42 protein-coding genes and 2 tRNA genes (1 of these 44 running past the window's edge) are annotated in these 57,671 nt (G+C 70.6%); 8 read left to right on the forward strand and 36 right to left on the reverse strand.

Annotation, left to right across the window (positions count from 1 at the left end):
• Nucleotides 1-206 precede the first annotated feature (206 nt).
• Together hemW and ACIBEI_RS45710 are read right to left on the reverse strand one after the other, a co-directional pair.
• Complete coding sequence (gene hemW / locus ACIBEI_RS45705; protein ID WP_398897093.1) at nucleotides 207-1,439, reverse strand: radical SAM family heme chaperone HemW; 1,233 nt, start codon at nucleotides 1,437-1,439, stop codon at nucleotides 207-209.
• 64 nt (nucleotides 1,440-1,503) lie between these two features.
• Nucleotides 1,504-3,492 (reverse strand): SpoIIE family protein phosphatase, encoded by a 1,989-nt coding sequence (locus tag ACIBEI_RS45710; protein ID WP_398897095.1) that lies wholly within the window; start codon nucleotides 3,490-3,492, stop codon nucleotides 1,504-1,506.
• A gap of 212 nt (nucleotides 3,493-3,704) precedes the next feature.
• On the opposite strand from ACIBEI_RS45710, the gene ACIBEI_RS45715 reads away from it, so the two are divergent.
• Together ACIBEI_RS45715 and ACIBEI_RS45720 are read left to right on the forward strand one after the other, a co-directional pair.
• Complete coding sequence (locus tag ACIBEI_RS45715; protein ID WP_398897097.1) at nucleotides 3,705-7,802, forward strand: HAMP domain-containing protein; 4,098 nt, start codon at nucleotides 3,705-3,707, stop codon at nucleotides 7,800-7,802.
• A gap of 18 nt (nucleotides 7,803-7,820) precedes the next feature.
• Entirely contained in the window at nucleotides 7,821-8,405 is a 585-nt protein-coding gene (locus ACIBEI_RS45720) for a two-component system response regulator (protein WP_266739935.1), read from the forward strand.
• 141 nt (nucleotides 8,406-8,546) lie between these two features.
• On the opposite strand, the gene ACIBEI_RS45725 is transcribed toward ACIBEI_RS45720, so the two are convergent.
• Nucleotides 8,547-10,421, reverse strand: a complete 1,875-nt coding sequence (locus ACIBEI_RS45725; RefSeq protein ID WP_398897099.1) for an AMP-dependent synthetase/ligase — start codon at nucleotides 10,419-10,421, stop codon at nucleotides 8,547-8,549.
• A gap of 308 nt (nucleotides 10,422-10,729) precedes the next feature.
• A complete protein-coding gene (lepA, locus tag ACIBEI_RS45730) occupies nucleotides 10,730-12,598 on the reverse strand; it encodes a translation elongation factor 4 (RefSeq protein ID WP_398897100.1) in 1,869 nt (622 codons plus the stop codon).
• A 255-nt stretch (nucleotides 12,599-12,853) separates the two neighbouring features.
• On the opposite strand from lepA, the gene rpsT reads away from it, so the two are divergent.
• Nucleotides 12,854-13,120: a 30S ribosomal protein S20 gene (gene rpsT, locus ACIBEI_RS45735; RefSeq protein ID WP_143632071.1), complete on the forward strand. Its 267-nt coding sequence runs from the start codon at nucleotides 12,854-12,856 to the stop codon at nucleotides 13,118-13,120.
• Between the two features lie 582 nt (nucleotides 13,121-13,702).
• Here rpsT and holA read toward each other — a convergent pair.
• The 9 genes from holA to leuS all read right to left on the reverse strand — a co-directional run bounded on the left by holA (nucleotide 13,703) and on the right by leuS (nucleotide 26,084).
• Nucleotides 13,703-14,689: a DNA polymerase III subunit delta gene (gene holA / locus ACIBEI_RS45740; protein ID WP_398897101.1), complete on the reverse strand. Its 987-nt coding sequence runs from the start codon at nucleotides 14,687-14,689 to the stop codon at nucleotides 13,703-13,705.
• 267 nt (nucleotides 14,690-14,956) lie between these two features.
• Nucleotides 14,957-15,202: a hypothetical protein gene (locus ACIBEI_RS45745; protein ID WP_143632075.1), complete on the reverse strand. Its 246-nt coding sequence runs from the start codon at nucleotides 15,200-15,202 to the stop codon at nucleotides 14,957-14,959.
• Nucleotides 15,203-15,334: 132 nt separating this feature from the next.
• Entirely contained in the window at nucleotides 15,335-16,216 is an 882-nt protein-coding gene (locus ACIBEI_RS45750) for a YceI family protein (protein ID WP_398897157.1), read from the reverse strand.
• A gap of 178 nt (nucleotides 16,217-16,394) precedes the next feature.
• Entirely contained in the window at nucleotides 16,395-17,216 is an 822-nt protein-coding gene (locus ACIBEI_RS45755) for an arylamine N-acetyltransferase (RefSeq protein WP_398897102.1), read from the reverse strand.
• Nucleotides 17,217-17,220: 4 nt separating this feature from the next.
• Complete coding sequence (locus tag ACIBEI_RS45760) at nucleotides 17,221-19,941, reverse strand: ComEC/Rec2 family competence protein (protein ID WP_398897104.1); 2,721 nt, start codon at nucleotides 19,939-19,941, stop codon at nucleotides 17,221-17,223.
• The gene (locus ACIBEI_RS45765; protein ID WP_398897106.1) at nucleotides 19,938-21,131 is read right to left on the reverse strand and encodes a helix-hairpin-helix domain-containing protein; all 1,194 of its coding nucleotides are present in this window, start codon (nucleotides 21,129-21,131) and stop codon (nucleotides 19,938-19,940) included. The genes ACIBEI_RS45760 and ACIBEI_RS45765 overlap by 4 nt, the downstream gene beginning before the upstream one ends.
• Nucleotides 21,132-21,262: 131 nt before the next feature.
• Nucleotides 21,263-22,108: a DegV family protein gene (locus ACIBEI_RS45770; RefSeq protein ID WP_398897107.1), complete on the reverse strand. Its 846-nt coding sequence runs from the start codon at nucleotides 22,106-22,108 to the stop codon at nucleotides 21,263-21,265.
• A gap of 72 nt (nucleotides 22,109-22,180) precedes the next feature.
• Nucleotides 22,181-23,047, reverse strand: coding sequence for a hypothetical protein (locus ACIBEI_RS45775; RefSeq protein ID WP_398897109.1), 867 nt, complete (start codon nucleotides 23,045-23,047; stop codon nucleotides 22,181-22,183).
• A gap of 160 nt (nucleotides 23,048-23,207) precedes the next feature.
• Nucleotides 23,208-26,084, reverse strand: coding sequence for a leucine--tRNA ligase (leuS, locus tag ACIBEI_RS45780; RefSeq protein ID WP_398897111.1), 2,877 nt, complete (start codon nucleotides 26,082-26,084; stop codon nucleotides 23,208-23,210).
• Between the two features lie 416 nt (nucleotides 26,085-26,500).
• Between leuS and ACIBEI_RS45785 the strand changes: the two genes are divergently transcribed.
• Both ACIBEI_RS45785 and ACIBEI_RS45790 read left to right on the forward strand, forming a co-directional pair.
• Nucleotides 26,501-27,826 (forward strand): cytochrome b/b6 domain-containing protein, encoded by a 1,326-nt coding sequence (locus ACIBEI_RS45785; RefSeq protein ID WP_398897112.1) that lies wholly within the window; start codon nucleotides 26,501-26,503, stop codon nucleotides 27,824-27,826.
• Nucleotides 27,826-29,448, forward strand: coding sequence for an NADH-ubiquinone oxidoreductase-F iron-sulfur binding region domain-containing protein (locus ACIBEI_RS45790; protein ID WP_398897113.1), 1,623 nt, complete (start codon nucleotides 27,826-27,828; stop codon nucleotides 29,446-29,448). The genes ACIBEI_RS45785 and ACIBEI_RS45790 overlap by 1 nt, the downstream gene beginning before the upstream one ends.
• Before the next feature lie 193 nt (nucleotides 29,449-29,641).
• Here ACIBEI_RS45790 and ACIBEI_RS45795 read toward each other — a convergent pair.
• The 4 genes from ACIBEI_RS45795 to ACIBEI_RS45810 form a co-directional block, all read right to left on the reverse strand.
• Nucleotides 29,642-29,714 (reverse strand) — tRNA-Ala (locus ACIBEI_RS45795).
• Between the two features lie 313 nt (nucleotides 29,715-30,027).
• The gene (locus ACIBEI_RS45800) at nucleotides 30,028-30,261 is read right to left on the reverse strand and encodes a hypothetical protein (RefSeq protein ID WP_010986886.1); all 234 of its coding nucleotides are present in this window, start codon (nucleotides 30,259-30,261) and stop codon (nucleotides 30,028-30,030) included.
• Between the two features lie 3 nt (nucleotides 30,262-30,264).
• A complete protein-coding gene (locus ACIBEI_RS45805) occupies nucleotides 30,265-30,438 on the reverse strand; it encodes a hypothetical protein (protein ID WP_398897114.1) in 174 nt (57 codons plus the stop codon).
• A gap of 66 nt (nucleotides 30,439-30,504) precedes the next feature.
• Complete coding sequence (locus tag ACIBEI_RS45810) at nucleotides 30,505-31,986, reverse strand: MFS transporter (protein ID WP_398897115.1); 1,482 nt, start codon at nucleotides 31,984-31,986, stop codon at nucleotides 30,505-30,507.
• A gap of 94 nt (nucleotides 31,987-32,080) precedes the next feature.
• On the opposite strand from ACIBEI_RS45810, the gene ACIBEI_RS45815 reads away from it, so the two are divergent.
• On the forward strand, nucleotides 32,081-33,001 hold the full coding sequence (locus tag ACIBEI_RS45815) for a helix-turn-helix transcriptional regulator (protein ID WP_398897116.1): 921 nt from the start codon (nucleotides 32,081-32,083) through the stop codon (nucleotides 32,999-33,001).
• A 4-nt stretch (nucleotides 33,002-33,005) separates the two neighbouring features.
• Here the strand turns inward: ACIBEI_RS45815 and ACIBEI_RS45820 are convergent.
• From ACIBEI_RS45820 to ACIBEI_RS45850, 7 genes are all read right to left on the reverse strand, one after another.
• Nucleotides 33,006-33,078, reverse strand: a tRNA-Ala gene (locus ACIBEI_RS45820).
• 249 nt (nucleotides 33,079-33,327) lie between these two features.
• Nucleotides 33,328-33,987, reverse strand: a complete 660-nt coding sequence (locus ACIBEI_RS45825; RefSeq protein ID WP_398897159.1) for a histidine phosphatase family protein — start codon at nucleotides 33,985-33,987, stop codon at nucleotides 33,328-33,330.
• 38 nt (nucleotides 33,988-34,025) lie between these two features.
• Nucleotides 34,026-34,472: a ribosome silencing factor gene (rsfS, locus tag ACIBEI_RS45830; RefSeq protein WP_269648559.1), complete on the reverse strand. Its 447-nt coding sequence runs from the start codon at nucleotides 34,470-34,472 to the stop codon at nucleotides 34,026-34,028.
• A gap of 389 nt (nucleotides 34,473-34,861) precedes the next feature.
• Nucleotides 34,862-36,676, reverse strand: coding sequence for an LCP family protein (locus ACIBEI_RS45835; RefSeq protein WP_398897117.1), 1,815 nt, complete (start codon nucleotides 36,674-36,676; stop codon nucleotides 34,862-34,864).
• Nucleotides 36,677-36,692: 16 nt separating this feature from the next.
• Nucleotides 36,693-37,367: a nicotinate-nucleotide adenylyltransferase gene (gene nadD / locus ACIBEI_RS45840; protein WP_398897119.1), complete on the reverse strand. Its 675-nt coding sequence runs from the start codon at nucleotides 37,365-37,367 to the stop codon at nucleotides 36,693-36,695.
• Between the two features lie 47 nt (nucleotides 37,368-37,414).
• Nucleotides 37,415-37,579 carry a hypothetical protein gene (locus ACIBEI_RS45845; protein WP_186000990.1) on the reverse strand — a complete coding sequence of 55 codons (165 nt, stop codon included), beginning with the start codon at nucleotides 37,577-37,579 and terminating at the stop codon, nucleotides 37,415-37,417.
• 185 nt (nucleotides 37,580-37,764) lie between these two features.
• Entirely contained in the window at nucleotides 37,765-37,920 is a 156-nt protein-coding gene (locus ACIBEI_RS45850) for a hypothetical protein (protein ID WP_186000991.1), read from the reverse strand.
• A 101-nt stretch (nucleotides 37,921-38,021) separates the two neighbouring features.
• Here ACIBEI_RS45850 and ACIBEI_RS45855 point away from each other — a divergent pair, with 101 nt between their 5' ends.
• Entirely contained in the window at nucleotides 38,022-39,143 is a 1,122-nt protein-coding gene (locus tag ACIBEI_RS45855) for a M48 family metallopeptidase (RefSeq protein ID WP_398897120.1), read from the forward strand.
• A 463-nt stretch (nucleotides 39,144-39,606) separates the two neighbouring features.
• Here ACIBEI_RS45855 and ACIBEI_RS45860 read toward each other — a convergent pair whose 3' ends face one another.
• From ACIBEI_RS45860 to proB, 5 genes are all read right to left on the reverse strand, one after another.
• Nucleotides 39,607-40,674: a hypothetical protein gene (locus ACIBEI_RS45860; protein WP_398897122.1), complete on the reverse strand. Its 1,068-nt coding sequence runs from the start codon at nucleotides 40,672-40,674 to the stop codon at nucleotides 39,607-39,609.
• A 77-nt stretch (nucleotides 40,675-40,751) separates the two neighbouring features.
• A complete protein-coding gene (locus tag ACIBEI_RS45865; RefSeq protein ID WP_398897123.1) occupies nucleotides 40,752-41,369 on the reverse strand; it encodes a hypothetical protein in 618 nt (205 codons plus the stop codon).
• 185 nt (nucleotides 41,370-41,554) lie between these two features.
• Nucleotides 41,555-42,841 (reverse strand): glutamate-5-semialdehyde dehydrogenase, encoded by a 1,287-nt coding sequence (locus tag ACIBEI_RS45870; RefSeq protein WP_398897124.1) that lies wholly within the window; start codon nucleotides 42,839-42,841, stop codon nucleotides 41,555-41,557.
• A gap of 74 nt (nucleotides 42,842-42,915) precedes the next feature.
• Complete coding sequence (locus tag ACIBEI_RS45875; protein ID WP_398897161.1) at nucleotides 42,916-43,374, reverse strand: hypothetical protein; 459 nt, start codon at nucleotides 43,372-43,374, stop codon at nucleotides 42,916-42,918.
• Between the two features lie 139 nt (nucleotides 43,375-43,513).
• On the reverse strand, nucleotides 43,514-44,620 hold the full coding sequence (gene proB / locus ACIBEI_RS45880; RefSeq protein WP_398897163.1) for a glutamate 5-kinase: 1,107 nt from the start codon (nucleotides 44,618-44,620) through the stop codon (nucleotides 43,514-43,516).
• Nucleotides 44,621-45,013: 393 nt separating this feature from the next.
• Here proB and ACIBEI_RS45885 point away from each other — a divergent pair, with 393 nt between their 5' ends.
• Nucleotides 45,014-47,098 (forward strand): hypothetical protein, encoded by a 2,085-nt coding sequence (locus tag ACIBEI_RS45885; protein ID WP_398897126.1) that lies wholly within the window; start codon nucleotides 45,014-45,016, stop codon nucleotides 47,096-47,098.
• A gap of 300 nt (nucleotides 47,099-47,398) precedes the next feature.
• On the opposite strand, the gene obgE is transcribed toward ACIBEI_RS45885, so the two are convergent.
• The 7 genes from obgE to ACIBEI_RS45920 all read right to left on the reverse strand — a co-directional run.
• The gene (gene obgE / locus ACIBEI_RS45890; RefSeq protein WP_398897127.1) at nucleotides 47,399-48,835 is read right to left on the reverse strand and encodes a GTPase ObgE; all 1,437 of its coding nucleotides are present in this window, start codon (nucleotides 48,833-48,835) and stop codon (nucleotides 47,399-47,401) included.
• Nucleotides 48,836-48,983: 148 nt separating this feature from the next.
• Complete coding sequence (rpmA, locus tag ACIBEI_RS45895) at nucleotides 48,984-49,238, reverse strand: 50S ribosomal protein L27 (RefSeq protein WP_006374707.1); 255 nt, start codon at nucleotides 49,236-49,238, stop codon at nucleotides 48,984-48,986.
• Between the two features lie 14 nt (nucleotides 49,239-49,252).
• Complete coding sequence (gene rplU / locus ACIBEI_RS45900; protein ID WP_006374708.1) at nucleotides 49,253-49,573, reverse strand: 50S ribosomal protein L21; 321 nt, start codon at nucleotides 49,571-49,573, stop codon at nucleotides 49,253-49,255.
• Nucleotides 49,574-49,793: 220 nt separating this feature from the next.
• Entirely contained in the window at nucleotides 49,794-51,146 is a 1,353-nt protein-coding gene (locus tag ACIBEI_RS45905; protein ID WP_398897129.1) for a phospholipase D-like domain-containing protein, read from the reverse strand.
• 280 nt (nucleotides 51,147-51,426) lie between these two features.
• Nucleotides 51,427-55,623, reverse strand: coding sequence for a ribonuclease E/G (locus ACIBEI_RS45910; RefSeq protein WP_398897130.1), 4,197 nt, complete (start codon nucleotides 55,621-55,623; stop codon nucleotides 51,427-51,429).
• Nucleotides 55,624-55,872: 249 nt separating this feature from the next.
• The gene (locus ACIBEI_RS45915) at nucleotides 55,873-56,682 is read right to left on the reverse strand and encodes a TIGR03936 family radical SAM-associated protein (protein ID WP_398897131.1); all 810 of its coding nucleotides are present in this window, start codon (nucleotides 56,680-56,682) and stop codon (nucleotides 55,873-55,875) included.
• 48 nt (nucleotides 56,683-56,730) lie between these two features.
• Nucleotides 56,731-57,671, reverse strand: partial view of a hypothetical protein gene (locus tag ACIBEI_RS45920; protein ID WP_398897132.1) — the 3' portion only. It continues 547 nt past the right edge of the window; 941 of the gene's 1,488 nt are visible here — the last part of the coding sequence; its start codon lies off the right edge, out of view; it ends in the stop codon at nucleotides 56,731-56,733.

Raw genomic sequence — 57,671 nt, forward strand, 5'->3', positions numbered from 1 at the left:
ACCCATTCCCGTCACTACTCAGGGGCTCCGCCCCCGAACCCCCAAAAGACTGCGCAGTTCCCCGCGCCCCTAAGGTCTTTAGGGGCGCGGGGAACTGCGCGACCAGCCACATCCGGCCCGCACCCAAAAACACACCCCCACGGGGCCTGGGGCGGAGCCCCAGAGGGACGGGAATGGGTAGGGGCGGCGGGGGCGAAAACAGGCCCTCAGTCCACCAGGTCCCGTACCACGCCGTCCGCAAGCAACCGCCCCCGCAGGGTGAGCACCGCACTCCCGGACTCATACGGCCCGGCCTGGAGCAGACCATCGGCCAGAGCCCGACGAGACGCCGCAAGCCCATCCGCGTGGAGCAGCGCCAGCGGAACCCCCTCAAGGAGCCGCAGCTCCAGCAGGATCCGCTCGACCCGCCGGTCCTCCGAAGACAGCAGCTCCCGCCCGGCCCCGGGCGACCTCCCCACCGCCAGAGCCCCCGCATAGGCCCCCGGATGCTTTACGTTCCACCAGCGAACACCCCCCACATGGGAGTGCGCCCCGGGCCCGGCCCCCCACCAGTCGGCCCCCCGCCAGTACAGCTCGTTGTGAAGGCAGCGCCCGGCATCGGACGTGGCCCAGTTGGAGACCTCGTACCAGGAGAAGCCCGCCGCGGAGAGGCGGTCCTCCGCGATGAGGTACCGGTCCGCGTGCACGTCGTCGTCGGTCATGGGGACTTCCCCGCGCCGGATGCGGCGCGCGAGCTGTGTCCCCTCCTCGACGATCAGGGCGTACGCGGACACGTGGTCGGGCCCGGCGCCGATCGCCGCGTCGAGCGAGGCCCGCCAGTCGTCGTCGCTCTCACCGGGCGTGCCGTAGATGAGGTCGAGGTTGACGTGGTCGAACCCGGCCGCACGGGCCTCGGCGACACAGGCCTCGGGCCGGCCGGGCGTGTGCGTACGGTCCAGCACCCGCAGCACGTGCTGCCGCGCGCTCTGCATGCCGAAGGAGACGCGGTTGAACCCGCCCTCCCGGAGCGCGGCCAGATACGCCGGGTCCACGGACTCCGGGTTCGCCTCCGTCGTGACCTCCGCGTCCGCCGCGAGCCCGAACTCGTCCCGGATCGCCCCCAGCATCCGTACGAGATCGTCGGCGGCCAGCAGTGTGGGCGTACCGCCGCCGACGAAGACCGTGCGGACGGGCCGCGGGTCGTCGCCGAGGACCTTGCGGGCCAGGCGGATCTCGTCGATCAGGGTCGAGGCGTAGTTGTCGCGGGAGGCGAGGACGCCCCCCGAGCCGCGCAGCTCCGTCGCCGTGTACGTGTTGAAGTCGCAGTAGCCGCAGCGGGTCGCGCAGTACGGGACGTGGAGGTAGAACCCGAGCGGACGGTCGGCCGCGCCGGCCAGGGCGTGCGCGGGCAGCGCCCCGTCGTCGGGGACGGGCTCGCCGTCGGGAAGTGCGGAAGGCATGTACTCCATTGTCCAGCACCTTCGGCACTCCCCGCCCAGCCCTCTCTGGGGCCGCCTACTCCGCCTACTCCGCCTGGAGCACCAGCAGCGCCAGGTCGTCCTCCGGCGGCTTGCCGCCGAACTCGTGGACCAGGCGGCGGATCCGTTCGGCGATCAGCTCGGCGCTCAGGCCCGCGCACCCGGCGAACGCGGCGGCGAGGCCGTCGTCGTCGTCGAACTGCCGGTGCCCGCTGCGGCGCTCGGTCACGCCGTCCGTGACGCACAGAAGGCTGTCGCCGGGGCGCAGCTCGAAGGTCCCGCAGAGGTAGCTGGCGTCCTCGAAGACGCCGAGGAGGGTCTGCGGCTGGGCCACCTCACCGACCTTTCCGGATGGTTGCAGGAGCAACGGCAGCGGGTGCCCGGCGGAGGCGACCGTGCAGTGCACTCCGCCGTCGAAGGGCACCAGCTCGCCGTAGAGGAGGGAGAGGAATCGGGTCTGCGGCCCCTCGTCCGCGAGCCCGGTGCCGCCCGCGGACACCAGGGCCCGCGCCGCCGCGTCGGAGGCCTCGGTCGCGTCGTCGAGGAGGAGCTGGTTGAGGCGGTCGAGGACGTCGGGCACCTCGTAACCCTCCCGCGCGAGGAGCCGCAGCCACGGCCGGGCGAGGCCGATCACCACGGCCGCCTCGGGGCCTTTGCCCTGGACGTCGCCGAGGGCGAAGCACCAGCGGCCGTCGCCGGCGGGGAAGAGATCGTAGAAGTCCCCGCTGGGTCCGCCCTTGTCGCACGGTTCGTAGACGAGCGCGCTGCGTACGCCGGGGATCTCGGCGACCGCGCCGGGCAGCAGTCCGCGCTGCAGTACGCGGCTGATGGTGGCCTGGCGCGCGTACTGCCGGGCCGCGCCGATGGCGAGCGCGACGCGGCGGCTGAGGTCCTCGACGAGCCCCGTGATCTCGTCGGGGAAGCGGGTCTGCCCGGCCCGGCCGATGACCAGCGTGCCGAGCGGTCTGCCGCCCGCGATCAGCCGGAACGCGAGTGCCGATCCGCCCGTCGCCCGGGCCTCCAGCGCCTCGGCGGGCCAGGGCACGGGCACGGGTCCCGCGCGGTCCGACTCGGGCAGCTCGGGCGGGTCCTTCTCCAGGAGCCGGCGCAGTTCCTCGATGCGGTTCTCGCTGCCGTGCCAGACGCGGGCGAGCCGTGGCCCGCCGACGACACCCCCGTCGGAGCGGCCGGGGGCCTCGTCCTCCAGCCACACCGCGCACCAGTCGGCGAGCCGCGGGACGAGCAGCTGCCCGGTGAGCGCGGCGACCAGATCCTCGTCGAGCTGCCCGGCGAGCAGGTCGGAGGCCTCGGCGAGGAAGGAGAGGACGCCGCGGCTGCGCCAGTCCTGGTCCTGCGTGCCGCGGCGGGGTGCGGGGGCGAGGATCTCGGCGGCCCGCTGCCCGCGCCGCAGCGCGTGTTCGCCGTCGTAGGCCTCGGCCTCCTCCTCGACGGTCGCGGTCCCGTCCACGGGCAGGCGTGCCCATACCGTCTTGACGCCGGTGCGGTAGGTGATGCCCCAGGCCTCGGAGAGCGCGGAGACCAGGTGCAGGCCCCGGCCGTACTCGCCGGTGTCGTACGGCCGCTCCGCCCCGTCGTCGCGCACCACACGCGCGGGGTGGTGGTCGGACACCTCTATGACGAGGACGCCGGGATCGGGGACGGGCCCTGGCTCGGAGTCGTTGCCCGCACCCTCACCACTGCCCGAACCTGCGTACGAAGCGACCGTTCGTACGGCCCTGGAGTCCGACGCGGCGGCCGCCGGGCAGTCCTCCGAGCAACGGCCGAGCCGGCACAGCAGCTCCACGTCCGTGCCGGCGTGCACCACCGCGTTCGTGACGAGTTCGCTGACGACCACCATGGCGTCGGCGACGAGCAGGTCGGTGATGAACTCGGCTCCGGGCAGGGCGAGTTCGGTCCATTCGGCGAGCGCGGTGCGGACGAACCGACGGGCGGCGCCCGGCGCGAGAGGGTTGCCCGGTAAGGACGTACGTGCCACCGCCCGCGGGCGCTCTGGCGCCTCAGAAGCACGGGACATGGACTCCCGTTGCGTCGGTATGGGCCCCACTGTGCGGCTCCCTGAGCAGTTCGGACGATTACGCCTCAGGCGATGCGGACAGAGTGACAGACTGGCCACGCCCATAAGCGCCGAGTTACCGAAGTTGGGCCACCATGAGTGAGAACAGTGCTACGCATGTGCTCGAAGACGGACAGATTCGGGCATCAGACCTGCGTCCTCTGCTCGCTGCCATGACCGCCGCCCGAGACGGCGATTTCAGCAAGGTGCCCGAATCGGGCCACGGGCTGGTGGCCGAGCTGGTCACGGTGTTCAACCAGATCCTGGACCGCAGCCTGCACTTCAACTCCGAGGTGCAGCGCGTCCGCCGGGAGCTCGTCCGCCACGGCCGGCTCGACGAGCGGCTCTCCGCGAGCCCGGGACAGGGCCACTGGACGACCCGGGTCAACGACGTGAACCAGTTGCTGGACGCGCTGGTGGCACCGGCCGCCAACGCGACACGTGTGCTCGACGCGGTGGCGGGCGGCGACCTGACCCAGCGCGTCGACCTGCACGACGGCAACCGCCAACTGCGGGGCGACCTGCGCCGGTTGGGCCGGACGGTCAACAAGATGGTCGACCAGCTGTCCCTGTTCACCGGCGAGGTGACCCGGGTGGCCCGCGAGGTCGGCACGGAGGGGCGGCTGGGCGGCCGCGCCAAGGTGACGGGCCTGTCGGGCAGTTGGCGGGACGTGACCGAGGCGGTGAACACGATGGCGTCCCGGCTGACCGCCCAGGTCCGCGACATCGCCCTGGTCACCACGGCGGTGGCGCGCGGCGACCTGACCCGTACGGTGACGGTCGAGGCGACCGGCGAGCTGCTCGAACTGAAGCTGACCGTGAACACGATGGTCGACCAGCTCTCCGCCTTCGCCGACGAGGTCACCCGCGTGGCCCGCGAGGTGGGTACGGAGGGCCAGTTGGGCGGCCGGGCCCAGGTGCGCGGCGTGTCCGGGGTCTGGAAAGACCTCACCGACAACGTCAACTTCATGGCCTCGAACCTGACCTCTCAGGTCCGCAACATCGCCCAGGTCACCACGGCCGTGGCCAACGGCGACCTGAGCCAGAAGATCACGGTCGACGCACAGGGCGAGATCCTGGAGCTGAAGTCGACCATCAACACCATGGTCGACCAGCTCTCCGCCTTCGCCGACGAGGTCACCCGCGTGGCCCGCGAGGTGGGTACGGAGGGAAACCTGGGCGGGCGCGCGCAGGTCCGTGGGGTGTCCGGGGTCTGGAAGGACCTCACCGACAACGTCAACTTCATGGCGGACAACCTGACTTCACAGGTCCGGAACATCGCACTCGTCTCCACGGCCGTGGCACAGGGCGACCTCGGCAAGAAGATCACGGTGGAGGCGAAGGGCGAGATCCTGGAGCTCAAGTCGACCATCAACACGATGGTCGACCAGCTCTCCGCCTTCGCCGACGAAGTCACCCGCGTCGCCCGCGAGGTCGGCACCGAGGGAAACCTCGGCGGGCAGGCTCAGGTGCGCGGTGTGTCCGGGGTCTGGAAAGACCTCACCGACAACGTCAACTTCATGGCCCTGAACCTCACTTCACAGGTACGGAACATCGCCCAGGTGACGACGGCCGTGGCGAACGGCAACCTGGGCAAGAAGATCACGGTCGACGCGCGCGGCGAGATCCTGGAGCTGAAGGACACCGTCAACACGATGGTGGAGCAGCTGCGCGCCTTCGCCGACGAGGTGACCCGCGTGGCCCGCGAGGTCGGCACCGACGGACGGCTCGGCGGCCGTGCCCAGGTCCTCGGTGTGTCCGGCGTCTGGCGGGACCTGACCGACAACGTCAACTACATGGCGGACAACCTGACTTCACAGGTCCGGAACATCGCTCAGGTCGCGACCGCCGTGGCCCAGGGAGACCTCTCCAAGAAGATCGACGTGGACGCGCGCGGCGAGATCCTGGAGCTGAAGACCACGATCAACACGATGGTGGACACGCTGTCGTCGTTCTCGTCCGAGGTCACGCGCGTGGCCCGCGAGGTGGGTTCCGAGGGCCAACTCGGCGGCCAGGCACGGGTGGAGGGCGTGTACGGCACCTGGAAGCGCCTGACGACGAACGTGAACGAGCTGGCGTCCAACCTCACCACCCAGGTCCGCGCGATCGCCGAGGTGGCGTCCGCGGTGGCCCAGGGCGACATGTCCCGCTCGATCACGGTGGAGACGCAGGGCGAGGTCGCCGAGCTGAAGGACAACATCAACCTGATGGTGGCCAACCTCCGCGAGACGACCCGCGCGAAGGACTGGCTGGAGTCGAACCTCGCCCGTCTCGCCGCCCTGATGCAGGGCCACCGGGACCTGATGGAGGTCGCCGACCTGATCCTGCGCGAGCTGACCCCGCTGGTGAACGCGCAGTACGGCGCCTTCTTCCTGGCCGACCCGGAGGAGGACGGCGCCTCGCTGCACACGGCCGTGCCCGCCAAGGGGCTCGCCTTCATCGCGGGGTACGGCTCGGCGCAGGGCGCGACCGTCGACACGGGCACCATGCCGGTGCACGGGCTCGTACGGCAGGCCGCACGGGAGAAGAAGCGGATTCTGGTGGAGGAGGCCCCGCCGGACTACATCAAGATCAACAGCGGTCTGGGGGAAGCCGCTCCCGCGAGCGTCGTCATCATCCCGATCCTCTTCGAGGACAAGCTGCTCGGGGTGATCGAGCTGGCTTCCTTCTCCCGCTTCTCCGACGTCCACCTGGCCTTCTTCGACCAGTTCGTGAACACCATCGGCGTCGCGATCAACACCATCATCGCCAACTCCCGTACGGAGTCACTGCTCGGCGAGTCGCAGCGCCTGGCCGTCCAGCTCCAGGACCGCTCCGACGAACTGCAGTCGCAGCAGGCCGAGTTGCAGCGCTCGAATGCCGAACTGGAGGAGAAGGCAGCCCTGTTGGCCACCAGCTCCCAGTACAAGTCGGAGTTCCTGGCGAACATGTCGCACGAGCTGCGGACGCCCCTCAACTCGCTGCTGATCCTGGCCCGGCTGCTCTCCGACAACCCGGACGGTCATCTCTCGGACCAGGAGGTGCAGTTCGCGACGACGATCCACCGCTCCGGCTCCGACCTCCTCCAGCTGATCAACGACATCCTCGACCTGTCGAAGATCGAGGCCGGCCGGATGGACGTACGCCCGAAGAAGCTGCCGCTGATCAAGCTGCTCGACTACGTGCACGCCACGTTCCGGCCGCTCACGCTGGACCGGGGGCTCGCCTTCGAGGTGTCGGTCGGCGAGGACGTACCGCGCGAGATGTACTCGGACGAGCAGCGGCTCCAGCAGATCCTGCGCAACCTGCTCTCGAACGCGATCAAGTTCACCGCGACGGGACGGGTCGAGCTGCGCGTCAACCGCGTCAAGGACACCGAGCACCGCTACACGCGCGAGAAGAGCGACCACGTGATCGCCTTCGCGGTCTCCGACACCGGCATCGGCATCGCCCCGGAGAAACTCCCGGTGATCTTCGAGGCGTTCCAGCAGGCCGACGGCACGACGAACCGCAAGTACGGCGGCACGGGCCTCGGCCTGTCCATCAGCCGGGAGATCGCGGGCCTGCTGGGCGGCCGCATCATCGCCGAGAGCATGCCCGGCAAGGGGTCCACCTTCACGCTGTACGTGCCCGTCGTCAGCCCCGGGCACTCGGCGACCGAGCCGGGCGCCGAGGATCGGGCCCTGCCCATGCCCGAGCAGCTGTCCTCCGATCCCTACACCGTCCACGACCAGGACGACAGCTGGCCGGCACCCACCAAACTGGAGGCGTGGAAGGCGGGGCGGGCAGGCCAGGTCCTGCCTGGACGGCGGGTGTTGATCGTGGACGACGACATCCGCAACGTCTTCGCGCTCACCCACGTACTGGGCCGGGTCGGGATGCCCGTCCTGTACGCGGAGAACGGGCGCGAGGGCATCGAGACACTGGAACGCAACCCCGACGTCCAACTCGTACTGATGGACATCATGATGCCGGAGATGGACGGCTACGAGACCATCTCCGCCATCCGCCGCACCCCGCGCTGGGCCGGACTTCCCATCGTCGCCCTCACCGCCAAGGCGATGCCGGGCGACCGCGAGAAGTCCATCGCGCGCGGTGCGAACGACTACGTACCCAAGCCGGTGGACGTCGATCAGCTGCTGACCGTCGTCTGTGCGCTCCTGGACCCCGAGAGCACGGATGCCGAGGAGCAGGGCCTCTCCGTCGCGACCGGCACAGCGGAACCCGTGGGTTCCGGGGCGCCGGAGTCCGTCGCATCGGAGGAGCCCACCGTCCCGCCGGCGAACCAATGAGGCAGGCAGTCAATCACCATGAGCACTGAGGCATCGACCGACGAGCGCGCCAGCATCCTCCTCGTGGACGACATGGAGGACAACCTGATCGCGCTGGAGGCCGTCCTGGGGTCCCTCAACGAACCGCTCGTACGCGCCCGTTCGGGCGAGGAGGCGATGAAGGCGCTGCTGCGGCAGCGGTTCGCCGTCGTCCTTCTCGACATCCGGATGCCGGGCATGGACGGCTTCGAGACGGCCGCGAACATCAAGCGGCTCGACCAGACCAAGGACGTACCGATCATCTTCCTGACCGGCACGGACTCCGACGCGGGCTATGCGTTCCGCGGGTACGCGACCGGAGCCGCCGACTATCTCACCAAGCCGTTCGACCCCTGGGTGCTGCGTGCCAAGGTGACCGTCTTCCTCGATCTGCACCGCAAGAACCGGCAGTTGGAGCGGATGCTCGCCCGCGAGCAGGCGCAGTTCGACGAACTCGCCGACCGCCTGCGCGCGATCGAGACCCACATGGCGACCAGCGACCTCAAGGACGTCCTCGAACTGCGCCACCACATACGCCACATGGAGGACCTGCTCCGCGAAATGCGAAAGGGCCGGGGCCTGTGACCCCACCCGCGCCCCCTGCAAGGGGCGCGGGCAACTGCGCCCGTAAGGGGCGCGGGGAACTGCGCGACCAGCCACAACGAACCCGCAGCCGAACCGACACGCGCGCCCCCAGCCGGGCCAGGGGCGCCCCCAGCCCGACGGCTAGGCCTCGCGCGAACCCGCGTACATCTCGTCGATCAGGTGCTTGTACTCCCGTTCCACAACCGGGCGCTTCAGCTTCAGGCTGGGCGTCAGTTCGCCGTGTTCGATGTCGAGGTCGCGCGGGAGGAGCTTGAACTTCTTGATGGTCTGCCAGCGCTGGAGGCCCTCGTTGAGCGTCTTGACGTAGCCGTCGATGAGCTCGACCGTCGCGGGGGCGGCGACGACCTCGGCGTACGACTTGCCCGACAGGCCGTTGTCCGCGGCCCAGCCGAGGATCGACGGCTCGTCGAGGGCGATGAGCGCGGTGCAGAAGTTCCGGTCGGCGCCGTGCACGAGGATGTTGGAGACGTACGGGCAGACGGCCTTGAACTGGCCCTCGACCTCGGCGGGCGCGATGTACTTGCCGCCCGAGGTCTTGATGAGGTCCTTCTTGCGGTCCGTGATGCGCAGATAGCCGTCGGGGGACAGCTCGCCGATGTCGCCGGTGTGGAACCAGCCGTCGGACTCCAGCACCTCGGCGGTCTTCTCGGGCAGCCCGTGGTAGCCCTCCATGATGCCGGGGCCGCGCAGCAGGATCTCGCCGTCGTCCGCGATGCGCACCTCGGTGCCGGGCAGCGGCTTGCCGACCGTGCCCGTGCGGTACGCCTCGCCGGGGTTCACGAAGGAGGCGGCGGACGACTCCGTGAGCCCGTACCCCTCCAGGATGTGGATGCCGGCGCCCGCGAAGAAGAAGCCGATCTCGGGCGCGAGGGCCGCCGAGCCGGAGACACAGGCGCGCAGATTGCCGCCGAAGGCCTCGCGGATCTTGGCGTAGACGAGCGCGTCGGCGACCTTGTGCTTGGCGGAGAGGCCGAAGGGCGCGGAGGCGGTGCCGGTGCGGCGGAAGTTGTCCTGCGTGGCCTTCGCGTACTCGCGGGAGACGCCGGCCGCCCACTGGAAGATCTTGTACTTGGCACCGCCGCCGGCCCGCGCCTTGGCCGCGACGCCGTTGTAGACCTTCTCGAAGATGCGGGGCACGGCAGCCATGTAGGTCGGCCGCACGACCGGCAGGTTCTCGATGATCTTGTCGACACGGCCGTCGACGGCGGTGACGTGTCCGACCTCGATGTGGCCGGACGTGAGCACCTTGCCGAAGACGTGCGCGAGCGGCAGCCACAGGTACTGGACGTCGTCCTGGCTGACCAGACCGGTCGCGGCGATGGCCTTCGCCATGTACGACCAGTTGTCGTGCGGCAGCCGGACACCCTTGGGGCGGCCCGTGGTGCCGGAGGTGTAGATGAGGGTGGCCAGCTGGTCCTTGGTGATCGCCCCGACCTTCTCCTTGATCAGGTCGGGGTTCTTCTCCAGGTACGCGGCCCCGCGGGCCTCCAGCTCGGCGAGCGTGAGGACCCCCTCGCTCGACTCCACGCCGGCCGGGTCGATCACCACGATGTGGGTCAGCTCGGGCAGGTCACCATGCTTCTCCTGGGCCTTGGCGAGCTGCGCCGCGTCCTCCGCGATCAGCACCTTGCTCGATGAGTCGGCCAGGATGAAGGCCGACTCCTCGGCGTTCGTCTGCGGGTAGACAGTGGTCGTCGCCGCGCCCGCGCACATGATGCCGAGGTCGGCGAGGATCCAGTCGACGCGGGTCGAGGAGGCGAGCGCGACGCGCTGCTCCGGCTGCACACCCAGTTCGATCAGACCGGCCGCGATCGCGTAGACCCGGTCGGCCGCCTGTGCCCAGCTCAGGGACTTCCAGTCGTCCGGGCCCTCGCCCGAGGCGGGCGGCACCGGGTAGCGGTACGCCTCCGCGTCGGGCGTCGCCGCCACGCGCTCCAGGAAGAGGGCCGCCACGGACGGCGGACGGTTCTCGATCAGGGTCTGTGTGTCGCTCACGACATCCTCCGGGGCCCGCGACAGTGCGTGTGGCTGGCTGATTGCGGTTGGCTCTGACAGATGGCTCAGGGGCAGGCTGGTGCTGGTGACTCACTGGCGACTGGCTCAGCGCACTCGTTGTTTAACTCACGAGTAACCAACGAGTGGTGATCAGAGTAAAGCCCGTCCGCCCGGTGCGTAAGGGGCGGCGTGCTGTCACTTCCTACAGAGCGTGGGCGGAACGCGGCAGTCCGTTGACGTGGCGGGCCCGCCACGCGAAAGCGCGACGGGCCCGTGATTCCGCGGCCGTCCGACGACCGGGCCGGCGGCTACTTCTTGCCCTTGCCCGAGCCGGCCGCGTCGTCGCTGGACAGCACGGCGATGAAGGCCTCTTGCGGAACCTCCACAGAGCCCACCATCTTCATCCGCTTCTTGCCTTCCTTCTGCTTCTCCAGCAGCTTCCGCTTACGGGAGATGTCACCGCCGTAGCACTTGGCGAGGACGTCCTTCCGGATGGCGCGGATGGTCTCGCGGGCGATGACCCGGGACCCGATGGCCGCCTGGATGGGGATCTCGAAGGCCTGGCGCGGGATGAGCTCGCGCAGCTTGGCGACAAGCCGTACTCCGTACGCGTAGGCCGCGTCCTTGTGCGTGACGGCGGAAAAGGCGTCGACGCGGTCGCCGTGCAGCAGGATGTCGACCTTCACCAGCGAGGCGTCCTGCTCGCCGGTGGGCTCGTAGTCCAGCGAGGCGTACCCGCGGGTCTTGGACTTCAGGTTGTCGAAGAAGTCGAAGACGATCTCGGCGAGGGGGAGCGTGTAGCGGATCTCGACCCGGTCCTCCGACAGATAGTCCATACCGAGGAGGGTGCCGCGGCGGGTCTGGCAGAGTTCCATGATCGAGCCGATGAACTCGCTGGGAGCGAGGATCGTGGCCCGGACGACCGGCTCGAAGACCTTGTCGATCTTGCCCTCGGGGAACTCGCTCGGGTTGGTGACCGTGTGCTCCTTCCCGTCCTCCATGATCACGCGGTAGACCACGTTGGGCGCGGTGGCGATGAGTTCGAGGTTGAACTCGCGCTCCAGGCGCTCACGGATGACGTCGAGGTGCAGCAGGCCGAGGAAGCCGACACGGAAGCCGAAGCCGAGGGCCGCTGAGGTCTCGGGCTCGTAGACCAGGGCGGCGTCGTTGAGCTGGAGCTTGTCCAGCGCCTCGCGGAGGTCGGGGTAGTCCGAACCGTCCAGCGGATACAGACCCGAGAAGACCATCGGCTTAGGGTCCTTGTATCCGCCGAGGGCCTCGGTGGCGCCCTTGTCCTTGCTGGTGATCGTGTCACCGACCTTGGACTGACGGACGTCCTTCACGCCGGTGATGATGTAGCCCACCTCGCCGACGCCGATGCCGTCGGCCGGCGTCATCTCGGGGGACGAGACGCCGATCTCCAGCAGTTCGTGGGTGGCGCCGGTCGACATCATCTTGATGCGCTCGCGCTTGTTGAGCTGGCCGTCGATGACACGGACGTACGTGACCACGCCCCGGTACGAGTCATAGACGGAGTCGAAGATCATCGCGCGGGCGGGGGCGTCGGCGACGCCGACCGGGGCCGGGACGTCACGGACGACCCGGTCGAGGAGCGCGTCCACACCGATGCCGGTCTTCGCCGAGACCTTGAGCACGTCCTCGGGCTGGCAGCCGATGAGGTTGGCAAGCTCCTCGGAGAACTTCTCCGGCTGGGCGGCCGGCAGGTCGATCTTGTTCAGTACGGGGATGATCTTGAGGTCGTTCTCCATCGCCAGGTAGAGGTTGGCGAGAGTCTGCGCCTCGATGCCCTGAGCGGCGTCCACGAGGAGAACGGTCCCCTCGCAGGCGGCGAGCGACCGGGACACCTCATACGTGAAGTCCACGTGCCCGGGGGTGTCGATCATGTTGAGGATGTGGGTGTTGCCCGGGTCGTCGGTCGGGGCCCAGGGCAGTCGCACCGCCTGGGACTTGATCGTGATGCCGCGCTCGCGCTCGATGTCCATCCGGTCGAGGTACTGAGCGCGCATCTGCCGCTGCTCGACCACCCCGGTCAGCTGGAGCATCCGGTCGGCGAGCGTGGACTTGCCGTGGTCGATGTGCGCGATGATGCAGAAATTGCGGATCAGAGCCGGGGCGGTGCGGCTCGGCTCGGGCACATTGTTAGGGATCGCGGGCACGCAGGGTCCTGTCTCTTGAGGCGCCTGTCGCCTCGGGTCGGATCGATACGTAGGCTCCATGGTCCCACGGGCGGGGGCGTGCGACCGGTTTGGGCCACTCGTGCGGTGACTGGTAGCCTGAGCAGCTGTGTCTCATGCCCTCTCTGCAGGAGGCACATCCTCAAGAAACCAAACGGTGCACGAGGCGAGTCCGTGAGCGTATTTCCGTTTCCCGTCTCTCGTTTCTCGTGTGCCAGAACCTGAGAAGGCTCATTCGTGGCGAACATCAAGTCCCAGATCAAGCGGATCAAGACCAACGAGAAGGCTCGGCTGCGCAACAAGGCCGTCAAGTCTTCGCTGAAGACCGCGATCCGCAAGGCCCGTGAGGCTGCTGCCGCGGGTGACGTCGAGAAGGCCACGGAGGCCGCGCGCGAGGCTTCGCGCAAGCTGGACAAGGCTGTCTCGAAGGGCGTCATCCACAAGAACCAGGCCGCCAACAAGAAGTCGGCGCTTGCTTCCAAGGTCTCTTCCCTCAAGGGCTGAACTCACTTGATTTGACCGCCGGAAGGACCTGAGCGGGCCCTCTCTCATCCGCTCCCGACCGGCACCCCGACTCGTACGCGACTGCGTTCGCCACGCGGGTACGAGTCCCTCGCACAATCCGAGGCCCCGGTCTCTCCCCCTTCCCCAGGGGGAGGGCCGGGGCTTTTGGCGTGTGGGGGGGTTGGGCTGCGAGGGGGGTTGCATTGCGGGGGGGGCGTGGGTTGCACTGCGGCGGGGGTGGGTCGCGCTGGGGCGGGGGTGAGTCGCGCTGGGGGCGTGGCCGACACTCTTCAGCCCGTCCGGCGTTTGAGGACGAGGCCGTCCAGGCCGATTCCCCCCCCCCCCCCCCGCAAACCCCCCCCCCCCCCCCCCCCCCCCCCCCCCCCCCCCCGAGGCCGTCCAGGCCGATTCCCCACCCACCCCGGTCAACCCACCCACCCCCATCAGCCCCGCCCACCCACTCAGCCCGTCCGGCGATTGAGAACGAGCGCGTCAGCGCGATGCGGGGGTTCGGGGGCGGAGCCCCTGAGTAAGGGACGGGAATGGGTAGGGGCGGCGGGGGCGAAAAACACCCGGCGGCAGCTAGCCGCGGCGAGACCGCGCCGCCCGTGCAATCGCGACGACGGCCTTCTCGAGGGCGTACTCGGGATCGTCCCCCCCGCCCTTCACCCCCGCATCGGCCTCAGCGACCGCCCGAAGGGCGACGGAAACCCCATCCGGAGTCCACCCCCGCATCTGCTGCCGAACCCGATCGATCTTCCACGGCGGCATCCCCAGCTCCCGAGCAAGATCGGCAGGCCGCCCCCCACGAGCGGACGACAGCTTCCCGATCGCCCGCACCCCCTGCGCCAACGCACTGGTGATCATCACAGGCGCGACCCCGGTGGAAAGAGACCACCGCAGAGCCTCCAACGCCTCCGCCGCCCGCCCCTCGACCGCCCGATCGGCCACCGTGAAGCTGGAGGCCTCGGCCCGGCCCGTGTAGTACCGCCCGACAACGGCCTCGTCGATCGTCCCCTCGATGTCCGAGACAAGCTGCGTCACGGCGGACGCCAGCTCCCGCAGATCGCTCCCGATGGAGTCGACAAGGGCCTGGCAGGCCTCAGGCGTGGCGGACCGCCCCAGCGCCCGGAACTCGCTCCGCACGAAGGCCAGCCGATCCGCCGGCTTCGTCATCTTGGGGCAGGCGACCTCCCGCGCACCTGCCTTGCGCGCGGCATCGAGCAGCCCCTTGCCCTTGGCCGCACCCGCGTGCAACAGCACGAGCGTGATCTCCTCGGCGGGGGCGCCCAGATACGCCTTCACGTCCTTGATCGTGTCGGCCGACAGATCCTGGGCGTTGCGCACCACGACGACCTTGCGCTCCGCGAAGAGCGACGGACTGGTCAGCTCGGCGAGCGTGCCCGGCTGCAACTGGTCCGACGTGAGGTCCCGTACATCCGTGTCCGCGTCGGCGGCCCGCGCGGCGACCACCACCTCCCGGACGGCACGGTCGAGCAGGAGGTCCTCCTGGCCGACGGCGATCGTGACGGGGGCGAGCGGGTTGTCCTGTGCAGAGTTCCTGGCCATCGCGCCCAAGCATCCCACGCACCACTGACAACGGACTCCGCCCGCGAGGTGGACCGCCCGCCATGGGGTGGCCCCCGCCCCGAGGCGGACCGTCGGCCGAAGGGCGACCCGGCGCCAGTGGGAGGGAGTCAGCTGGAGGGCGAGCCGTCCGCCGCGCTGAGGCCCGCCGACCGCATGGAGGCCCGCCGACCGCGCGGAGGCCCGCCTGCCGAGGGCCAAGCCCACGGCCATGCGGCGGCCGAGCCGGTCTTCACCCGCGACGGCGACCTACGGCTCCTCGCGCCACCCGTCCCACTCCCCCGCGAACTCGTCCAGCTCCCCCGCATCGAGCCGCCCGTCCGAGTCCCGCAGGACCAGCAGCCACTGCGCGTCCTCGGCGTCGTCCTCACCGGCCAGGGCGTCCCGTACGAGCTGGGGCTCCTCGTCGAGTGCGAACCGCTCCCCGAGTGCCTCCGCCGCCTCGTGCGCGGCATCGCGGTCGGGCAGGACCAGTACATGTCTCACATCACTCACCCGGCCATTTTCCGGTACGCGGACGACGCTCCGCGCCGAGGGTGGGCGATCCCCGAAACTCCAGGCCAGACCTGCCGACCGAGGCAGGCCCGCTGACCGAGCAGCCCATGAACCCGTCAGCCCATGAGCCCGTCAGCCCTTGGGCACGATCTGTATGTCCAGATCGACCGTGATGCTCGGGCCGACCACGGCGATCCCCCGGGCGAGCATCGTCTGCCAGCTCACGGTGAAGTCGTCGCGGCGCAGTTCGGTACTGGCCCGGCAGGCCGCCCGCACCTCGCCCTCCATACCATTGCCGACGCCGAGGTACTCCGTGTCGAGCGTGACCGTCCGCGTCACACCGTGCAGCGACAGCGCCCCGGTGACCGCCCACCGGTTGCCACCCCGATGCGCGAACCGGTCGCTGTAGAACTCCAGCGTCGGAAACCGGTCGACATCCAGAAAGTCCGCGGACCTCAGATGGTCGTCCCGCATCTTCACGTTCGTGTCGATGGACGACGCGTCGATCACCACATGCATGGCCGACTGCTCGGCACGCTCGGCCAGCCGTATCACCCCCGCGAACGTGTTGAACCTGCCACGCACCTTGGCCAGCCCGATGTGCCGTGCGGTGAACCCGATCGTGGAGTGCGTCGGCTCGATCTCCCAGTCCCCCGGCCGGGGCAGTGCGGGCGGCCGGGCGACGTGCAGTGTCACTTCGCCGAGCGAGGCCAGCGCGTTCTCCTCCACCGTGGCGTTCGTCCGGAACGGCGCGTACCCCTCGGCCGACACCGCGAGCCGGTACTCGCCCGCCGGCACCGTCACCGTGAAGGACCCGAACGGATCCAGTCCCCCGCCGACCACTTTTCGCCCCGACGTGTCCGTTACCACGAACTCGGCATGCGGCACCGGCTGGTTGACCGGATCGAGCACCCGGCAGCTGAGCACTCCGGCCCCGTCGGGCATCGGTACCGCGGCGACACGATCCGTCCGTTGCGTTCGGTTCGAACGGTTCCCCAGCCAGCTGCCGACCATCTGCGACCCACCCTCGCGCGACACGAACGTTGTGAAATCACCGTTGCCGAGGAGGTATTCGACCACTGATGCGACTTTCGAGGCAACAGACGTCTACATCGCAGGAATCCAGCACATGTGCTGGGACTACGCACGAGTAGCCCGAATTGGCAGATCCGTCAATGTCTTTCCCTCAGGGCTAGCGATTCCTGACAACCGGGACGCGTTCCAGCTCGATCCCGAACCGTTCCCGATACGCCGTCAATACCTCCTCGTCCGTAGCCAGATCAGCCCCCTCCTTCCCTCCGTCGGGGTCCGTCACCGTGAGCGTGCGTCCGCTGAGCGTGATGCGCCCGCCGTCCTCGGTGAGCCGCGAGCAGACGAGCGACTGCGTGAAGTGCGATGCCGGCGAGGTGCTGTGCCACCAGGCTCCGGCCACACAGTCCCCGAGTACCCGCGGCCGGGTCTCCAGCCGGTACTGCGACCTGCCGTCCCGCACGACGTCCAGGTCCCCGAACCGCCTGTCGTTCCCCCGCACCCCCGCCGGATCCGCCCCGGCCACGATCACCCGGAACGCGCCGCCCGGATCCGTCTGCTCGCCCCGCTCCCCGAACGCCAGCGGATAGTGGCTGTTCGCCCCGAAGCCGACGTCGACGAGCCAGTCACCCCCGTCCACCGTCCGCACCCGCAACGCGAGATGGTCGAACGGAACCCCCAGTCGCCCCTCCTCCCCGTACACGCGAGCCGCGAGCAATGTCACATCGAAGCCCAGCGCTCCGAGCAACATCCCGAACGCCCCGTTCAGTTCGTAACAGAACCCGCCCCTCCGGGAACCCACCAGTTTGTCCAGCAGCCGCTCCTCCTCCAGCACGATCTCCTCGCCGAGATGGATCGACAGGTTCTCGAACGGCACCGTCATCAGATGCCGCAACTGGAGCTCACGCAGCACGTCGGCGGTGGGCCAGGCGGGGTGTGCGGCACCGATACGGCGGAGGTAGGCATCAGCCTGTGCGGGTTTCATGTACTCAGTCTCCCGCCACCAGCAGGCGCTCACCGCCGCCTGCCACGGCGACCGCCCCGTCCTCGTCCGTACGCAGCACCTCCGCACCCCCGGCTCGCAGCGCCGCCATCGTGCTCGGGGCCGGGTGTCCGTACGGGTTGTCGGTGCCGCAGGAGATGAGAGCGAGGCGCGGCGACACCCGGCGTATGAGGTCCGGATCCTGGTAGGCCGACCCGTGGTGGGCGACCTTCAGCACGTCCACATTTCCCAGGCCGGCGCCGGCCGGTGATCTCAGGAGTGCCTGCTGTGCGGGTGGTTCGAGGTCTCCGAGCATCAGCAGCGTCAGCCCCGCCGACCGTACGAGCAGGGTGACGCTCGCGTCGTTCGGGCCCTCGGGTGCCGGGGCCCGCTCCGGTGGCGGCCACAGGACCTGCCAGTCGAGCGCACCCGTGCGACGCCGCTCCCCCGCCACCGCCCGTGTCACCGGGATCCGCCGGGCCGCCGCCTGCCGGTGGACGGACTCCGCCTGGTCCAGCGGCTCTTCGAAGCCCGTCGTCTCGATCGCGCCCACCGATCGCCCGCGCAGCACGCCCGGCAGCCCGGCGACGTGGTCCGCATGGAAGTGGGTCAGCACGACGAGCGGGATCCGTGTGATGCCGAGCGCGCGCAGGCACCGGTCGGCCAGCGTCGGGTCCGGTCCCGCGTCGACCACGACACCGGTGCCGTCGCCCGCCGCCAACACCATCGCGTCTCCTTGTCCCACGTCACACATCGCGAACCGCCAGCCGGGCGGCGGCCACCCCGTGATGACCCGGGTGAGAGGAGGCGGCTGCACCATCACCAGCAGGAGCAGCACTCCGCAGGCAGCGCTGAGCCAGGGGTGTCTCAGGAGTCTGCGGCCGACCAGCACGACAACGGTGATCACCAGGGCGAGCAGCAGCGCGCCCGTCCAACTGCCCGGCCAGTCCACTCCTCCACCCGGCAGCGCGGCCCCCGCACGAGCGATGTCCGCGATCCATCCGGCGGGCCAACTCGCGCACCACGCCAGTGCCTTGGCGACCGGCATCGCCCAGGGAGCCGTGGCCAGGGTCGCGAAGCCCAGCACCGTGGCCGGCGCGACCGCGAACTCCACCAGCAGATTGCACGGCACCGCCACCAGGCTCACCCGCGCCGAGAGGACGGCGACCACCGGTGCGCACACCGCCTGTGCTGCCCCCGCGGCCGCCAACGCCTCGGCCAACCGCGGCGGCACCCCACGCCTCCGCAGCGCGGAACTCCATCTCGGGGCCAGCGTGAGCAGGGCGCCGGTGGCGAGCACGGAGAGCAGGAACCCATAACTCCGTGCCAGCCAGGGGTCGTACAGCACCAGCAGCAGAACCGCCGTGGCCAGCGCCGGGATCAGTGACCGCCGGCGGCCGGTCGCGATGGCCAGCAGCGCGATCGATCCGCAGGCCGCGGCTCGCAGCACGCTCGGGTCCGGCCGGCACACGATGACGAAGCCGAGCGTGAGCACCCCGCCAGCCAGGGCGGTCGCCCGCAGGGGGATGCCGAGCCGCGGTGCCAGCCCTCGGCGCTCCGCCTGCTGGGCGCGACCGGGTGGCCCGATGAGCAGGGCCAGCAGGATCGTGAAGTTGGCCCCGCTCACGGCCAGGATGTGTGTGAGATCCGTCGCCTTGAACGCCTCGTCCAGCTCCGGCGTGATCCGTGACGTGTCCCCCACCACCAGGCCCGGCAACAGCGCCCGGGCGTCCGGCTCCAGCCCCTCGGTCGCCGCGCGCAGCCCGCCTCGCAGCTCTCCGGCGAACCGCTGCGTGTCCGACGGCTGCCCGACCACTCGTGGCGGGCCGCTGCCGCGCACGCGCAGCACCGCCGCGATCCGGTCACCGTCTCCGAGCGGGGGCACGACCCGCGCCGTCACACGCACCTTCGTGGAGGGCAGGAGGGAGAGCCAGGGCGAGCCCTGCCGCTCACGGGCCACCCGCGCACCCGCGTCCACGATCAGCAACACCGGCGTTCGTGTCTCCGCCACCGTCCCGCCCGGCATCTCGACCTTCCTGACCTCGGCGTTGAGCAGGATGGCGGTCGGAGCCGCGTGATTGCCCTTGATCCGCGGACGCGTCAGCCGTGGATCCGAGGTGACCTCCGCCTCGGCGGTCACCTGGGCGTACTGCCGCGCCAGCTCGGGGACGGGGCCCCGCCGCAGATCCGCGCCGTGCAGACCGCCCGAGGCGGCCGCCGCCGCGACACAGAGCAACACGGCGGCGACGGAGACCTTCGGCCACGAACGCCATCCACCTCGCCGCGAACTGCCCTGCGGCACACCGCCCGGCTCCGGCTCCGGCTCCGGCTCCGGCTCCGGCTCCGGCTCCGGCTCCGGCCGATGATGCGGCCGCGACTCACCGCTCACGCGGCTTCGGCTGGTGGCCAAGAATCCACCGGCCACGACCAAGCAGACGATCACCACGCCGGTGACCCACCCCGGCGGTGCGTCCAGCGCCAACGCCGCCGTCGCCCACGCGGCCAGCGCCGGCGGCACCAACCGCAGATCCGTCGGCCCCTCTTGGTGAGGGTGCGCGGCACCGAGCGGATTGCCGGACGTCGCGTGTACGCCCGGGCGCCGGTCGTCGGACCGCTGAGCGCCGTTCGGCACGCCGGGCGCCGGGAAAGCCCGCCTCGCTCCCGGCCCCGGCCCCGGCCCCGGCCCCGGCCCCGGCCCCGGCGGACCGTACGTCTCCGGGCTCCTCATGGCCGTACGAGATTCTGCAGATCGGCGAACCGGCGGTCGCCGATTCCGTTCACCTCACGGAGTTCGTCGACCGAGCGGAAGCCGCCGTGCTGGGTGCGGTAGTCGATGATGTGCTGGGCGAGCACGGGGCCGACGCCGGGCAGAGTGTCCAGCTGTTCCAAAGTGGCCGTGTTGAGGCCGACCGGAGCGGCGGCAGCCCCCGCGGCGGCTCCACCGGCGCCCGCCGCACCCGGACCACCCGCCGCACCCGGCCCGGCGACAGCCGGAGGCGCTCCGACCAGTACCTGCTCACCGTCCACGAGCAGCCGCGCCCGGTTGAGTCCCTCGGTGTCCGTGCCGGGACGCACCCCGCCGGCCGCCCGGAGGGCATCGGCCACCCGAGAACCGGCCGGCAACCGCTGAATACCCGGCTCCCGCACCTTGCCGCTGACATCCACCACGATGACGGCACCGGCACCGGCACCGGCACCGGCTCCGGCACTGGCCGCACCAGCCGTTCCGGCCACGCCCACAGGATCCCGCGCGGCGGCGGACGATCCCGCCGCCGCCTGCCCGCCCTCGCCCTCTCCCCCGTACGAACCCACGGCCCGCACCACTTCAGGTGCCCTCACCGGCTGGGTCCGCCCCGACCAGAAGTGCTGCGCGGCGAAGACAGCCGCGACCACGAGGACCACCGTGAGCGCGACCACGCTCCTCCGCTCCAGCCCGCACCTGGACTGCAGCCACAAGGGCATCCGCTCCCGGACGGCGAGCCCGGTCCGCTCCCGCCACAGGGCCCCGGCCGCAACCCCAGCCCCAGCCCCGGCCGCAACCCCAGACCTGCCCGTAACCCCAGACTCCGCCTCGCCCTCAGATCCAGCCTCGAACTCGGGCCCCGTCCGTCCCCGGCCCCCCGCCCGTGCATCGGTCTCAACACCGGCGACTACACCACCACCACCGTCCCGGCTCCACCCCTCCCGCCCAGACACCACCGGCGGACCATGCCTCAACTCCCCACGCACTCTCGTCCGTTCGGCGAAGAGTGTCTCCGCGCGCAGGCGCAGCGCCTCCGCGGAGGCCTCTCGGCGCCGGGACCTGCCGCGATGGCCGCGATATCGGTGACGGCGGTGTCGCATGCGGCTGTCGGAGACCGGGCCCCGGCCCGGCCCGCTGGTTGCTGTCGCTGTCCGTGAAGGTGATCGAAGTGCCATGCGACGAGAATCGGGCACAACCGCCGAACCGCGATGATCTTGCTCAATTCCCGGGGATTACCGCCCAGTTGTGGATAACTCCGTCACCCACACGAGTCAGTCCAACCTCATCGAACCGAGGCGATCCGACCTCACCGAGGAGAAACAACCGCCCCAAGCAGCCCGGGCCCGGTGTGCGCCCCGATCACCGCCCCGACCTCGCTCACATGCAGGTCGGCCAGCCCCGGCACCCGAACCCGCAGCCGCTCCGCGAGCGCCGCCGCCCGCTCGGGCGCGGCGAGATGGTGGACCGCGATGTCGACCTGCGCGCCGCCCGCCCGCTCGGCCACGATCTCCTCCAGGCGGGCGATCGCCCTGCCCGCGGTCCGCACCTTCTCCAGGAGCTCGATGCGTCCGCCGTCCAGTTGCAGCAGCGGTTTCACGGCCAGCGCCGACCCGAGCAGCGCCTGCGCCGCCCCGATCCGGCCGCCCCGGCGCAGATAGTCGAGGGTGTCGACGTAGAAGTACGCGTACGTACCCGCGGCCCGCTTCTCCGCCGCGGTGACCGCCTCGTCGACCGTGCCGCCCGCCTCGGCGGACTCGGCCGCGGCCAGCGCGCAGAAGCCGAGGGCCATGGCGACCATTCCGGTGTCCACCACCCGCACCGGCACCGACGCCTCGCGCGCGGCGAGGACGGCCGCGTCGTACGTGCCCGAGAACTCCGCGGACAGGTGCAGCGAGACGATGCCGGTCGCGCCGGACTCGGCGACCCTGCGGTAGGTCTCGGCGAACACCTCGGGGCTGGGCCGGGAAGTGGTGACGGACCGTCGCTTCTGCAGCGCCTGGGCCAGTGAGCGGGCCGAGATCTCGGTGCCCTCTTCGAGTGCCTGGTCGCCGAGGACCACGGTCAGGGGCACCGCGGTGATGCCGTGGCGCTCCATCGTCCGTGGCGGCAGGTAGGCCGTTGAATCGGTGACGATCGCGACATGGCGGGACATGAGCTGGAGGTTACCTGTCAGTGAGCGTGGGTGGCAGTCCGCCCCCTCCCACCTGCGGTCGGGCAGGCGGGATCAAGTCGTGCTCTCGGGGCGGGGCTTCTTCTCCCAAGGGTAGGCCTGTCGCTGCACGGGCGGGTCGATCGCGGCCCGGGTGGGCTCCTCGGCCCTGCGCGACTCGGGGTTCTCCGGCCAGGTCTGCTGATCCGCGGGGACGGGAGGCGCCTCGGGCCACGAAGCCGGGGGCGGCGTCTGTCCCGCAGCCGGCTCCGGGGCCCGCGTGGACGCCGCACCGGGCATCCCCGCTGACGGGCCGGGCGCCCCTACGGACGGACCGGACGACCCCGCCGAAGAGGGATCCGAAGACGGATCCGATGACGTCCCCGTGGAAGCCGGCTCCGTCGTCCAGTGCCGCAGCGCGCCCGCCTCCATGTCGATCTGAGTGCTCAGCGAGTCCAGGTCGTCGTCACCGAAACGCTGGGCACGGTCGCGGGCCGCCCAGCGCAGGGCGTCCGCCGACTTCGTTATCTGCTCCGTGCGCTGCCTCAGCGAGGGAAGACGCTCGGTGAGGCGGTTCCTGTCCGGCTCGCGCTCCAGTCGCTTCAGCTCGCCGTCCAGCTCGTGGCCATGGGCGCTGAGCCGCTCGAAGAGTGCCAGGGACTCCTTCAGCGACTCGTCCTCCGTCACGCCCGCGTGCAGCGCGTCCTGGGTGGCACGCATCGATGTACGCAAGGAGAGGCGCAGTTGGGCGATCTCGCCCTGGGGGCCCGGCTGGGCGAAGGTCTTCGCCCTGAGCGTGGAGTCCTCCACCGTGCGGCGGGCCTGTGCGACGGTGCGGTCCACGCCGCGCTTGGCCGCGCCGACCACTTTCACCGTGGCATACGCGCCCAGCGCCACGAACAGCAAGAAGATCAGCGCCACGACTACGCCCACGGCTTCCATGACGATCCTCTCGGGTGCTGCTTCCAGTGCCCGGCGGTGCCGGCCGGCTCTTCCACGGTAAACGGAAAAGGCAGGCCGAGGGTTCCAGCGGAACCCCCAACCTGCCCGTAGGGGACTACCCCGACAAGGGGAACTACCCCCGGCCCGCTCGGGCCACCGTCTACGCGGGAACGATGTTCACCAGCTTCGGCGCCCGCACGATCACCTTGCGGATCCCCGCCCCGTCCAGCGCGGCGACGACCTTCTCGTCGCTCAGCGCCACCTTCTCCAGCTCCTCGTCCGAGATCGACGGGGAGACCTCCAGGCGCGCCTTGACCTTGCCCTTGATCTGCACGACGCAGGTCACCATCTCGTCCACGACGTACGCCGGGTCGGCGACCGGGAAGTCCCGGTGCACGACGGAGTCGGTGTGGCCCAGCTTTCGCCACAGCTCCTCGGCGATGTGCGGGGCCAGCGGCGCGACCAGCAGCACCAGCGACTCGGCGACCGTGCGCGAGACGGGACCGCCCACCTTGGTCAGGTGGTTGTTCAGCTCGGTGACCTTGGCGATGGCGGTGTTGAAGCGCATGCCCTCCAGGTCCTGGCGCACGCCGTCGATCGCCTTGTGCAGGGCGCGCAGCGCCTGCTCGTCCGGCTCGGTGTCGACGACCGTGACCTCGCCCGTCGCCTCGTCGACGACGTTGCGCCACAGCCGCTGCAGCAGCCGGAACTGGCCCACCACCGCGCGCGTGTCCCACGGCCGCGACACGTCCAGGGGGCCCATCGCCATCTCGTACAGACGCAGCGTGTCCGCCCCGTACTCGGCGCAGATCTCGTCCGGAGTGACCGCGTTCTTCAGGGACTTGCCCATCTTGCCCAGCAGCCGGGAGACCTTCTCGCCCTGGTAGAAGTAGGCGCCGTCGCGCTCCTCCACCTCGGCGGCCGGTACGGCGATGCCACGGCTGTCGCGGTACACGTAGGCCTGGATCATGCCCTGGTTGAACAGCTTGTGGAACGGCTCGACCGAGGAGACGTGCCCCAGGTCGAACAGCACCTTGGACCAGAAGCGCGCGTACAGCAGGTGCAGCACGGCGTGCTCGGCGCCGCCGACGTACAGGTCGACGCCGCCGTGCGGCTGGCCCTCGCGCGGGCCCATCCAGTACTGCTCGATCTCCGGGTCGACCAGCTTCTCGGAGTTGTGCGGGTCCAGGTAGCGCAGCTCGTACCAGCAGGAACCGGCCCAGTTGGGCATGGTGTTGGTCTCGCGGCGGTACGGGCGCGGGCCGCGTCCGTCACCCAGGTCCAGGGTGACGTTCACCCAGTCCTCGTTGCGCGACAGCGGGGTCTCCGGGGACGTGTTCGCGTCGTCCGGGTCGAAGGTGCGCGGCGAGTAGTCCTCGACCTCGGGCAGCTCCAGGGGCAGCATCGACTCGGGCAGCGGGTGGGCGATGCCGTCCTCGTCGTAGACGATCGGGAAGGGCTCGCCCCAGTAGCGCTGGCGGCTGAACAGCCAGTCGCGCAGCCGGAAGTTGACGGTGCCGTGGCCGATGCCCTTGCGCTCCATCCACTCGGTGATGCGCGCCTTGGCATCGGCAACGGCCATGCCGTCCAGCGAGATGTCGTCGTTGGCGGAGTTGATGATCTTCGCGTCGTACGCCCCGAAGGCGTTCTCCCACGTCGACGTGTCGGTGCCGCGCCCGTCGGTCGGCTCGACGATGCAGTGGATCGGCAGCTCGAAGGCGCGCGCGAACTCGAAGTCGCGCTGGTCGCCCGCCGGTACGGCCATGATCGCGCCGGTGCCGTAGCCCATCAGGACGTAGTCGGCGATGAAGACGGGGATCTGCTCGCCGTTGACCGGGTTGGTCGCGTAAGTGCCGATGAAGACGCCGGTCTTGTCCTTGGCCTCGGCCTGCCGCTCCACGTCGGACTTGGAGGCGGCCTGCGCGCGGTAGGCGGCGACGGCCTCGGCGGGGGTGGCGTGACCGCCCGTCCAGACGTCGTGGGTGCCCTCGGGCCAGGTGCCCGGGGTGAACTTCTCGACCAGCGGGTGCTCGGGCGCCAGGACCATGTAGCTGGCGCCGAACAGGGTGTCCGGGCGGGTGGTGAAGACCGTGATGGCCTCGCCGTCCACGGGGAAGTCGACGCGGGCGCCCTCGGAGCGGCCGATCCAGTTGCGCTGCTGCAGCTTGATGGCCTCGGGCCAGTCCAGTGCGTCCAGGTCGTCCAGCAGCCGGTCGGCGTACGCGGTGATCCGCATGTTCCACTGGCGCAGCTTGGCCTTGAAGACGGGGAAGTTGCCGCGCTCGGAGCGGCCGTCGGCGGTGACCTCCTCGTTGGCCAGGACGGTGCCCAGCCCGGGGCACCAGTTGACGGGCGCGTCGGAGGCGTACGCCAGGCGGTACTCGCTCAGGATGTCGGCGCGCTCGACCTCGGTCAGCTCGCTCCAGGAGCGTCCACCGGGTACGGCGCGCTCACCGGTCTGGAACTGTGCGACCAGTTCGGCGATCGGGCGGGCCTTGTCGGCCTCGTCGTCGTACCAGGAGTTGAAGATCTGCAGGAAGATCCACTGGGTCCACTTGTAGTAGTCCGGGTCGATCGTCGCGAACGACCGGCGCCTGTCGTGGCCCAGGCCCAGCCGGCGCAGCTGGATCTTCATGTTCTCGATGTTGGCCTCGGTGGACACCCGCGGGTGCGTGCCGGTCTGTACGGCGTACTGCTCGGCGGGCAGGCCGAAGGCGTCGAAGCCCAGGGTGTGCAGGACGTTGTGGCCGGTCATGCGCTGGTACCGGGCGAATACATCGGTGGCGATGTAGCCCAGGGGGTGACCGACGTGCAGGCCCGCACCGGAGGGGTACGGGAACATGTCCATGATGAACTTCTTGGGCTTGGCGACCAGCGAGGGGTCTCCGGCCAGGTCGCCCTTCGGGTTGGGCGCCTCGTACGTGCCGTCGGCGTCCCAGAAGTCCTGCCAGCGTGCCTCGATCTGCTCGGCCATGGCGGCCGTGTAGCGGTGCGGCGCGGCCACCTCGGAGGCGGCAGCGTTGTTCGTCTCGCTCATGATCCTCAAAGCTCCATCGATCGTCTCTGCCAGCGGCTCAGGAAATGAAAAAACCCCTCGCACAGGAGGGGGCGCCGCGCCGATGCCGGTCGCGGTTTTCCGGCGACCGGGATTGATCAGCGCGGCTCACTAAGCAGAAGGCGTACGGCACGCATGGCGTCAGGGTACCGCAGCGACCGAGCGGACCGCGACGCGCTTTCGGCTACGCTGCGGCACTGCGTGTCACGTCCGCACCAGGTCGACAGAAGCTGAACGAAAGTCAAAAGTTACTTCGCGTAAGGGCCTCTAAGGGACATCACAACTCCCTCACCGCCCTTTGATAACAGCGCAATAACTCAAACCTCGTACCCATCGGTATGGCTCGACCTAGAGTGCGGCAGCGGGACCGCTTTCCCGAACTGTTCGGAGTTGCCCCCATGAACTCTCGCCGCAACAACAGCACGCTCACCCAGCCGAGCCGATCGGTCCGGGGCGGAGTGACGGCTGCCGCTTTGCTGCTGATACCCCTCGTCGTAGTGCTCGGAGGTGACGGATTCCGCGAATTCCTCAACTTCGGAGCGGGTGTTCTGTCGCTCGTGTCCCTCACCCTCTCGGTGCTCTGGGGGCTCGTCGCGACCGACCGGGTCTTCCTCAACACGCGCCAGAGGCTGATAGCCCAGGCCGTGCACAGGAGCACGGCGGTGGCCTCGGTCGGCTTCCTGCTGCTGCACATCTCGGTCAAACTCGTGCTCGACCACACCTCGGCGATCGCGGTCGTGATCCCCTTCGGCCTCGGTGTCACCGGCACCAACGGGCTCATCGGTTTCGGCACCCTGGCCGGCCTCCTGATGGTCGCCACGGCCCTCACCGGCGCGCTGCGCAGCGCCTTCTCGTCCCCCGTGCAGGTCGCCGGCCGCTGGCGCGCGGTGCACATGCTGGCCTACCCCGCCTGGTGCTCGGCCCTGATCCACGGCCTCTTCGCCGGGCGCGAGGCGAAGCCGGTCTTCGTGATCCTGTACAGCCTGGCCCTGGTCGCCGTCATGGGCGCACTGCTCCTGCGGTCGGCCCCCCTGTCGTTCAAGCGGAAGGTCGCCAGGCGCGTCCTGTCCCTGCTGGACAGCGGCAACCGGTCCTACCGTGAAGAGCCCGCGGCACGCCGTGCCGCGGACGCCTCGCTGCCCGGCGGCGGCGGTCGGCCCGGCTTCCCGGACATGGCGGTTCCCTCGCAGCGGACGTCGTCCCCGTCCGCCTCGTTCGAGTCGCCGCAGCGCTCCGCCCTCCAGGACTCGGCGTCCTTCACGGACACCGGATCCCTCACGGACACCGGCGGCTTCGCGGCCGCCTACCGGGCCGTCAACACCCCCCGCGCACAGGACCCGATGACGCCCAGCCCCACCCAGAGCATGCAGATGCCGATGGACATGCAGGCCACGGAGGCGATGCCGCGCGTCGACGGCAACACCGGGCCCCGCTGGCCGACCCCGTCCCCGCCGCTCTACGAGGCCCCGCCGCGCCCCGCCGGGACACCGACGTACGACACCGGGACGATCCCCACATACGACGCGAACAACGTGTACGACACCGGCGCCGTCCCCACGTACGGCACAAGTGATGTGTACGACACCGGTGAGACGAACGACCCCCTCGGTACGTACAACCCGAACGACACGTACAACAGCGGTCCCGCCACTGAAACGCTGCCCGGTTCCTACGAGGCACCAAGCAACGGCGAACCCTGGAACGCGCCTTCCGGAGGCTTTTAGTGAACGAGGCCCTTCCCGACGTCCCCGAAGTCCGAGTGGTGGGCCTTCCCCAGCTCACCTCCGGTTTCGATCTCGTCGAGAGACTCGACCTGCCCATGCACCTGAAGGTGCACGGGCCTCTCGAGCCGATGGGCGGTGAGCAGCTCGCGCAGCTCTCCGAGCGCATCAACCTGAAGGGCCGCGGCGGCGCGGGCTTCCCGTTCCACAAGAAACTGCGGTCGGTCGCCGAGGCGGCGATCCGCCGCGGTGTACGTCCCGTGGTCGTCGTCAACGGAAGCGAGGACGAGCCCGCCTGCCGCAAGGACACGGTCATGATCAACCGTGCCCCGCACCTGATCCTGGACGGCGCCCTGCTGGTCGCCGAGGCGCTGGGCGCACGCACTCTGGTCGTCGGGGTGACACGTGAGTCCACGCAGCGGTCGATGGAGGCGGCGCTTTCCGAGCGCGGGCTGACCAACCGCCGCGGAGCGACCATCCGCGCGCGCGTGCAGCGCAACCCGGTGCGCATGGTGACCGGAGCGGCGGCCTCGCTCGTCCGCTCCATCGACGGCGGTCCCGCGATCCCGCCCGGCCGCAAGACCAGCGCCTCGCAGAACGGCGTCGGCGGCGCGCCCACCCTGCTGTCGAACGCCGAGACGTTCGCCCAGCTGGCGATCGCCGCGCGCATCGGCGCCGAGCGCTACGGCAACACGGGCCTGTACGACGAGCCCGGCACGGTCATGCTCACCGTCTCGGGAGCGGTCGCCCGCCCGATGGTGATCGAGGCCCCCACGGGCGTACCGCTGAGGTACATCCTGCAGCTGGCCGGCGCCCCGCCGGTCCCGCAGGGCGTGCTGACCGGCGGGTACCACGGCAAGTGGCTGGACTCCGCGACGGTCAACGAGGCGATCGTGTCGCGCAACTCCCTGGACGCGGTGGGCGGTGCACTCGGCGCGGGCGCGATCCTGCCGATCAGCACGGCGACCTGCCCGCTGGGCGAGTCGCTGCGGGTGGCGCAGTGGCTGGCGGAGGAGAGCGCGGGACAGTGCGGTCCCTGCTACCTCGGACTGCCCGCCGCGGCGCGCGGCATGGAGGACATCCTCAACGGCGGCGGCCCCGCCGCCCTGGAGGCGCTCAAGCAGGTCGCCAACGCCGTGAAGCGACGCGGCGCGTGCTCGCACCCGGACGGCTCCGCGATGTTCCTCGAGTCGACCATCAAGGCGTTCACGGACGACCTGGCCGCGCATGTCCTCGGCAACGGCTGCGGACGGCCCGTGGAGGGCGTTCTGCCGCTCTTCGAGGGCGGCCAGCAGCCCACCGGCATCCCGGGCGGCCAGCCGGAGCAGGAGCAGGGTCCCAGCCGCCAGAAGATCTACGTCGACTGGACGCTGTGCCGCGGGCACGGCCTGTGCGCGGACATCCTCCCGGAGGTCTTCCAGCTGGGCGCCGACGGCTTCCCGACCGTCGCGCAGGCGGGCGTGCCCCGGTACGCGGAGGCGAAGGCGCTGCGCGCCGTACGCCGCTGCCCGGCGCTCGCGCTGCGCCTCGAGGAGGACACCCGCGGAGCGGCTCCCCGCCAGAACCTCCCCGCCGTACGCGAGGGCGGTGGCGGCGGCCGCCGGGCCCTGGGCCGCGGCCGCTGACGCGAAAGGCGGGCCTCTGGAGCACAGGTGGCCCGCCTCTTGCCCCAACTCCGGTGCGCCCGGCCGGGGGTGTGGGTGGCGAAGCCCCCGCAACGCGCGGCACAGCCGCGCAGAAACAACAAACGCAGCCGCGCAGAAACGACAAAGGCGACCAGGTCCGCGCTTCTCGCGGACCGGGTCGCCATCGCATTTGTGGAGCTAAGGAGATTTGAACTCCTGACCCCCTGCATGCCATGCAGGTGCTCTACCAACTGAGCTATAGCCCCGTGCGGTGTTCCACCGGACTTCCCCGGCGGCGACGCCAACATTACCGGTCCCCCGGGTGCACCACCAAATCGTTTCCGGGGCGAACGGACAAGCAGGACAAGAGGGATGCCGCACCGGATAGCGCACCGGACGGCGCTCGCCTTCGTGACCGCGATCGCGCTCCCTGGTCCGGCTCATCGGCCACGCGCGCGTGGAGGACGTCTGGCGGGCCGCCTCGGCGCCCCTCACGGGCTTCCTGGGGTACCTCGGTCGCCGGGTCCCCGGAACCGCGCGGGAGGCGCGCCTGGGCCCTGTGGCGAACCCCGTCCGGCGTCAGGCAGTGGCGAAGGAATAGAACCGTTTGAGCGTGCAGTGCTCGTCGAGGAGACGGCCGTAGATCGGCTCGCCCTCCAGCTCGCGGTACGTCTCGATCGGGTCGCCTTTTATGATCAGCGCCCGGGCGCATTCCTCGCACCAGTACTGGTAGTCGTGGTTGACCGGCTCCATGTCGCGCACGATGGGCGTACCACTGCCGCACCAATCGCACTTGCGCCTGTGTGCACCCATCGATCAGCTCCCGCTGTGGCCGCAGGCCGTGCACACGTAGGAAATTCCGCCGCTGTCGCCGAGAAGCAGGGCGACGTGGGCCGAACCGCGGGAAGGACGGTCGAGGCGAGTGATCCGGTCCCGTGTCACCTCGGATCCGGGAAGGTCGCCGACCTCCCCGAGGATGCTCGCAGGCATCGCCACTCCCTCCCGTCGGGCCGCCCCTTCCGGCCGTTTGATTCTGCCACGGCCGGGCCAATACGGTCAGCGACGCCTTCGTACCAGTCCGGACACGGCACCCGTCGCCGCGGTCGCGGCCAGCGCGAACATGCAGACGAGAAGCGCGTCCGAAGAGGTATACGCCCCCGGGGCCCCAAGTGACTCAAGCCGATTCAAGAAGAGTGTGCCGAACATCGCGACACCGATCAGCTGGCCGAGCTGGGTGACCGTGGCGAGCAGGCCGCTGGCGTCCGCCGCGTCCTCGGGGCGCACGGTCGCGAGCGCCCGCGTGAGCGTGGGACTGAAGCCGAGCGCGAGCCCCGTGCCGACACCGGCGAACGCGACGTACAGCCAGAAGCCTGCCCCGTGGCCGTCCCGCAGCGCCAGGCCCACGCCCGCGACGGAGAGCGCGGCGAGGGCGAACCCGGCCGGGACCAGGGCGCGTTGCCAGGAGGCGGGCCACCCGCGCCAGGTCAGCCCGACCAGCCCGAAGACCACGGCGGTCGGCGCGAAGGTGAGTCCCGCGCGCAGCGCGCTGAAGCCGAGGCCGCCCTGGACGTGCAGGGTGAGCGCGAACAGGAAGCCTCCGTTGACCGCCATCACGGCCATGATCCGGAAGACCGCGAGCCCCATGCCGGGGTGGCGCAGCACCCTGGGCGCGATCAGCGGGGTGCCGCCGCGCCGGGCGAGCCGGGACTCGTAGGCGCAGAACAGGGCGAAGGCGACCGCGGCGGCCGCGAGGGACAGCCAGGACCACAGGGGCCAGTCCTCCTCCTGCCCGAGCACCAGCGGCACCGTGAGAAGCGACACCGCCGCGCCCAGAAGCACCAGGCCCGGCAGGTCGAGCCGGTGCGCGCGCTCCGGAGCGCGTGCGTCGTCGCGTGGCAGGAAGCGCGCGCCGAGCGCCAGCAGTACGAGGCCCACGGGCACGTTCACCAGGAACACCGGGCGCCAGCCCGTGCCGAACAGATCCGCGCTGACCAGGACCCCGCCCAGCACCTGCCCGGCCGCGGCGCCGGTCGCGAGGACGGCCGCGTACAGGCCGAGGGCCCTCCCGCGGGCCTCGCCGGTGAAGTTCCGCTGGATGAGGCTGAGGACCTGCGGGATCATCACGGCCGAGCCGGCTCCCTGGATCAGCCGGAAGGCGATCAACTCGCCCGTTCCCTGGGCGAGTCCGCAGGCGAGCGAGGCCGCCGTGAACAGGGCGAGACCTGCCAGGTGGACGCGGCGGTGGCCGAGCAGGTCGCCCAGGCGGGCGCCGGTGATCAGCAGGACGGAGTACGTGATGGCGTATCCGGCGACCACCAGCTGCAATTCGGCGCCGGAGGCGTGGAGTTCGGCACCGATGGTGGGGACCGCGACATTGACGATGAAGACGTCGAGGAGCGCCATGAACTGGGCGGCGAGGACGATCGCGAGCAGTCGTCCGGGGCGATTGTCAGTGTCGGGAGTTTTACTTGTGGCAGGCCTTGGTCCGGGACCGGATCCTGGTTCGGAGTCCGGGCCGGCGGGGGTTGTCGTCGTCATGGCATCGAGCGTGGGGGCGGGCGGGTACGGGTGCGGAGAGCCCGCCGATGCTGGTACTGACAGCACCTGGCAGGGGCCGGGTCCGGGGTCGACGATGGGGGATGTGACGACGATGGCCACGACACAGCGGCGTCGGCCGGAGCTGGCCGCCTTCCTGCGGAGCAGGCGGGCGCGGGTGACACCGGCCGATGTGGGGATGCCGCCGGGTCTGCGCCGCCGCACGCCCGGGCTGCGGCGCGAGGAGGTGGCACAGCTGTCGGGGGTCGGCGTCACCTGGTACACGTGGCTGGAGCAGGGACGGCCGATCAACGCGTCACCACAGGTGCTGGACGCCGTGGCGCGCACGCTGCGGCTCGACCAGCCGGAGCGCGAGCATCTGTACGACCTGGCGGAGGTGCCGTACACGCACGGCGCCGGGTCGACCACGCTGACCGTGGGTCCGGAGGTCCAGGAGATAGTCGACGCCCTCGACCCGAGCCCGGCCGTGGTCTACAACGCGCGGTACGACATCCTCGCGACCAACCCGGCCTACCGGGACCTGTTCTTCGTGCCGGAGACCCGCCCGTCCGGCGGTGCCGTCCGCAACGCGCTGTGGACGCTGTTCACGGCCTCGGAGGAGGACTGTCCGCTGGTGTTCCGGGAGAGCGAGCTGCCGGTGATGGTGGCGACGCTGCGGGCCGCGTACGGAAGACATGTCGGCGAGCCCGTGTGGGAGGACTTCATACGCAGGCTGTCGGAGGTCAGCGGACACTTCGCCCGGCTGTGGCGGAACGGGGACGTGGCTCCGCCGGGACCACGTGTGAAGACGTTCCGGCACGTGGCGGTGGGCGAGTTACGGATGACGTCGGTGTCGATGTCGGTCGACGGGATGCCGGAGTGCCGGGTCGTGGTCTACCGGCCGGCCGACGAGGAGACGAGTGCGCGGGCGGCGCGGCTGAGGGAGATCCGGCGGCAGCGGAGGGCACGAAAAATCCCGCCCCCTGACAGGGACGGGATCATCGATCTGCGGAGCTGATCTGTGGAGCTAAGGAGAATTGAACTCCTGACCTCCTGCATGCCATGCAGGCGCTCTACCAACTGAGCTATAGCCCCTCGCGGTGTCCGATCCGGCTTCCCGGCGGCGGAACAAGAAGAACTTTAGCCTGCGACCAGCCGGAAAGTGAAATCCGGTCCCGCGGGGCATCGGGGGCCCGGACAGAGGGCCCGCCGAGGTGCCCTGCGGGTGCCCCAAGGGGCGCGGGTTCCGCCGCGGGACGCGACCGGCCACGACGGATCCGCGGGTGAAGCCCCGCACTTCCGTCGGAGCCGTCGGAGCACTCCGCTGAGCGCTTGGCGGAGCGCCTAGTCGTCGTCGCCCAGTACCGGCTCCGGCAGTGTCCCCGCGTTGTGTTCCAGCAGTCGCCAGCCGCGGGCACCCTCGCCGAGGACGGACCAGCAGCAGTTGGAGAGGCCGCCGAGGCTCTCCCAGTGCTGGGACTCCAGGCCGAGGAGGCGGCCAATGGTGGTGCGGATCGTGCCGCCGTGGCTGACGACCACGAGCGTGCCGTCGTCGGGGAGCTTGTCGGCGTGCCGGAGCACTACGGGGGCCGCGCGGTCGGCGACCTCGGACTCCAGTTCACCACCGCCCCGGCGGACCGGCTCGCCGCGCTTCCACGCCGCGTACTGGTCGCCGTAGCGCGCGATGATCTCCTCGTGCGTCAGGCCCTGCCAGACGCCCGCGTAGGTCTCGCGCAGGCCCTCGTCGTGGGTGATGTCGAGGCCGGTGAGTTCGGACAGTTCAGCGGCCGTGTTCGCCGCCCGCTTCAGGTCCGAGGCCACGATCGCGTCAGGCTTCAGGGACGCGAGCAGCCGGGCGGCGCGGCGGGCCTGGCCCACGCCGGTCTCGGTGAGCTCGACGTCCGTCGTGCCCTGGAAGCGGCGCTCCACGTTCCACAGCGTCTGGCCGTGGCGCCACAGGATGACGCGGCGCCCACGGCCCGCCTTCTTCCCGGTCTCGGACAGCGGCCTGCCGTCCGCCGCCGGCTGCCCCGCCCCGGCGGTCACCGAAGCTCTCCGCGCAGCTCGGCGGCGTCCTCCGCGTCCTGGAGCTCGGCGTGCTCGGCGCCCTTGCCGCGCGTGGCCTTCGCGTCCGCGGGCAGGTCCAGCTCGGGACAGTCCTTCCAGAGCCGCTCCAGCGCGTAGAACACCCGCTCCTCGCTGTGCTGGACGTGCACCACGATGTCGACGTAGTCGAGCAGGATCCAGCGTGCGTCGCGGTCGCCCTCGCGGCGCACCGGCTTCGTGCCGAGCTCCTTGTTCAGCCGCTCCTCGATCTCGTCGACGATCGACTTGACCTGGCGGTCGTTGGGCGCGGAGGCCAGCAGGAAGGCGTCCGTGATCGACAGCACGTCGCTGACGTCGTACGCGATGATGTCGTGCGCGAGCTTGTCGGCGGCCGCCTGCGCGGCGGTGGTGATGAGCTCGAGAGAGCGGTCAGTGGCGGTCACTACAAGGCTTTCCGTAGACGGTCAGGTGTCCCCGAGGGGTTGGGGCCTGTGCGGCGGATCATGCCGGAGACGCGGGGTCTGGCACGCGCGTCCGCGCTTGCCGGACGCCATCGCACTCCTCCGGCCTGCTCCGCCGGGCAGGCCCTGCCCCAAGGGTCTCACGGACCGCCGACAGCACCCCACGCGATTAACCGATCACGCCGCAGGGCACTGCCGGTGCCTCCGGACCGCACCCGGGCACGCCCGGCGCCTCTACGGGGGCGGGCCCGGTGCCTGTACGGAGCACCTGGCCCCGGAGCCTCAACCGAGCGCCCACACTGAGCGCCCGACCCACCACACGGCCTGGGCACCCCGAGGGCACCCCCCGACACCCGCCCATCACCCGCTCGTCAGCCGCCCGACGAACCCGCCGAGCCGCCCACCTTGTAGTCCTGGCCCAGTACGACCGACACATCCGCGTTCGACGTGGTCTTGCCCTTCTTCACCGAACTCGTCGGCAGGCCGAGCGTCTTGGCGACCTCCACCGCGTCCTCCTTCTTCGCGGCGTCAGCGTATGTGACCTGGGACACGGCCTGGGCGACATCGGTCTCGCCGCCGTCGACGAAGGTGTAGCCGCCGTTCAGCAGGACGACCCTGGCCTGTTCGGTGGCGTCCTTGTCGCCCGTCGAGTTGCGGATGCCGACCTGGACGGCCGCGCCCTTCTCGGGGCTCTTCGCGGCGCCGCCGAGCACGTCCTTGACCACGCTGTCACTGGCCTGCGGGCTGAGCCTGCCGTCCGTCTGGACCGGCAGCAGCGCCGTCTTGTAGTCGCCGCCCTTGGCGTGGTCGGCGAGCTTGGCCAGGAAGGCGCCCAGGTCCTTGTCGCTCAGCGAGGGGTCGAGGATCTGCGCGAGCGTCTGCACGGTGGTCGTCGCGGCCTGCGGGTCCGACGACAGCTTGCGCAGCACTCCCTGCATGACCTGGCCGAACCGCTCCAGCTGGGCGTTCTGCGACTCCCCCGAGGCGCGGTACGTGGCGTACGCGACGGCCATCTTGCCGCTCAGCGTCTGCTGCTCGCCCTTCTTGACGAGGGGCGCCTCGCCCTTCTTCTTCGCGTCCGGGTCCGGCACGTCCGTGTTGGTGTCGATGTCGATGTTGCCGACGAGTTCGACGAGGTTGTTGAGGTACGGGGTGTCGAGGCGCCAGGTGCCCTCGACGTCGGTCCCGAGCACTGTGTCGATCTCGTCGCGCGTCCCGGAGGACCCGTCGTCGTCGACCGACTTGGCGAGCGTGGTCGTGGTGCCGTTGTCGTCGGTCAGGGCAAGGGAGTTGGGCAGCAGGACGGTCGTGCCCTGCTTGGTGGTGGTGTTGTTGACGAGCAGCGCCGTCGCCGTGCCGCCGCCCTTGGTGTTGTGCAGGTGGACGATGATCACGTCGCGGTTCTGGGCACCGCCGGCGGTGGTCGTGCCGGATGCCGACTCCGAGGACGTGCCCGGCAGACTGCCGTCGTACCAGAGGTAGCCGACCCCGCCGACCGCGACCAGCGCGAGCGCCACGACCAGGGCGACGACACGGCCGCGCGCCCGCCGCTTGGCCTCCTCGCGCCGCTCGGTGCGGTTCTCGGTGAACTTCAGCCAGTCGATGACGTCTTCGGATTCCTCGGGCTGCTCCTCCACGAAGGCGAACTGCTCGGTCCGGTAGTCGCGTTCGCCCTGTTGCTGCCCGTCGCCCTGGCGCCCGCCTCCCTGCCGCCCGTCCTCCGGCGGCTCCTGGGACCCCGGGGACTCCGCGGGGCGCGCCTGCTGCGGGATGTAGGCGGTCTGCTCCGCGACATGGGCGTGGGCCTGCTGCTGACCGGTGTCATAGGGCGCCACAGGTTGCTGCTGACCCGTGTCATACGACACCACGGGCGACGCCTGCTGCCCCTGCTGGCCCGTCGCGTACGGGTCGTACCCGTACCCCTGCCCGTATCCCTGACCCTGGTGGTCCTGGTGGCCTTGCTGCCCCTGGTACGCCTGCTGGCCCTGGTGGCCTTGCCCGTACCCCTGCGCCTGCCCCCCGTAGGGGTCGTACGAGCCGTACTCCTGCTGGGCCTGGGGGGCCTGTGGAGTGTGGGGAGTCTGGGAAGGTGACGGCACCTGCCGGTACACAGGCTGCCCGAACTCGTCGTAGCCGACGAGCTCGTACTGGTCGCCCCCGTACCCAGCGTCGTATCGGTCGTTCACCGGTGCCCCTCTCGGCTCACTCGCCGCGGTACAGCTCTCGCTTGTCGATGTAGCGCACCACACCGTCCGGCACCAGATACCAGACCGGGTCGCCCTTCGCGACCCTCGCACGGCAGTCTGTGGACGAGATGGCGAGCGCGGGAACCTCGACGAGCGAGACACCGCCCTCCGGCAGACCGGTGTCGGTCAGTATGTGGCCGGGCCGGGTGACCCCGATGAAGTGCGCGAGGGAGAACAGCTCTTCGGCATCGCGCCAGGTGAGGATCTGGCCGAGCGCGTCCGCGCCGGTGATGAAGAAGAGGTCCGCGTCGGGGTTCAGCACCCGGAGGTCGCGCAGGGTGTCCGTGGTGTAGGTCGGGCCGCCGCGGTCGATGTCGATGCGGCTCACGGAGAACTGCGGGTTCTCGGCGGTCGCGATGACCGTCATCAGATAGCGGTCCTCGGCCGGGGAGACCTTGCGGTCGGTCTTCTGCCACGGCTGCCCTGTCGGCACGAACACCACCTCGTCGAGGTGGAACTGCGCGGCGACCTCACTGGCCGCCACGAGGTGCCCGTGGTGGATCGGGTCAAACGTTCCGCCCATGACGCCGAGGCGGCGCTTTCCCGGGTTCGACGGGCCGTTTCCCGGGCCGCGCCGTGCGCTGTGCGCCGTGCCGCCCGTCGGACCGGTAGGCATGTCCTGCTCTCCCATGCGTGCAGACCCTACCGGCCCCGACGACGGGTCCGGTCGCGCGGGCGTCAGCGGTCCCGGTTGAAGCGGGTGGTGATCCACAGCAGCAGCATCAGGATGAAGAAGGCCCCGCCGCCGGTCAGGTAGGGGCTGAGGCTCTCGTGGTTGCCGCCGTGCTCCTCGCCCTCGGCGGCGAATGTGACCAACTGGGCAGCGGTGCTGTGGAAGCTCATCTTCGGCAGGACCTATTCGGTGAGGGCGGGATAAAGACTTCGGCACATCCTAGGCGGGGCCTGTCGCCGGTATCACTCCGACTCCGCCGTCGGGACCGCCCGGTGTCGGCCGGGAGATCCTTCCCCCTTCTCAACCGTCCGGAACCTTCCGTGGGTCTAAGTGGTCGGGAACCTTCCGCCCGGCCTCACTCGTCCCGTTTGTAGCCGCGCAGAAGGAACCAGGCAGTCAGCACACAGCCGACGACCATCACGATCAGCACGACACGGAGGAGATTCCCCGCCCCTTGCTGCTGGGCGGCGCTCGCGGCCTCGGTGAGCCAGGGCTCGGGGAGATGCTCCATGACGTACGACTCCTTCGCTGTACTGCCCGTCCACGGTATCTCCGCCTAGGCTGGGCCCCGCCTTGGGGGCACAGAAGGCAATCAAACGCATGGGGGACCACATGCCAGAAGAAAGCCACGAGAACGTACCGAGCAGGCAGCGCCGGCGCTTCGAGGGGATCTCCTCCCGGGCGTACGAACACCCGGCGGACCGTTCGGCCCTGGTCGCCCTGCGCAAGCTCAGCGGCTTCGACACCGTTTTCAAGGCGCTCAGCGGCCTGCTCCCGGAGCGCAGCCTGAGGCTGCTGTTCCTGTCGGACTCCGTGCGCGTCTCGGACGCCCAGTTCGCGCACCTGAACGTCATGCTGCGCGACGCCTGTTACATCCTGGACCTGGAGAAGGTCCCGCCGATGTACGTCAACCAGGACCCGCAGCCGAACGCGATGTGCATCGGGTTGGACGAGCCGATCATCGTCGTCACCACCGGCCTCGTGGAGCTGCTCGACGAGGAGGAGATGCGGGCGGTCATCGGCCACGAGGTGGGCCACGCCCTGTCCGGCCACTCCGTCTACCGCACGATCCTGCTCTTCCTGACCAGCCTCGCCCTGCGCGTGGCGTGGATCCCGCTGGGCAACCTCGCGATCATGGCGATCGTGACCGCCCTGCGCGAGTGGTTCCGCAAGTCCGAGCTGTCCGCGGACCGCGCCGGTCTCCTGGTCGGCCAGGACCTGAAGGCCTCGATGCGCGGCCTGATGAAGATCGCGGGCGGCAACCACCTGCACGAGATGAACGTGGACGCGTTCCTCGCCCAGGCCGAGGAGTACGAGGCCGGGGGCGACCTCCGCGACTCGGTGCTCAAGATCCTCAACGTCATGCCCCGCTCGCACCCCTTCACCACGGTCCGGGCGGCCGAGCTGAAGAAGTGGGCCGAGTCCCGCGACTACCAGCGGATCATGGACGGTCACTACCCGCGCCGGGACGAGGACGGGGACACCTCGGTCACGGACTCCTTCCGCCAGTCGGCCGCGAGCTACGCGACCGACGTAAAGAACTCGAAGGACCCGCTGATGAAGCTGGTCAGCGACATCGCGGGCGGCGCGGGCGACCTCGGCGGCCGGGTCCGGCGCGGCTTCGGCGGCTTCGCCACCGGCAGCGGAGGCTCGAGCAGCAGCTCCCCTCAGGACCAGCCGCCCACCGACAGCCCGGACGACGAAAGCCCCAACGGAAGCAACGGCAGGCCCTGACCGCGGGAAGCGCCCTGAGCCCGGGCTCTCCACGGCCCCGGAAGCCCGGGACCGGACCGGCCCGAGCCCGGGCGCGCCGCGATCCCGGCCCTCGGAAGCCCCGGCGCCACAGCCGGCCCGGAGCCACAGCCAGCCCGGAGCCGGAAGGGCGGGCCGGAGCCACCGCCAGACTGGAGCCAGAAGTCGGAGCCGGAGCCATACAGCTCGGGGCCGAACTACGGCTCAGGGCCCGAACTACCGCCGTGCCCCGAACCACGGCACGGCGGCCCAGGCAGCCAGTCGGGACGCGACCGCCCAGCCAGCCAGGACACGGCCGCCCAGCCAGTCAGCCAGGACACGGCCGCCCAGCCAGCCAGTCCGGACCCGCGGCGGCCCCAGGCAGCCAGTCGGGACACGGCTGCCCAGCCAGTCGGTCCGGACCCGCGGCGGCCCAGCCAGCAGCCGGAAGGCCCAGGGGGCCGAACTACAGCTTCGGCTGGGCGCTCGCCGCCAGTGACCCGCACAAGGACGTCGCGCTGCCCGTCGCGTACGGGTCGGTGCCGGCCGGGCCGCCCGCCCTGGCCGTCTCGCCCGCGAGCAGCGGCCGCAGATGGTTCGTCGCGTCCTCGGCGCAGGCCAGCGGCCCGGCCTGGACGTACGAGACGACCAGCTCGGTCTGGTGCATGCGCAGGTCGTCGCGGTCGAACCGGAAGTGCAGCTCGCGCCGCACGGTGAACAGCGACGCCTTGGCCTTCTCGTCCGAGCCGGTCGGCCGCAGGGCGTAGACGAAGGTGTGGTCCGCGCTGACCTCAAGGGTGTCGGAGTCGGTCTCGGCGGCCGACAGCGTGCCCTGCACCCGGATCTTGCTGTCGGCCAGCTCCGCCTGATTGGGATCGAAACGAACCAGCCAGCCGGTGGGCGCGTGCCGCCCGTCCGCGGTCGGCCGCTCGAAGCTCTGGTCGAACTGGTCGAGCTGCTGCGGGTCAAGCCGTATCCGCACGGACCGGGTCGCGCCGCCGGTGAGGACGTCCGGGTCGAGCGAGGACTCGACGAGGTAGTCCTTCGCCGTGGTCAGCGCGGTGACGACCTGGCTGTCGGAGAAGTGGGCGGTGCGCCGGGAGGCGGGCAGGGTGATGCCCTCGGCGCCGATGCGGAACTGGTCGGCCGGGCTGTGCGCGTACAGCGACTCGATGTCGGTGGAGCCGGGCACGGCGTTCTGCGGCGCGAGCGGTATCACGGTCATCCGCAGCGGCTCGGGATGCTTGGCGGCGGGCGTCTGGTACGGATGGCGTACGCCCATGTAGATCGCGGTGCCGAAGGCCACGGCGATCAGCAGGACGAGGATCAGCGCCTGCCGGGACAGGCCCCGGCGCATCTGCGGGCGGCGCCGGACGGCCGGGGCGTGGTCGCCGATCCGCTCCTGCGCGGAGAACTCCTGGAGGCGGGCAGCGCGGACGAACGACTCGTCGAAGACGACGGATCGATACTCTTCCTCGCCACCACCAGGAGCACCCTCGGGGGTCCCCTCAGGTGGGTCTCCAGGTCCGCCCATACATTCAGAGTAGGTCGCAGGGACCTCAGGTAAACGCCCTGGTACACGACAAGTTCTGACAGGACCTCACGGAAGCCCTACGGCGTGCGCGGCACCGCCGAGACGGCTGGCTGGGAATAGTCGGCCGAGGCCGAGGGACCCACTCCGCTTCCCTGTTCGAGGCCTGTGGAGGCGGGCGGCGGGACCTGGTCCCGGCTGCCCGAGGAAGCTCCCCGGTAGACCGCCGTGAAAGCGAGCGCGACCATGCCGATCCCCATGACGAGGGCGAGCATCCAGGCGACGGGACGGTGCCAGCGGGCCTGCTTCCCGTACGTCCCCGGGTGGCCGTAGCCGCCGTGCAGGACGTCTCGGTCGTCGAGGTCGTCCAGCTCCGGGTCGTGGCCGAAATCACCACGTCCGTCGGGTCCGAATCCGTCGTCGAAGAACTCGTCGTCGCCGCGTACCCCCCGGGGGTGTGTCCGGCGGGCTTCGGCCTCGGAGGCCTCGGCTCTCGCCTGGGCAGCGGCCAGGAGGCGCTCGACCGCGGTCGGTTCGTGAACCGTTGCCGCCCGTACAAAGGCCTCGTCGAAGACCACGGAGGCGAACTCTTCGTCCGCACCCCCGCGGTCGCGGTCGTCGTCGGGCTCCCAGCCGTCAGGGAACGGCGTGCCCCCCACGTCCTCCGGCACGGATCCAGAGTAGACCGGGGTGGTCAATTTGGGCAGACGGTATGGAAATTCATCCGCCTGGCGAGACGCTTTCCGCGGGAGTCCCCAAACACTCCGCGCGGGGATTTCTCGGCGAGGTCCCCGAGCGCCCCTCGGCACGTCCGGGAGAGGCCCCTGGACGCGCCCCAGGGAGCCTCTTCAGCCATGCCGCGACACAGCCGGCGGCCCGCTGCTCAGCGGCGGATGTGCCCGTCGCCGGTGACGATGTACTTCGTGCTCGTCAGCTCCGGCAGCCCCATCGGCCCGCGCGCGTGCAGCTTCTGCGTGGAGATCCCGATCTCGGCGCCGAAGCCGAACTGGCCGCCGTCGGTGAAGCGCGTGGACGCGTTCACGGCGACCGTCGTGGAATCGACCAACTGGGTGAACCGGCGGGCGGCCTGCTGCGAGGTGGTGACGATCGCCTCGGTGTGCCCGGAGCTCCAGAGCCGGATGTGCGCGACGGCCTTGTCGAGCGAGTCGACGACGGCTGCGGCGATGTCGTACGACAGGTACTCGGTGTCCCAGTCCTCGGTCGTGGCCTCGACGACGGTGGCCCTGGAGTCCTTGGCGTACGCGAGGACGCGCTCGTCGGCGTGCACGGTGACCCCGGCGTCCGCGAGGGCGTCCAGGGCGCGCGGCAGGAACTCGGGCGCGATGTCCTGGTGGACGAGGAGCGTCTCGGCGGCGTTGCAGACGCTGGGCCGCTGTGCCTTGGAGTTGACCAGGATGTCGATCGCCATGTCGAGGTCGGCCTGCGCGTCGACGTAGACGTGGCAGTTGCCGGTGCCGGTCTCGATGACCGGGACGATGGACTCCTGGACGACCGTCTGGATCAGGGAGGCCCCGCCGCGCGGGATGAGCACGTCGACGAGACCGCGGGCGCGCATCAGCTCCCGTACGGACTCCCGGCCCTCGCCCGGCACGAGCTGTACGGCGTCGGCGGGCAGGCCCGAGCCGCCCACCGCGTCGCGCAGGACCCGTACGAGGGCGGTGTTGGACTCGTACGCGGAGGACGAGCCGCGCAGCAGGACCGCGTTGCCGGACTTCAGGCAGAGGGCGGCGGCGTCGACCGTCACGTTCGGGCGGGCCTCGTAGATGATGCCGACCACGCCGAGCGGGACGCGGACCTGGCGCAGGTCGATGCCGTTCGGCAGGGTCGAGCCGCGGACGACCTCGCCGACCGGGTCGGGCAGTGCCACCACGTCGCGTACGTCCGAGGCGATCGCGCGGATCCGCTCGGGGGTGAGCGTCAGCCGGTCGATGACCGACTCGCTGGTGCCGGCCTCACGGGCGCGCTCGACGTCCTTGGCGTTGGCCTCGACGATCTCGCTCGTACGGACCTCCAGCGCGTCCGCGATCGCGAGCAACGCGTCGTCCTTCTCGGCCCGCGGAAGCGGAGCGAGGTCTGCGGCGGCGCCCTTGGCACGGTAGGCGGCCTGGGTGACCGGGGACATCGAGTCGTACGGCGAGAGCGTGGTCATATCCCGCAGGGTAGTGCGCCCGCGAGAGCTGTTCAGCCGTTGTCCCACACCGCGAGACAGGTCCTGAAATGCCCCTAGAAAGGGTGTACGCCCACAGGTGTCGCCGGCAGTGGTCCGTATCCCTCGGCGATGCGCTGGTGGTAGGTCTCGCGGTCGATGACCTCCAGGCCGACGATCTCCCAGGGCGGCAGTTTCGCGGTCTGGCGGTGCTCGCCCCACAGACGCAGCGCGACCGCGGCGGCGTCGTGCAGGTCGCGGGCCTCTTCCCAGTAGCGGATCTCCGCGTGGTCGTTGGCATAGCGGCTGGTCAGCAGAAAGGGATGGTCGTGGGCGAGCTGTTCCAGACCGCGCCTGACCTCCTTCAGCGGGGCCTCGTCGCCCGAGACGCTCAGCGTGACGTGCCAGAGCCTCGGCAGGTCGCGCGGGTCCTCGACCTCATAGGTGTCGCCGGCCGCGACGCTGGTGAGGGCCCGCTCCTCGCCGGCCACCCGGGAGCCGACACCACCGCGGGACGCCGCCGCCCCAGGGCGCACTCGTCTCACGACGGCCTCCTTTACGCAATGGGTCCGCTCGGACTGAGGGGGTCTCCCTGAAACAAAGTTGAGCAGGTGGGAAGCCTCCGTGTGACGGTTTTACGGAACGTCCACCAGCGGGGGCCTTCCTTTCGGCCGTTTACGGGTGGAGCAGCACCAGATCGTCCCTGTGTACGACTTCGCGTTCGTACGCGGGACCCAGCTCGCGGGCCAGCTCGTGCGTGGAGCGGCCGATCAGTTGCGGGATCTCCTTGGCGTCGAAGTTCACCAGCCCCCGGGCGACGGCCCGGCCCGCGCTGTCGCGCAGTTCGACGGGATCGCCCGCGGTGAAGTCGCCCTCGACGGCCGCGATGCCGGCCGGCAGCAGGGACGTACGCCGCTCGACGACCGCGCGCACGGCCCCGTCGTCGAGGGTGATGGCGCCCTGCGGGGTTGACGCGTGCTGGAGCCAGAGGAGCCGGTCGGCGGAGCGGCGGCCCGTGGCGTGGAAGTACGTGCCGGTGTCCCGGCCCGCGAGGGCGTCCGCGGCGTGCACCGCGCTGGTCAGCACGACGGGGATGCCGGCCGCGGCCGCGATGCGGGCCGCCTCGACCTTGGTGACCATGCCGCCGGTGCCGACGCCCGCCTTGCCCGCGCTGCCGATGTCGACGTGCGCGAGGTCGGCCGGGGTGCGCACTTCCGCTATCCGCGAGGTGCCGGGCCTGCTGGGGTCGCCGTCGTACACCCCGTCCACGTCGGAGAGGAGGACCAGCAGGTCGGCGCGGACGAGGTGGGCGACGAGGGCGGCGAGCCGGTCGTTGTCGCCGAAGCGGATCTCGTCCGTGGCGACGGTGTCGTTCTCGTTGACGACCGGCAGCGCGCCCATCGCGAGGAGCTTGTCGAGGGTGCGTGAGGCGTTGCGGTGGTGGGCGCGGCGGCTCATGTCGTCCGAGGTGAGCAGCACCTGGCCGACGCGGACGCCGTAGCGGGCGCAGGAGGCGGTGTAGCGGGCGACCAGGAGGCCCTGGCCGACGCTGGCGGCGGCCTGCTGGCGGGCGAGGTCCTTGGGACGGCGGCGCAGGCCCAGCGGGGCGAGGCCCGCGGCGATGGCGCCGGACGAGACGAGGACGATCTCCTTCTCACCGCCGCTGCGGCCCTTGGCTAGGACGTCCACGAGGGCGTCCACACGGTCGGCGTCGAGGCCTCCGGACGCGGTGGTCAGAGAGGAGGAGCCCACCTTGACGACGATCCTGCGGGCCTCCGCCACTCCCGGCCTCGCCGCCTGTGCTGCCGCCCGCCCTGCCGCCTGCCTTGCCGCTGACACGCTGTACCCCAATGTTCCGACCAGCCCGGTCTGTGCAATCTACGTGACCTAGGGTGGCCGGCGCCGCCGCGTTTCGAGTGGCGGACGGCCGGGGTCCGCAGGAGACCCGAGTGAGGAAGACGAGAGAACCACCTCACAGGTTCCAGTCTTTTTAGCCCGAAATACGGTGAATGATCTCACGCAAGATTGCTAGCGGGCCCGCCGAAGTCATACGGTCAGGGATCGGCTTCCCGCTCGCACGAGGAACCGCGAGAAATCGCGGGGATTCGCGAGGCACGACGAGGCCGACCCCCATGCTTCCCCCCATCCGTCGCATCCCTCGCAGGAGCCCATTCCGTGCCCTCCGCCGGACTCGCCCCCCGCCGCATCGTGCAGCTGTCGGCGCTATTCTCGATGTTCGCGCTCTTCACGGCGCAGATCGTCTCCGCTCTGCTGCCGAACGTCCCGGTGTTCATCGCCGCGAGCGCCGCCGGGCTCGCCCTCGACGTGTTCCTGCAGTACCGGGACCCCGGTCTGCTCTCGCTCCTGGGCAAGGTCCGCTTCGACGTCACGGTCCGGCAGTTGCTGCGCGACATGCTGATCCTGGTGGGGCTCCTGCGGATCGAGGGCATCAACCCGACGCGCGAGCAGGCTCCGCTGCTGATCGCGATGTGCGTGTTCTACGCCCTGCACTTCGCCTGCCAGGCCGCCGCGGTCGTGGTCCGCCGCACTCGTACGCTGCCGATCGTCACCCGCAACATCGACGCGTCGGCGCTGCGCCTGAGCGCCGCGCCGCCGCGCGTCCTGGCCCGCCGCCCCGGTCACCGCCTGCTCACCTTCTCGATCCCGACCACGGCCGGCCTGATGGTCACCGCGGCCACCACGGACGCGTACTGGGGTGCCATCGGCATCGGCATCGCGCTCGTCCTGATCGGCGGCGGCACGGCCTACCTCGCCACCTGGCTGCTGCCGAAGAAGCGCGCCAAGAGCGAGCAGAAGGTCATGGAGTGGCTGGACAAGTGGCTGGCCGACTACCAACCGACCGTCGCCATGTACTTCTCGGGCGGTACGACCTCCGCGTACCAGGCGAACATGTGGCTCTCCACGCTCTCCTCGGTCGACGCCAAGCCGCTGATCGTGCTGCGTGAGCGCTTCATGGTGCAGAAGATCGACGCGACGGACGTCCCGGTCATCTGCTTCCCCAAGGTCTCGACGATGTTCTCGCTGGAGAACTCGACGCTGAAGATGATGCTCCACCCGGCCAACGCCGCGAAGACCTCGCAGGTCCTGCGCATCCCCACGGTCAAGCACGCCTTCATCAACCACGGCGAGTCCGACAAGCTGTCCTCCTGCAACCCGTACGCGAAGGCGTACGACGAGGTGTGGGTGGCCGGTCCCGCGGCGCGCGAGCGGTACGCGCTGGCCGAGGTCGGCGTCGAGGACAAGGACATCGTGGAGGTCGGCCGCCCGCAGCTGGCGCCGATCCGCCCCTACTCCGGGGCGCCGACGGGCACGTACACGACCGTGCTGTACGCCCCCACGTGGGAGGGCTGGGACGGCAACCCCGGCAACACCTCGGTTGTGCTGGCCGGCGAGAACATCGTGAAGCGGCTGCTCGCCGACGAGGGCGTACGGCTCCTCTACAAGCCGCACCCGATGACGGGTTCCGTCGACCCGCGTGCGGGCGCCGCGAACCAGCGCATCATGGCGATGATCCGTGAGGCCAACACCAAGCGGTCGGGCGCCCGTCCGGACGCCGGTGCCGCCGCCGAACTGACGCGCCGCACGGCCGAGTTGGACAAGCTCACGTCCACCGACTTCCGTGAGAGCGCGGACGAGATGGAGCGGATGCTGCTCCAGGGCGCGCCGCGGGGCGACCGCGAGGCGGCCATCGTCGAGGCCACGCTGGCCTGGGAGAAGGCCTACTGGGCGTCCTTCCCGGAGTGGGAGCACCAGATCATCACGGACGCACGGCCGGCCATCTTCGCCTGCTTCAACCAGGCGGACCTGCTGATCAGCGATGTCTCGTCGGTCGTCTCGGACTGGCTGTCGAGCGAGAAGCCGTACGCGGTCGCCAACACCTCGGGGATGTCCGAGGCGGCGTTCCGCGCGGGCTTCCCGACCGTGTCCGCGGGCGCCATCCTGTCGCCCAAGGCGGAGGGTGTGCCGGCGCTTCTGGAGTCGGTCCGCCACCCGGAGAAGGACCACTTCACGGCGGCCCGCGCCGAGCTCAAGGAGCACCTGCTCGGCCCGTCCGACCCACCGTCGCTGGCCCGCTTCAACGCGGCGATCGACGACCTCTGCACCAAGGCCGACGAGCGGCGCGTCCGCATGGAGTCCCGCCTCGCCGCGGAGATCCCCTCCCCGCGCTCCGCGAAGGAGGACGCGGCCGAGGAGGCCGCGCAGGACCCGAACGAGGCGGACGACTCCGTCAACGCGTAGCCGCTGCCGCGGGGAGCACGTGGAAGAGGGCCCGGAGATTCTCCGGGCCCTCTTCCTGTTTTGCTTGCGTGCGTGCGTTTTCGACTGCGGGCCCGGTGGGGGCTGGTCGCGCAGTTCCCCGCGCCCCTGAAGGTGGCTGGGGCCGACGGTCACGTGCCGCGTGCCGCTTGCCGCTTGCCGCTTGCCGCCGACGGTCACCCGTCGCTTTTAGGGGCGCGGGGAACTGCGCGAACGGCCCCCACCGGCCCGCGGTGAACACACAAACCGTGGGGGTCTGGGGGCGCAGCCCCCAGGATCGGTCTAGAACGGGTTGAAGTCGTCGAACTCCTGGTCCGCCTCGTCCCGTTCCGCCTGCTTCTCGCGTCGCCGGGTGACGGCGGGCCGAGGCGCCTCGAAGCGATGGTCCTCGCCACGGCGACCGAGCATCTCGGCACCGGCCATGACCGTCGGCTCCCAGTCGAAGACGACCGCGTTCTCCTCGGGCCCGATGGCGACCCCGTCACCGTGCCGGGCACCCGCCTTCATCAGCGAGTCCTCCACCCCGAGGCGGTTGAGCCGGTCGGCGAGGTAGCCGACGGCCTCGTCGTTGCTGAAGTCGGTCTGACGGACCCAGCGCTCGGGCTTCTCGCCCCGTACGCGGTAGAGGCCGTCGTCCTCCTTGACCACCGTGAAGCCGGCGTCGTCGACCGCCTTCGGGCGGATGACGATACGGGTGGCCTCCTCCTCGGGCTTCGCCGCACGGGCCTGTGAGACCAGGCCGGCGAGGGCGAAGGAAAGCTCCTTGAGGCCCGTGTGGGCCACCGCCGACACCTCGAAGACCTGGTAGCCACGCGCCTCCAGATCCGGGCGGACCATGTCGGCCAGGTCCTTGCCGTCCGGTACGTCGATCTTGTTGAGGACGACCAGACGCGGCCGGTTGCCGAGACCGCCGTACTGCTTCAGCTCCTCCTCGATGATGTCGAGGTCGGAGACCGGGTCGCGGTCGGACTCCAGGGTCGCCGTGTCGAGGACGTGGACGAGCACCTCGCAGCGCTCCACATGGCGCAGGAACTCCAGGCCGAGGCCCCTGCCCTGGCTGGCCCCGGGGATCAGTCCGGGCACGTCCGCGATCGTGTAGACGGTCGAACCGGCCGTCACCACACCGAGGTTGGGGACGAGGGTCGTGAACGGGTAGTCCGCGATCTTCGGCTTGGCGGCCGACAGCACCGAGATCAGCGAGGACTTGCCCGCGCTCGGGTAGCCGACGAGAGCGACGTCCGCGACCGTCTTCAGCTCAAGGACGATGTCCTGGAGGTCACCGGGCACGCCGAGCAGCGCGAAGCCGGGCGCCTTGCGGCGGGCCGAGGCCAGCGCCGCGTTGCCGAGGCCGCCCCGGCCGCCCTGTGCGGCGACGAAGGTCGTGCCCTGGCCGACCAGGTCCGCGAGTACGTTCCCCGCCTTGTCCTGGATCACCGTGCCGTCCGGCACCGGCAGAACCAGGTCCTGGCCGTCCTTGCCGGAGCGGTTGCCGCCCTCGCCGGGCTTGCCGTTGGTGGCCTTGCGGTGCGGGGAGTGGTGGTAGTCGAGGAGCGTGGTGACGGACTGGTCGACGACCAGGATCACGTCACCGCCACGGCCGCCGTTGCCGCCGTCCGGGCCGCCGAGCGGCTTGAACTTCTCCCGGTGGACGGAGGCACAGCCGTGACCTCCGCTACCCGCGGCGACATGCAGCTCGACGCGGTCCACGAAGGTGGTCATGGGATGTGCCTCCAGTTACGTACGGAAATCTCTCATCGATGATCACCCGGCGGCCTTCGCCGCCCAGTGATCACTACTCAGTTAAAACACGCGAAAGGCGGACCCGCTTCCCGTACGGGAAGTGAGGTCCGCCTCGCGAAAGATCCGGTCAGGCGACCGGAACGATGTTCACGACCTTGCGGCCACGGTGGGTACCGAACTCCACCGCACCGGCGGCGAGGGCGAACAGCGTGTCGTCCTTGCCGCGGCCGACGCTCGCGCCGGGGTGGAAGTGGGTGCCGCGCTGGCGGACCAGGATCTCACCGGCGTTGACGACCTGACCGCCGAAGCGCTTCACGCCGAGCCGCTGAGCATTGGAGTCGCGACCGTTCCGGGTGGACGATGCGCCCTTCTTGTGTGCCATCTCTCCTCAGTCCCTTACTTCGCAGCCGCGGGGATCTCAGTGACCTTGATCGCCGTGTACTGCTGGCGGTGGCCCTGACGACGGCGGTAGCCGGTCTTGTTCTTGTAGCGAAGGATGTCGATCTTCACACCCTTGTGGTGATCCACGATCTCGGCCTGGACCTTGATGCCGGCGAGGACCCACGGGTCACTCGTCACGGCGTCGCCGTCGACAACGAGCAGGGTCGAGAGCTCGACCGTGTCGCCAACCTTGGCAGTGGAAATCTTGTCAACCTCAACGATGTCGCCGACAGCAACCTTGTGCTGGCGACCACCGCTGCGCACGATGGCGTACACGCGGATCTCTCTCTCGCTCGAAATCGGAATCCCCGCAGTCCAGCCACCGAGGAAAGCAGGCGGCCTCTCCCGGGGCGCGAGCCACCGGGAGGAAGAGGTTTACGGGAATGCGGTGCGTCAGTGAACACACCGAGGGTCAAGGTTACGGGGCCCCGACCTGGGGGTCAAACCGGGTCGGGGGCCGCTCCTGACCAGTACGTACGCGGGCCCTGCGCAGGACCTACGCGGTCGGCTTCTCACCGTCGTCGGGCAGCGGCTTCACGCCCTTGCACAGGTCCGTGGTGTCCGCGGTGCCCGGGTAGGCCGCCTTGGCCACCCGGTCGAAGTGGACCCTGTACATGTCGTGCACGGCGTCGTCGTCGACCTTCACGATCGACTCGTCGTTCTCGCGCAGCGCCGGGCCCGTGTAGTTGCCGGAGCCGGTGAAGCTGACCTTGTTCTTCACGCCGTCGTACATGCCCTCGATGAGGATGTACTTGGAGTGGATGATGTACGGCGTCGACAGCTTCTGGCCGGGGTTCAGCGGGTCCCGGTCGTCGTTGTAGCAGCGCACGGTCGGGCCGCCGGTGGTGTGCATCTTCTCCCACGTGCCCGCGGTACCGCCGCTGCTCTTGGCGCTGTCCGACTCCGCGTAGACGATGCTCACGGAGCAGCCCGCCTTCTTCAGCGAGACCAGCTTCTCCGCGATGGCCAGCCGCGTGATCTTGAAGATCGCCACCCGGACCTTGGTCGACTGCGTGACCCCCGCGGTGTCCTTGTACTTGCAGGTCACGTTGTTGAGGATCGAGTACACCGTGTCGGTGGCCCGCGTGTTGCCGGCCCGCGGGAAGAAGTACGCCTTGTAGAGGCCGTTGCTCACCGTGCGGTAGTTCCAGGACTCCCAGTCCTGCGCGACCATCGTGTCGAAGTAGTCCGCGTACGCGTCGTACATCGTCGGGTTGTTCGGCAGCAGCAGCGCGTCGTTGAAGAACTTGGTGTGCGCCGACGGCGTGGAGTTCGAGGTGGTCTCGACGACCACGTTCGTGGCGCCCTTGACCGCCGAGAACAGCCAGAACTTGTTGTGCATGATCGACTGCCCGAACTTCGGGTCGCCGAGGCACGACTTGTTCTCCGGGCAGGTCGCCACGTACGAACTCTGCGTACGGTCCGTGCCGAGCCCCGAGGCCAGCGTGCCGTACGCGGTGTTGGTGGGGCGGTCGCTGATGCTGGACTCGTCGAGCAGCACCTGGACGTCGACGCCGCGGTTCTTCGCGGCGACGAGCGCGTTGACGACCGACGCCTCCCACACGTGGTAGACCGCGACCTTGATCGTGGAGCCGGGCAGCGCGGCGTTCGTCAGCTCGATGAGCCTCGTACGGATCGCGGTCTGCTCGTCGCTCGTGCCGAGCGGGTCGTTGAAGATCGGCCCCTCGGTCCACGCCGGGTTGTCCACGGCCTGTGCGGTGCCCGCCGACATGACGGCCTGTCCACCCGCCGCGGACAACACCGTGGCCAGCGCGACAGCCTGCCGCCCGCCCTTGACCGGCTTTACGGCACGGTGTCGCCCAGTGCCCTTCAGGCGCACGCGCGCCATTGCAATCCCCTCCCCATGACACGTGTGAACGTTCTCCCCAACGCACACCCGTGTGTTCACGCCTATGACTGCATGAGTTTTACAGGTAGATGATCGCGTTCCAAGAGGCGGGGGGTGATTGTGATGACCGTGATGCTTCTGAAACCATGTCAGGAGCTCCCAAACCGGGCGGAAGTCACGGCGGTTCGGTTCCCCTGACGGAGCGTCGTCCGAGCAGCCGAACGCCCCCTGGCCTGCGGTCGGACCGCGGGCCAGGGGGCGTCTTCGGTTACGCGGGTGCTCAGCCCTCGTCGGTGGAGGCCGTGACGGTGGACGGAGTCTGCTGCTCCGCCGCCGCGGTCTTCTTCGACGTCGACTTCGTGGCCGTCTTGGCGGTCTTCGCCGTCTTCTTGGCGACGGTCTTCTTGGCGGCCGTCTTCTTGGCCGTCGTCGTCTTCTTCGCGGCGGCCTTCTTCGCGGGCGCCTTCTTGGCCGCCTTACGGGCCGTCTTCTTGGCCGGGGCCTCTCCGTCGCCGGACGCCTCCGCGGGGGCCTCGGCAGGCGCCTCGGCGGCCTCCGTCCGGGCTTCCGCGGGAGCCTCCGCCGAGGCCGAGGGGACGACCATGACGGCCGTCTCCGCGGACGCGGTGGGAGCGGTGGCCTTACGGACCGCACGGCGGCGCGCCCGCGGCGGGGCGGCGCTGTCCGTGGCGGTCTGCGGCTCGGGCTCGGCGACCGGCTCCCCCTTGGGCTCGACGGGTGCGGCGACCGGCTCGGTGACGGTCACCACGGTCTCCTCCGCGGCCTTGGGCGAACCGGCGGGCGCGGTGGCCTTGCGGGTCGCCCGACGGCGCGTACGCCCCTTGGGCGCGGCGTCGTCGACAGCGGGGGCCGCGGCCGCGGGGGCCTCGACCACCGGGTCCTCGGCGGCGACGGGCTCGGCCTGGGCGGTGGCGGCCGGCTCCGGCTGCACGGGGCGCTCGGTCTCGTCCTCCGGCGTCACGGACTGGGCCGTCGGGGCCTCCGAGCGGCGCTCGGCGCGACGGCTCTCGGACCTCGGCGCACCCGCGGGGGCCGACGCACGCCTGCCGGCACGGCGCCGCGAACGGCCGCGTGTGGCCGCGGCCTCCGCCTCGGCGGCGCTGCTGTAGAGATCCTCGTCCGGTACGAACTCGGGCTCGGGCAGCGCAACCGGCTCGGCGGCCTCCGCGGCGACCTCGGCCGCCGTCTCCGCGGGCTCGGCCGACTCCGCCTCGTGCGTGTGCTCGTGATCGTGGTCGTGGGTCTGCTCGGCGCCGCCCCGGCCGCGCTTCTTGCGCTTGCCGCCGCCTCCGGCGGAGGTCGGCTGCTCCATGTGGACGATCACGCCACGGCCGTTGCAGTGGACGCAGGTCTCGGAGAACGACTCCAACAGGCCCTGGCCGACCCGCTTACGGGTCATCTGGACGAGGCCCAGCGAGGTCACCTCGGCGACCTGGTGCTTCGTACGGTCGCGTCCCAGGCACTCCAGGAGGCGGCGCAGCACCAGATCGCGGTTGGACTCCAGGACCATGTCGATGAAGTCGATGACGACGATGCCGCCGAGGTCGCGCAGCCGCAGCTGGCGCACGATCTCCTCGGCCGCCTCCAGGTTGTTCCTGGTGACCGTCTCTTCGAGGTTGCCGCCCTGACCGGTGAACTTGCCGGTGTTGACGTCGATGACGATCATCGCTTCGGTCTTGTCGATGACCAGCGAACCACCGCTCGGCAGCCAGACCTTGCGGTCCAGCGCCTTGGCGAGCTGCTCGTCGATCCGGTACGTCGCGAAGACGTCGACCTCGGAGGTCCACCTCGACAGGCGGTCGGCCAGGTCGGGCGCGACATGGGCGACGTACCCGTGGATGGTCTCCCACGCCTCGTCGCCGCTCACGATGACCTTGGTGAAGTCCTCGTTGAAGATGTCGCGGACGACGCGGACGGTCATGTCCGGCTCGCCGTAGAGGAGCGTCGGAGCGTTGCCGCCCTTCGCCTTCTTCTGGATGTCCTCCCACTGCGCCTGCAGCCGCTCGACGTCACGGCGCAGCTCGTCCTCGCTCGCGCCCTCGGCGGCGGTGCGCACGATGACGCCCGCGTCCTCGGGGACGATCTTCTTGAGGATGGTCTTCAGGCGCGCGCGCTCGGTGTCGGGCAGCTTGCGGCTGATGCCGGTCATCGAGCCCTCGGGCACATAGACCAGGTAGCGGCCGGGGAGGGACACCTGGCTGGTGAGACGGGCGCCCTTGTGGCCGATCGGGTCCTTGGTGACCTGCACGAGGACCGACTGGCCGGACTTGAGGGCGCTCTCGATGCGCCGGGGGCCGTTGGCCATGCCCAGCGCCTCGAAGTTGACCTCACCGGCGTACAGCACGGCGTTGCGGCCCTTGCCGATGTCGATGAAGGCGGCCTCCATCGACGGCAGCACGTTCTGGACCTTGCCCAGGTAGACGTTGCCGACGTACGAGGTCGACTGCTCCTTGTTGACGTAGTGCTCGACGAGCACGTTGTCCTCCAGGACGCCGATCTGGGTGCGCTCGCCGCTCTGGCGGACGACCATCACGCGCTCGACGGCCTCACGGCGGGCCAGGAACTCGGCCTCGGTGATGATCGGAACGCGGCGGCGGCCCTGCTCGCGCCCCTCGCGGCGGCGCTGCTTCTTGGCCTCCAGGCGGGTCGAGCCCTTGATGGACTGCACCTCGTCCGAGGCGTCGGCCCGCTCTTGGTTCTTGCTGCGCGGCTCACGGACCTTGACGACCGTGCGCTCGGGGTCGTTGTCACCCGACTCGGCCTCGCCGGACGAGTCACCGGCGCGACGACGACGGCGACGACGGCGACGGCTGCTGCTGGAGCCGCCCGCCTCCTCGCGCTCGTCCTCGGCGTCCTCTTCGGTCTGCTCGGCGGTGTCCTCGGCGTCCTGGGAAGCCTGCTCGGACCGCTCGGACTGCTCGGCGGCGTAGTCGTCGCCCTCTCCCGACTCGCCGTCCGCCTCGGCGGACTCGCCCCGGCGGCGGCGACGGCCGCCACGACGGCGCCGACGGCGCGAACCGGTCTCCTCGCCGTCGTCACCCTCGGCGGAGTCGTCGGCGGTGTCCTCCGCGGGCTCCTCGTCGGCGGGCTCCTCCTCAGGCTCGGGGGCCTCCGCCACGGGGGCGGCGGGCTCCTCGGCCTTCCGGCGGCGGCGCCTGCGCGAGCCGCCGGTCTCCTCCTCGGCGACGGGGGCCGCGGCCTCCTGGACCGGCTGCTCCACGATGTCCTCGGGGGCCCCGGGCTCCTCGGCGGCCTCGGCAGCGGCGGCGGCCGCGGCGCGCTCCGGCGTCTGGAACATCGGCTCGGTGAAGACGGGCGCCTGGAACACGGCGACCGCAGGACGCGCGGGGCGCCGCGAGGAGTCCTTCTCGGGCTCCGTGCTCTTGTCCGGCGCGGGTGCGGCGAAGCCTCCGGCGGCCTTGCGCGTGGCACGGCGGCGGGCACGGCGCGGGGCGCCGTCCTCGGCGTCGGCGGTGGTGTCGGCCTCAAGGGCCCGGTCGTTCTTGGCAGCGGCCACGGGGGCCTCCCTGCGCTCGTCGCGGACATCGGCCTCGACGGGCTCGGTCGCGGTGGGGGTCTCGGCGCGCTCCGCCTCGGGCGGGGTGGCGCGGCGGGCGGGCTCGGCGGCGGCCTCGGCGGGCGCCGTCGCAGGCGTCTCGGCCTCGGCCTGCGGTGCACCGGTGGGTGCGGTGGCCCGACGGGTGGCCCTGCGGCGGGTACGGCCCTTGGGAGCGGCGTCCTCGGCCTCGACGGCCGGCGCCTCTTCGGCTTCGGCGGCGGCCGGGGCGGTGGTCGTGATCACGGCGGCCTCGTCGGCCCCAGCGGTCACTACGGTCTCGGCGGCCTCGGTCTCCGTGGGCGCACCGGCCGGAGCGGTGGCACGGCGCGTGGCCCGACGGCGCGTACGCGGCGCCGGAGCGGCCTCCTCGGCCACGGGCTCGGCGGCGGGCGTCTCGGGCTCCGCCTGTACGGCAGGAGCGGCGGCGACGGCCTCTTCGGTCACGGCGGTCGCGGCGGGCCCTGCGCTCTCAGCCGCCTCGGCGGCCTGCGGCGCACCAGCAGGAGCGGAGGCACGACGGGTGGCCCGACGGCGCGTACGCGGCGCCGGGGCAGCCTCCTCGGCCGCGGGCTCCGCCTCTACGGGCGGCACGGCGGCCTCGGCTGCCGGCGCGTCGGTGACAGACGTCTCAGTGACGGCCTTCTCGGCGGTCGCCGCTTCAGCGGCCGCAGCCGCCTCCTCGGTCTCCTCCGGCTCCTCCGTCGCGAGATCGGTGGAGCTCACGGCCGGTATGGCCGGCGCGGTGGTCTCGGCCACGCTCTCGCCCTCGGTGTTCCCGGCGGGCGGTCCCGCGGGGCGGGACGCGGCGCGACGACGCCTGCGCGGCGGCAGGGTGTCGCTGGGGGTGCTGTTCTCGGAGCCCTTGGAGGGCTCAGCGGGTTCGGTCGGTTCGAGCATGCGGGTGGATCTCCCGTCAGGCTCCCGGGCGCCGCGGATCCGGTGACGTCCGCGGCTCGCGCGATGCGCGGTGCCGCCGTCCGGGGCGCGGGCGCCGCACGGGAGCTCTCTGTGTCCTGTCTCGCCGGTTCCGTACGCCATGTGTGCGTACGGCCTGGCGAAAGTCTTCTGGTCGGTGCGCTGCCCGAACCAGGTGGCTCCCGGATACGAGGGCGGCGCTTCGACGTACGTCCTTACGCGGGACCTTCCTTACGCCGGCGCCTTCGCGGCGGCAGCGGTCGCGGCCATGGGTGAGGCGGCAGCCACTGCCTCGCGGTCGGGCGCGAGCGGGTCGGTCACCGTGCCGGTCTCTTCATCGAAAAGCCCCTGCGCCAGCCTGGTCACCGCTGCGGGGACCGGCGGCGCCAGGTCGGCCACAGCTCGGAGACCGGACAGGACGTCGTCAGGTCGAACGGCAGGCGTCACGTGCCGAACAACCAGCCGCAGTATCGCACAGGGCTGGTCGGTCGGCCTATCAGGCTGTGGACTGTGCGTCTCGGACTGTGACTTCTGTGCCTCGGGTCGTGCTGTGTGCGCCTCCAGGCTCGCGACTGCGCCGCGGGCGTCGAAGGTGCGCATGCCGTTCTTCGTCTTGCGCTGGACCTCGACGGTCTCGGCCGACGTGAAGGCGTCGACCGCGCGCTCCGCGTCCTCGGGGGTCACGCCGTCGAGGCGCAGCTCCCATACGGACGCGGTGAGCCGGTCGGCGAGACCCGATGTACGGGCCTCCACGGCGTCGATGATGTCGAGCCCGACAGGCATCGACTCGTCGAGGAGAAGGCGCAGTTTCTCGGGGTCGCGCGCGTCGGTGAGCGCGATCTCCAGGTACTCGGCCTCACTGCCCGTGCCGGTGGGTGCGGCATTGGCGTACGACACCTTCGGGTGTGGGGTGAACCCCGCCGAGTACGCCATGGGCACCTCGGCGCGGCGCAGCGCACGCTCGAAGGCACGCTGGAAGTCGCGGTGGCTGGTGAACCGGAGGCGGCCGCGCTTGGTGTAGCGCAGTCGAATGCGCTGCACCGCGGGTGCGGGCGGCGGGCCTTCGGGCTGTCGCTTGCCCAGTGTCGTTCAGTCCTTCGTGAGAGCGGTCGTACTGCTACCTAGAGTACGTGCCTCGGCGCCCACAGGTTCCCCTCGGGAGCGGTCCGGCCCGGACTGCGGGCCGCCGACGGGCTTGGCCAGGCGCACTGGCCCGGGCTCGCTCCGGGGCTCGGCCAGGGCGACGGGCTCGGGTTCGCGCGGCGCTCCGAACAGCATGCGCCGGATGTCGGCCCGGGTCTGCCGCGCCGTCTCACGGGCGCTCGCCAGGGCCTGCCGGGTGGTACGGCCCACACTCCGGGCGGCCTCCGCGGCGGGCCGCCAGACGGCGTCCCGTACGAGGTGTCCGACGGGGGTGAGCACGCACTTGTACGCCCAACGCACCGGCTCCACGAAGATCCACCGGAAGAGTCGCCCGAGGAAACGTCCAACGGCCAGGGAGATGTACCCGGCGACGCGCCACGCGTGCCCCAGGGCCTCGCCGATCTCCCGGGCGACCACGGCGATGCCCCGCCCGACGGGTGCGAGCACCCAGCGCCACAGGGCGACGGCGGGCACGACGAAGATCCACCGCAGGAGCGTCCCGACGACCATGGCGGTCCAGGTCACCCCCGCCCAGATCCCACGCCCCGTCCATGTCATGGCGGCCCACAGACCCCCGCCGATCCATGTCATGCCGGCCCACAGGCCACGGGAGACCCACACGACGCCGGACCACACGCCACTCGCGACCCATACGACGCCGGCCCAGAGGCCCCGGGAAACCCATGTCACGCCCGCCCACACACTGCGGCCGACCCATGTGATGGCGCCCCACAGCCCCAGCGCGGCCCAGGCGAAACCCCGCCCGGTCGGTGCGAGCAGCGCCCGGTAGAGCCATCCGGCGGGAGCGACGACCGACACCCGCCACAGCCAGGCGCACCCGGCCCCGATCCCCCGCAGTGCCCACACCACTCCGTGTCCGACGGGCG

Origin of the sequence: Streptomyces sp. NPDC050988 (assembly GCF_044456225.1) — a bacterium.
Taxonomy (GTDB): Bacteria; Actinomycetota; Actinomycetes; order Streptomycetales; family Streptomycetaceae; genus Streptomyces.

Coding starts and splice junctions, on each gene's coding strand:
- ACIBEI_RS45800 (WP_010986886.1), bottom strand. CDS start 30,261: ATGGGTGCACACAGGCGCAAGTGCGATTGGTGCGGCAGTGGTACGCCC.
- ACIBEI_RS45805 (WP_398897114.1), bottom strand. CDS start 30,438: ATGCCTGCGAGCATCCTCGGGGAGGTCGGCGACCTTCCCGGATCCGAG.
- ACIBEI_RS45905 (WP_398897129.1), bottom strand. CDS start 51,146: ATGGCGCGCGTGCGCCTGAAGGGCACTGGGCGACACCGTGCCGTAAAG.
- nadD (WP_398897119.1), bottom strand. CDS start 37,367: ATGGGAGAGCAGGACATGCCTACCGGTCCGACGGGCGGCACGGCGCAC.
- leuS (WP_398897111.1), bottom strand. CDS start 26,084: ATGAGCGAGACGAACAACGCTGCCGCCTCCGAGGTGGCCGCGCCGCAC.
- ACIBEI_RS45775 (WP_398897109.1), bottom strand. CDS start 23,047: ATGGAAGCCGTGGGCGTAGTCGTGGCGCTGATCTTCTTGCTGTTCGTG.
- hemW (WP_398897093.1), bottom strand. CDS start 1,439: ATGCCTTCCGCACTTCCCGACGGCGAGCCCGTCCCCGACGACGGGGCG.
- ACIBEI_RS45785 (WP_398897112.1), top strand. CDS start 26,501: ATGAACTCTCGCCGCAACAACAGCACGCTCACCCAGCCGAGCCGATCG.
- ACIBEI_RS45715 (WP_398897097.1), top strand. CDS start 3,705: ATGACCGCCGCCCGAGACGGCGATTTCAGCAAGGTGCCCGAATCGGGC.
- ACIBEI_RS45765 (WP_398897106.1), bottom strand. CDS start 21,131: ATGGCACTTCGATCACCTTCACGGACAGCGACAGCAACCAGCGGGCCG.
- ACIBEI_RS45910 (WP_398897130.1), bottom strand. CDS start 55,623: ATGCTCGAACCGACCGAACCCGCTGAGCCCTCCAAGGGCTCCGAGAAC.
- ACIBEI_RS45855 (WP_398897120.1), top strand. CDS start 38,022: ATGCCAGAAGAAAGCCACGAGAACGTACCGAGCAGGCAGCGCCGGCGC.
- ACIBEI_RS45860 (WP_398897122.1), bottom strand. CDS start 40,674: ATGGGCGGACCTGGAGACCCACCTGAGGGGACCCCCGAGGGTGCTCCT.
- obgE (WP_398897127.1), bottom strand. CDS start 48,835: ATGACCACCTTCGTGGACCGCGTCGAGCTGCATGTCGCCGCGGGTAGC.
- ACIBEI_RS45870 (WP_398897124.1), bottom strand. CDS start 42,841: ATGACCACGCTCTCGCCGTACGACTCGATGTCCCCGGTCACCCAGGCC.
- ACIBEI_RS45810 (WP_398897115.1), bottom strand. CDS start 31,986: ATGACGACGACAACCCCCGCCGGCCCGGACTCCGAACCAGGATCCGGT.
- ACIBEI_RS45720 (WP_266739935.1), top strand. CDS start 7,821: ATGAGCACTGAGGCATCGACCGACGAGCGCGCCAGCATCCTCCTCGTG.
- ACIBEI_RS45755 (WP_398897102.1), bottom strand. CDS start 17,216: ATGAAACCCGCACAGGCTGATGCCTACCTCCGCCGTATCGGTGCCGCA.
- rpmA (WP_006374707.1), bottom strand. CDS start 49,238: ATGGCACACAAGAAGGGCGCATCGTCCACCCGGAACGGTCGCGACTCC.
- ACIBEI_RS45815 (WP_398897116.1), top strand. CDS start 32,081: ATGGGGGATGTGACGACGATGGCCACGACACAGCGGCGTCGGCCGGAG.
- ACIBEI_RS45710 (WP_398897095.1), bottom strand. CDS start 3,492: ATGTCCCGTGCTTCTGAGGCGCCAGAGCGCCCGCGGGCGGTGGCACGT.
- ACIBEI_RS45750 (WP_398897157.1), bottom strand. CDS start 16,216: ATGGTCGGCAGCTGGCTGGGGAACCGTTCGAACCGAACGCAACGGACG.
- ACIBEI_RS45770 (WP_398897107.1), bottom strand. CDS start 22,108: ATGTCCCGCCATGTCGCGATCGTCACCGATTCAACGGCCTACCTGCCG.
- ACIBEI_RS45850 (WP_186000991.1), bottom strand. CDS start 37,920: ATGGAGCATCTCCCCGAGCCCTGGCTCACCGAGGCCGCGAGCGCCGCC.
- ACIBEI_RS45845 (WP_186000990.1), bottom strand. CDS start 37,579: ATGAGCTTCCACAGCACCGCTGCCCAGTTGGTCACATTCGCCGCCGAG.
- ACIBEI_RS45760 (WP_398897104.1), bottom strand. CDS start 19,941: ATGAGGAGCCCGGAGACGTACGGTCCGCCGGGGCCGGGGCCGGGGCCG.
- holA (WP_398897101.1), bottom strand. CDS start 14,689: ATGGCCAGGAACTCTGCACAGGACAACCCGCTCGCCCCCGTCACGATC.